Annotated in this window: 38 protein-coding genes (1 of these 38 running past the window's edge); 19 read left to right on the top strand and 19 right to left on the bottom strand. The window is 65.2% G+C overall.

What is annotated here, in order from left to right; all coding sequences use genetic code 11:
- The 7 genes from pstA to AC3WT0_RS15925 all read left to right on the top strand — a co-directional run.
- Positions 1–45: the final stretch of a phosphate ABC transporter permease PstA gene (gene pstA / locus AC3WT0_RS15955; protein WP_492754433.1), read on the top strand. 1209 nt of this gene lie to the left of the window's left edge; 45 of the gene's 1254 nt are visible here — the last part of the coding sequence; its start codon lies beyond the left edge, outside the window; it ends in the stop codon at positions 43–45.
- Between the two features lie 2 nt (positions 46–47).
- A complete protein-coding gene (gene pstB, locus AC3WT0_RS15950; RefSeq protein WP_492754451.1) occupies positions 48–833 on the top strand; it encodes a phosphate ABC transporter ATP-binding protein PstB in 786 nt (261 codons plus the stop codon).
- A gap of 11 nt (positions 834–844) precedes the next feature.
- Positions 845–1552 (top strand): phosphate signaling complex protein PhoU, encoded by a 708-nt coding sequence (gene phoU / locus AC3WT0_RS15945; protein ID WP_492754432.1) that lies wholly within the window; start codon positions 845–847, stop codon positions 1550–1552.
- A 5-nt stretch (positions 1553–1557) separates the two neighbouring features.
- Positions 1558–2256: a phosphate regulon transcriptional regulator PhoB gene (gene phoB, locus AC3WT0_RS15940; RefSeq protein ID WP_492754431.1), complete on the top strand. Its 699-nt coding sequence runs from the start codon at positions 1558–1560 to the stop codon at positions 2254–2256.
- A gap of 144 nt (positions 2257–2400) precedes the next feature.
- Positions 2401–2658 carry a hypothetical protein gene (locus AC3WT0_RS15935; RefSeq protein ID WP_492754430.1) on the top strand — a complete coding sequence of 86 codons (258 nt, stop codon included), beginning with the start codon at positions 2401–2403 and terminating at the stop codon, positions 2656–2658.
- A 102-nt stretch (positions 2659–2760) separates the two neighbouring features.
- Positions 2761–3660, top strand: a complete 900-nt coding sequence (locus AC3WT0_RS15930; RefSeq protein ID WP_492754429.1) for an SDR family NAD(P)-dependent oxidoreductase — start codon at positions 2761–2763, stop codon at positions 3658–3660.
- A 61-nt stretch (positions 3661–3721) separates the two neighbouring features.
- A complete protein-coding gene (locus AC3WT0_RS15925) occupies positions 3722–4777 on the top strand; it encodes a hypothetical protein (protein WP_492754428.1) in 1056 nt (351 codons plus the stop codon).
- A gap of 57 nt (positions 4778–4834) precedes the next feature.
- Here the strand turns inward: AC3WT0_RS15925 and AC3WT0_RS15920 are convergent, their stop codons facing one another.
- Together AC3WT0_RS15920 and epsC are read right to left on the bottom strand one after the other, a co-directional pair.
- Positions 4835–5176 carry a DUF2794 domain-containing protein gene (locus AC3WT0_RS15920; protein WP_492754427.1) on the bottom strand — a complete coding sequence of 114 codons (342 nt, stop codon included), beginning with the start codon at positions 5174–5176 and terminating at the stop codon, positions 4835–4837.
- Complete coding sequence (gene epsC, locus AC3WT0_RS15915; RefSeq protein ID WP_492754426.1) at positions 5173–5868, bottom strand: serine O-acetyltransferase EpsC; 696 nt, start codon at positions 5866–5868, stop codon at positions 5173–5175. Before epsC ends, AC3WT0_RS15920 begins: the two co-directional genes overlap by 4 nt.
- A gap of 162 nt (positions 5869–6030) precedes the next feature.
- Here epsC and AC3WT0_RS15910 point away from each other — a divergent pair, with 162 nt between their 5' ends.
- The gene (locus tag AC3WT0_RS15910) at positions 6031–6795 is read left to right on the top strand and encodes a sulfite exporter TauE/SafE family protein (protein ID WP_492754425.1); all 765 of its coding nucleotides are present in this window, start codon (positions 6031–6033) and stop codon (positions 6793–6795) included.
- Between the two features lie 126 nt (positions 6796–6921).
- Here AC3WT0_RS15910 and AC3WT0_RS15905 read toward each other — a convergent pair whose 3' ends face one another.
- The 3 genes from AC3WT0_RS15905 to AC3WT0_RS15895 form a co-directional block, all read right to left on the bottom strand.
- Positions 6922–8517 (bottom strand): alpha-N-arabinofuranosidase, encoded by a 1596-nt coding sequence (locus tag AC3WT0_RS15905; protein ID WP_492754424.1) that lies wholly within the window; start codon positions 8515–8517, stop codon positions 6922–6924.
- A 294-nt stretch (positions 8518–8811) separates the two neighbouring features.
- On the bottom strand, positions 8812–11325 hold the full coding sequence (locus AC3WT0_RS15900; protein WP_492754423.1) for a glycoside hydrolase family 9 protein: 2514 nt from the start codon (positions 11323–11325) through the stop codon (positions 8812–8814).
- A gap of 88 nt (positions 11326–11413) precedes the next feature.
- Positions 11414–13354 (bottom strand): sialate O-acetylesterase, encoded by a 1941-nt coding sequence (locus AC3WT0_RS15895; RefSeq protein WP_492754422.1) that lies wholly within the window; start codon positions 13352–13354, stop codon positions 11414–11416.
- A gap of 146 nt (positions 13355–13500) precedes the next feature.
- On the opposite strand from AC3WT0_RS15895, the gene AC3WT0_RS15890 reads away from it, so the two are divergent.
- Positions 13501–15864 carry a glycoside hydrolase family 95 protein gene (locus AC3WT0_RS15890; RefSeq protein ID WP_492754421.1) on the top strand — a complete coding sequence of 788 codons (2364 nt, stop codon included), beginning with the start codon at positions 13501–13503 and terminating at the stop codon, positions 15862–15864.
- A gap of 7 nt (positions 15865–15871) precedes the next feature.
- On the opposite strand, the gene AC3WT0_RS15885 is transcribed toward AC3WT0_RS15890, so the two are convergent.
- On the bottom strand, positions 15872–17413 hold the full coding sequence (locus AC3WT0_RS15885) for a tryptophan halogenase family protein (protein ID WP_492754450.1): 1542 nt from the start codon (positions 17411–17413) through the stop codon (positions 15872–15874).
- Positions 17414–17481: 68 nt separating this feature from the next.
- Complete coding sequence (locus AC3WT0_RS15880; protein WP_492754420.1) at positions 17482–20469, bottom strand: TonB-dependent receptor; 2988 nt, start codon at positions 20467–20469, stop codon at positions 17482–17484.
- A 305-nt stretch (positions 20470–20774) separates the two neighbouring features.
- Here AC3WT0_RS15880 and AC3WT0_RS15875 point away from each other — a divergent pair, with 305 nt between their 5' ends.
- The gene (locus AC3WT0_RS15875; RefSeq protein WP_492754419.1) at positions 20775–21461 is read left to right on the top strand and encodes a SapC family protein; all 687 of its coding nucleotides are present in this window, start codon (positions 20775–20777) and stop codon (positions 21459–21461) included.
- A 13-nt stretch (positions 21462–21474) separates the two neighbouring features.
- Positions 21475–22467, top strand: a complete 993-nt coding sequence (locus tag AC3WT0_RS15870; RefSeq protein ID WP_492754418.1) for a cupin-like domain-containing protein — start codon at positions 21475–21477, stop codon at positions 22465–22467.
- A gap of 39 nt (positions 22468–22506) precedes the next feature.
- On the opposite strand, the gene AC3WT0_RS15865 is transcribed toward AC3WT0_RS15870, so the two are convergent.
- The gene (locus tag AC3WT0_RS15865) at positions 22507–24591 is read right to left on the bottom strand and encodes an alpha-L-arabinofuranosidase family protein (RefSeq protein ID WP_492754417.1); all 2085 of its coding nucleotides are present in this window, start codon (positions 24589–24591) and stop codon (positions 22507–22509) included.
- A gap of 332 nt (positions 24592–24923) precedes the next feature.
- Between AC3WT0_RS15865 and AC3WT0_RS15860 the strand changes: the two genes are divergently transcribed.
- Together AC3WT0_RS15860 and AC3WT0_RS15855 are read left to right on the top strand one after the other, a co-directional pair.
- Positions 24924–25997, top strand: coding sequence for an alpha/beta hydrolase (locus tag AC3WT0_RS15860; RefSeq protein ID WP_492754449.1), 1074 nt, complete (start codon positions 24924–24926; stop codon positions 25995–25997).
- Positions 25987–27564 carry a glycoside hydrolase family 43 protein gene (locus AC3WT0_RS15855; protein WP_492754416.1) on the top strand — a complete coding sequence of 526 codons (1578 nt, stop codon included), beginning with the start codon at positions 25987–25989 and terminating at the stop codon, positions 27562–27564. The genes AC3WT0_RS15860 and AC3WT0_RS15855 overlap by 11 nt, the downstream gene beginning before the upstream one ends.
- A 66-nt stretch (positions 27565–27630) precedes the next feature.
- Here AC3WT0_RS15855 and manD read toward each other — a convergent pair whose 3' ends face one another.
- Both manD and AC3WT0_RS15845 read right to left on the bottom strand, forming a co-directional pair.
- Positions 27631–28857, bottom strand: a complete 1227-nt coding sequence (manD, locus tag AC3WT0_RS15850; RefSeq protein WP_492754415.1) for a D-mannonate dehydratase ManD — start codon at positions 28855–28857, stop codon at positions 27631–27633.
- 162 nt (positions 28858–29019) lie between these two features.
- On the bottom strand, positions 29020–29994 hold the full coding sequence (locus tag AC3WT0_RS15845) for a FadR/GntR family transcriptional regulator (protein WP_492754414.1): 975 nt from the start codon (positions 29992–29994) through the stop codon (positions 29020–29022).
- On the opposite strand from AC3WT0_RS15845, the gene AC3WT0_RS15840 reads away from it, so the two are divergent.
- Positions 29948–33040, top strand: a complete 3093-nt coding sequence (locus AC3WT0_RS15840; protein ID WP_492754413.1) for a TonB-dependent receptor — start codon at positions 29948–29950, stop codon at positions 33038–33040. The genes AC3WT0_RS15845 and AC3WT0_RS15840 overlap by 47 nt on opposite strands.
- A 109-nt stretch (positions 33041–33149) precedes the next feature.
- On the top strand, positions 33150–36047 hold the full coding sequence (locus tag AC3WT0_RS15835; protein ID WP_492754412.1) for a glycosyl hydrolase 115 family protein: 2898 nt from the start codon (positions 33150–33152) through the stop codon (positions 36045–36047).
- A gap of 45 nt (positions 36048–36092) precedes the next feature.
- Here the strand turns inward: AC3WT0_RS15835 and AC3WT0_RS15830 are convergent, their stop codons facing one another.
- Genes AC3WT0_RS15830 through AC3WT0_RS15820 form a run of 3 tightly spaced genes read right to left on the bottom strand, consistent with a single transcriptional unit; the run spans position 36093 to position 38383 of the window.
- Positions 36093–37625: a tryptophan halogenase family protein gene (locus tag AC3WT0_RS15830; RefSeq protein ID WP_492754411.1), complete on the bottom strand. Its 1533-nt coding sequence runs from the start codon at positions 37623–37625 to the stop codon at positions 36093–36095.
- 18 nt (positions 37626–37643) lie between these two features.
- Entirely contained in the window at positions 37644–38135 is a 492-nt protein-coding gene (locus tag AC3WT0_RS15825; RefSeq protein ID WP_492754410.1) for a PIN domain-containing protein, read from the bottom strand.
- The gene (locus tag AC3WT0_RS15820) at positions 38135–38383 is read right to left on the bottom strand and encodes a type II toxin-antitoxin system Phd/YefM family antitoxin (RefSeq protein WP_492754409.1); all 249 of its coding nucleotides are present in this window, start codon (positions 38381–38383) and stop codon (positions 38135–38137) included. The genes AC3WT0_RS15825 and AC3WT0_RS15820 overlap by 1 nt, the downstream gene beginning before the upstream one ends.
- A 200-nt stretch (positions 38384–38583) precedes the next feature.
- On the opposite strand from AC3WT0_RS15820, the gene AC3WT0_RS15815 reads away from it, so the two are divergent.
- Both AC3WT0_RS15815 and AC3WT0_RS15810 read left to right on the top strand, forming a co-directional pair.
- Positions 38584–39957 carry a cation:proton antiporter gene (locus AC3WT0_RS15815; RefSeq protein WP_492754408.1) on the top strand — a complete coding sequence of 458 codons (1374 nt, stop codon included), beginning with the start codon at positions 38584–38586 and terminating at the stop codon, positions 39955–39957.
- A 15-nt stretch (positions 39958–39972) separates the two neighbouring features.
- Entirely contained in the window at positions 39973–41187 is a 1215-nt protein-coding gene (locus AC3WT0_RS15810; RefSeq protein WP_492754407.1) for an alginate export family protein, read from the top strand.
- Positions 41188–41255: 68 nt separating this feature from the next.
- Here the strand turns inward: AC3WT0_RS15810 and AC3WT0_RS15805 are convergent, their stop codons facing one another.
- Together AC3WT0_RS15805 and AC3WT0_RS15800 are read right to left on the bottom strand one after the other, a co-directional pair.
- Positions 41256–43151 carry an NPCBM/NEW2 domain-containing protein gene (locus tag AC3WT0_RS15805; protein ID WP_492754406.1) on the bottom strand — a complete coding sequence of 632 codons (1896 nt, stop codon included), beginning with the start codon at positions 43149–43151 and terminating at the stop codon, positions 41256–41258.
- Positions 43152–43203: 52 nt separating this feature from the next.
- Complete coding sequence (locus AC3WT0_RS15800) at positions 43204–44169, bottom strand: alpha/beta hydrolase (RefSeq protein ID WP_492754405.1); 966 nt, start codon at positions 44167–44169, stop codon at positions 43204–43206.
- Positions 44170–44414: 245 nt separating this feature from the next.
- Between AC3WT0_RS15800 and AC3WT0_RS15795 the strand changes: the two genes are divergently transcribed.
- Entirely contained in the window at positions 44415–47036 is a 2622-nt protein-coding gene (locus AC3WT0_RS15795; protein WP_492754404.1) for a glycoside hydrolase family 3 C-terminal domain-containing protein, read from the top strand.
- A gap of 177 nt (positions 47037–47213) precedes the next feature.
- Here AC3WT0_RS15795 and AC3WT0_RS15790 read toward each other — a convergent pair whose 3' ends face one another.
- The 4 genes from AC3WT0_RS15790 to AC3WT0_RS15775 all read right to left on the bottom strand — a co-directional run bounded on the left by AC3WT0_RS15790 (position 47214) and on the right by AC3WT0_RS15775 (position 56866).
- On the bottom strand, positions 47214–48524 hold the full coding sequence (locus AC3WT0_RS15790; protein WP_492754403.1) for a calcium:cation antiporter: 1311 nt from the start codon (positions 48522–48524) through the stop codon (positions 47214–47216).
- On the bottom strand, positions 48466–49209 hold the full coding sequence (locus AC3WT0_RS15785; protein ID WP_492754402.1) for a hypothetical protein: 744 nt from the start codon (positions 49207–49209) through the stop codon (positions 48466–48468). The genes AC3WT0_RS15790 and AC3WT0_RS15785 overlap by 59 nt, the downstream gene beginning before the upstream one ends.
- Before the next feature lie 230 nt (positions 49210–49439).
- A complete protein-coding gene (locus AC3WT0_RS15780) occupies positions 49440–50843 on the bottom strand; it encodes a multicopper oxidase family protein (protein ID WP_492754401.1) in 1404 nt (467 codons plus the stop codon).
- A gap of 38 nt (positions 50844–50881) precedes the next feature.
- The gene (locus AC3WT0_RS15775; protein ID WP_492754400.1) at positions 50882–56866 is read right to left on the bottom strand and encodes a hypothetical protein; all 5985 of its coding nucleotides are present in this window, start codon (positions 56864–56866) and stop codon (positions 50882–50884) included.
- A 443-nt stretch (positions 56867–57309) separates the two neighbouring features.
- On the opposite strand from AC3WT0_RS15775, the gene AC3WT0_RS15770 reads away from it, so the two are divergent.
- The gene (locus tag AC3WT0_RS15770) at positions 57310–57597 is read left to right on the top strand and encodes a helix-turn-helix domain-containing protein (protein WP_492754399.1); all 288 of its coding nucleotides are present in this window, start codon (positions 57310–57312) and stop codon (positions 57595–57597) included.
- Positions 57598–57671: the final 74 nt, after the last annotated feature.

Genomic DNA, 57671 nt, shown 5'->3' with positions numbered 1-57671 from the left:
GGGCTGGCGATCTATCTCCGAAACCGTTTCGAACAGCGCTGGTGACCATGCTTCAGGACCGTTCAGTACAAGCCTCGGCCACCAAGATGACGGCGCGCAACGTCAACGTCTTCTATGGCCAGAAACAGGCGATCAGCGACGTCTCGATCGACGTCGACATGGAGAATGTGACGGCGTTCATCGGCCCGTCGGGCTGCGGCAAATCGACCTTCCTGCGCACGCTCAACCGCATGAACGACACTGTCGCCAGCGCCCGGGTGGAAGGCGAGATCACGCTCGACGGCGAGGATATCTACGATGCCGCAATGGACGTGGTGCAGCTCCGCGCGCGTGTCGGCATGGTCTTCCAGAAGCCCAATCCCTTCCCCAAATCGATCTACGAGAACATCGCCTACGGCCCGCGCATCCACGGCCTCGCGCGCTCGAAGGCCGACATGGACCAGATCGTCGAGAAGTCTCTACGCCGCGCCGGCTTGTGGGACGAGGTCAAGGACCGGCTCAGCGACAGCGGCACCGCCATGTCGGGTGGCCAGCAGCAGCGGCTGTGCATCGCACGCGCGATCGCGGTCGACCCCGAAGTGATCCTGATGGACGAGCCCTGCTCGGCACTCGATCCGATCGCCACCGCCAAGATCGAGGAACTGATCCACGAACTGCGTGGCCGCTACGCGATCGTCATCGTCACGCACAACATGCAGCAGGCCGCGCGCGTCTCGCAGCGCACGGCGTTTTTCCACCTTGGCCAGCTCGTCGAATATGGCGTGACCTCCGAAATCTTCACCAATCCGCGTGAAGTTCGGACCAAGGACTACATCACCGGCCGTTACGGCTGAGAGGAAGCGGAATGGCGAACGGCACCGAACATACAGTCAAGGCTTTCGACGACGAGATCGTCGAGCTTCGCGGACTCATCTCCGAAATGGGCGGTCGCGCGCAGGCAGCGATCGAGGATGCGATGGAAGCGCTGGTCCGCCAGGACAGCGACCGCGCCGCGCGCATCGTCGTCGAGGACAAGATCATCGACGATCTCGAATCGCAGGTCGAGCGGCTCGCCGTCCAGATCATCGCGCTGCGCGCGCCGCTGGCGGACGACCTTCGCGAAGTGGTGGCGGCGCTCAAGATCGCGGGCGTCATCGAACGCATCGGCGACTATGCGAAGAATATCGCCAAGCGCGTGCCGCTGATCGGCGGGCGCTACAAGATCGAGGCGCTTTCCGTGCTGCCCGCGATGGGCACGCTGGCGTCGGAGATGGTGCGCGGCGCGCTCGACGCCTTCGCCGCGCGCGATCCCCGCGCCGCTGTGGACGTCTGCGAGGAAGACCGCCGCGTCGATGATTTCTACAACAGCATCTTTCGCACCCTCGTGACCTTCATGATGGAGAATCCGGCCACGATCGGGCAGGCCGCGCATCTCCTCTTCATCGCCAAGAATCTCGAACGCGTGGGCGACCACGCCACCAACGTTGCCGAAATGGTCTATTATGCCGCCAAGGGCACGCACATGGACGAGCGTGAACGCGGCGGCGGCAGCGAAGAAAGCCTGGGAGTCTGACAGCCATGCCCCGTGCCGATATGCTTCTCGTCGAGGACGACGCCGCGCTCGCCGAGCTTCTCGTCTGGCATTTCCAGCGTGAGGATTTCGACGTTCGTCACACGGCGGACGGCGAGGAAGCGTTGCTCCTCGCGCAGGAAAGCCCGCCCGATCTCGTCCTGCTCGACTGGATGATCGAGGGGCTTTCGGGGATCGAGGTCTGCCGCCGCCTCCGCCGCATGCCCGATACCGCGAACGTGCCGATCATCATGCTCACTGCGCGCGGCGAGGAAGAAGATCGCGTGCGCGGCCTCGAGACCGGCGCCGACGACTATGTGACCAAGCCCTTCTCGCCGCGCGAACTGGTCGCGCGCGTCGGTGCGGTGCTTCGTCGCGTCCGTCCCGCGCTTGCCGGCGAGCAGCTAAGCTATGGCGATCTCGAGATGGACACGGTCGGCCACAAGGTGCGCCGCAACGGCAAGACCGTCTCGCTCGGCCCCACCGAGTTCCGCCTGCTTAAGCATTTCCTCGAGCATCCCGGCTGGGTCTTTTCGCGCGAGCGCCTGCTGGATTCGGTGTGGGGGCATGATGCCGATATCGAGCCGCGGACTGTCGACGTGCATATCCGGCGGCTGCGCAAGGCGATCAACCTCAACGGCCTGCCCGACATGATCCGCACCGTGCGCTCGGCGGGCTATTCGCTCGACGCCGACGGCCGGCACTGATCGTAATTGGGCATTCGGGATGATTTCCTCCTTTTAAGGATCGGGATCGAAACATTTGCGTTAGATAGGGGCGCGTCTCGCCCGTTCCGGCCAGACGCTTGATGCTTCGGCCTGTTTTGGCCCTCGAAACACAAGGAGCCCGAGATGAAAATGTTCATGTTCGCCGCCGCGCTGGCGCTTGGCACCGGCGCAATCGCGCAGTCAGCGCCGGATCCCGCCGCCGCCCCCGATCCCGCTGCGGCGCCCGCCGCCGCCGCGACCCCGACGATGGGCGCGCCCGTCTCCAACCCCGCCCCGGCTCCGCAGGCCGAATATCCCTGGTGCAGCAAGACCGTGACCGATGGCTGCAAGCAGCGCGGTGCGGGTACCGATACGCCGCGCCCGCACAAAAAGTCCAAATAAGCAACGCCGCGCGATTTGACGGGGGAAGGCCCAGCATGGGCCTTCCCATCGGTCACCCCAGCCTCTAGGTGACGTTCACGTCAACGAGAGGAGCAGCGTGCAATGACCATCAGTTTCAAGGATCGTGTCGCCATCGTTACCGGCGCGGGCGGCGGTCTCGGCCGTGCCTATGCGCTCGAACTGGCGAAGCGCGGCGCGAAGGTGGTGGTCAACGATCTCGGCGGCTCGCGCGACGGCACCGGCCATTCGGACGCCGCTCTCAAGGTCGTCGAGGAGATCGAGGCCGCGGGCGGCGAGGCGATGTCCAACGGCGGAAGCGTCACCGAATATGAGCAGATGGTGGAAATGGTCGCCAAGACCAAGGAACGCTGGGGCGGCGTTCATGTCCTCATCAACAATGCCGGCATCCTGCGCGACAAGAGCTTCGCCAAGATGGAACCCGACGATTTCGATCTGGTGGTGAAGGTCCACCTCATCGGCTCGGCAAACTGCACCAAGGCGGTATGGGATACGATGCGCGAGCAGGCCTATGGCCGCATCCTGATGACCGCCTCGTCGACGGGCCTGTTCGGCAATTTCGGCCAGGCGAATTATGGCGCCGCCAAGCTCGGCCTCGCCGGCTTCACCAAGACGCTCTACCTCGAAGGCGCGAAGTACAACATCCGCGTGAACACGCTGGCGCCCGTCGCGGGCACGCGCATGACCGAGGATATCTTCCCGGCCGAGGCATATGCTGCCTTCGCGCCCGAGAATGTCGCCCCCGCCGCGCTGTTCCTCGTTTCGGAAGACGCGCCGACCAATGCGATCGTCGGCGCGGGCGCAGGCGTGTTCCAGGCCTCCTACGTCACGCTGACTCAGGGCGTGCTGCTGCCGCAGGCGGAGCGCACGCCCGAGGGCGTCGCCGCGCACTGGGCGCAGATCACCGACCGCACCGGCGAGATCGTGCCGCAATCGGGCGCGGAGCAGAGCGTGGTCATCCTGGGCAAGCTTCAGGGCAAATAATCACTGTATTGCTGAATTAATACACCTGTGGTAGAGGCTCCGCTCAGGAGGGCCTGAACCCATGTACAGCGATACAGATCTGGATGCCGCAGTCGCCGCGGGGGTGCTTTCGCCCCAGGCGGCGACTGCACTCCGCGCCTATGTGGCGACGACGCGCACCACACCGGCGGTCGATGAGGAGCATTTCCGCCTCATCACCGGCTTCAACGACATTTTCGTTTCGATCGCGAGCGTGCTGCTGCTCGTCGCGGTCGCCTGGATCGGCGGCAGTGTAACGCCGTGGCTGGGCAGCGCGGCGGTGGCGATCGTCGCCTGGGGCCTCGCCAAATATTTCACGCGCCAGCGGCGGATGGCGCTGCCTTCGATCCTGCTGCTGCTCGCCTTCGTCGGCGGCCTTTTCGGTGCCGCCAGCACGCTGCTGCTTGGCCCGGCCGGCTATGTCGGGCCCGGCGCGACGCCGGTGCAGGCACTGTTCCTCGCCGCCTCCGGCGCCATCGCCGCAGGTGGGGCATGGCTCCACTGGCGGCGCTTCCACGTTCCGATCACGATTGCCGCCGGTGCCGCCTCGGCTGTCGCCTGCCTGTTCGGGCTGCTGCTCGCGGCCATCCCCGCGATCGCGACGTTCTGGGCGCCGATCCTCTTTGCCTGCGGCCTCGCGACCTTCGCGCTCGCCATGCGCTGGGATATTTCGGACCGCGATCGCATCACGCGCCGGTCGGATGTCGCCTTCTGGCTTCATCTGCTCGCCGCGCCGATGATCGTTCACCCGATCTTCCAGACGCTCGGCATCCTCGACAATCAGGCGACGGTCGGCACTGCGGGCATCGTGCTTGTCCTGTACGTGCTGATGGGCCTGATCGCGCTCGCCATCGATCGACGCGCGCTGATGGTCTCGTCGCTCGCCTATGTGCTCTATGCGCTGAGCACTTTGTTCCGCGAGCTCGGCGCGATCGGCCTCAACGTCGCACTGACCGCGCTGGTCATCGGATCTGCTCTGCTTCTGCTCTCGGCTTTCTGGCACAGCGCCCGCGCCTTTGCGGTCAGCCTGCTGCCCGAAGCCTGGCGCGCGAAGCTGCCGCCGCTCGGCGAACGACCGATACTCGCGCAAGCCGCCTGATACGTGCCGCGATTGCCCCGGCGAAAGCCGGGGTAATCGTCCGGCCTGTTTTCCCGCTTATTCCCCGACGAGCTTGAGCAGGCGCCGCTCGATCGGCGCGAGCACCGGGCCAAGCTCATGCCCGCGCCTCAGGATCGATCCCCCCTCGCCCACCAGCGCCCACATGCCCTGACGATGACGCAGCGCGGGGCGTTTCTCGATCCGATATTCCGGCCGCTCGGTCGCCCGCCGGAACGCGGAAAAGGTCGCCATGTCCCGCCCGAAATCGAGCGCATAGTCGCGCCAGTGACCGGCGGCGACCATCCGCCCGTAAAGATCCAATATGCGATTGAGTTCGAGCCGGTCGAAGCCGGTCTGCACCGCGCCGCGCGGCAGGGGAAGCGGTGTGACGTTGCTCATCCGAACAGGTCTTGCCGCTCCTCGTTCAGCTTGCGCTTCTCTTCAAGCAGAGTCGCCAGCCGCTTCTGCAGCGCCTCGACCTCACAGCGCAGCAATTCCAGCTTCTGCGTCGAGGGATCGAAGGTCTCGCTGCACGGCGTGCCATAAGGCGTGAAGCCCTTCTGCTTTTCCACCGCGTCGACGGGCATGGGCTTGGCGGGAATACCGATCATGATCGCGCCCGGCGCGACATCCTTGGTCACCACGGCGTTGGCGCCGATCCGCGATCCCGAGCCGACGATCACCGGCCCGAGGATCGCAGCGCCGAGGCTGATGATCACCCCGTCCTCGATCGTCGGGTGGCGCTTGCCCCCGACGCCGTTGGTCGGGTTGGTGCCGCCCAGCGTCGCCCCCTGATAGATGGTGACGTTGTCGCCGATCTCGGCCGTCTCGCCGATCACCACGAAGCCGTGGTCGATGAACAGGTTCGCGCCGATCTTCGCACCCGGATGGATGTCGATCGCGGTCAGGAAGCGCGAGATGTGGTTGACCAGCCGGGCAAGGAAATAGAGCTCGCCGACGAACAGCCAATGCGCCACGCGGTGCAGCGCAAGCGCCAGCACGCCGGGATAAAGCAGCACCTCCCAGCGCGAACGCGGGGCCGGGTCGCGAGCCTTGATCGAATCCAGATAGTTGAACAGTGCGTTAGACACCCGGCGCCTCCCTCGCACCTCCACTCCGTTGCAATCTAGGGTCAGGTTGCAAAGATTGCCATAGGCAGGGCGCATCGTGCGTTGTCTGGGGCAAAGCCCTTCTATCTTGCCGCCCCTGCCCAGCCATCGCAGAAGGGCGGCCGACGAAACCGGGGAGCCTGAATGATCGACCTGTCCAGTATCGACTATCCCCGCCTGATCGAGTTTGCCGCCATCGGTTTCGCGGCGCAGACGGTGGACGGTGCGCTTGGCATGGCTTTCGGCGTGATTTCGTCGACGCTCATGGTCAGCGTACTCGGCATTTCGCCCAGTCGCGCCTCGGCCGGCGTCCATTTCGTCGAGACCTTCACCACAGCCGCGTCGGCGATCAGCCACATCGCCCATCGCAACGTCGATTGGAAATTATTCGGCCGGCTTGTCGTGCCCGGCGTGATTGGCGCGATATTGGGCGCCTATATTCTCGTCGCCAATGCCGAAATCGCGCGCCCCTTCGTCATGGCCTATCTCAGCTGCATCGGCATCTACCTGCTGTGGCGCAGCTTCCACGCGGTGCCCAAGAGCCGCGAGCCGCGCGTCATCGCGCCGCTCGGCCTGATCGGCGGCTTCCTTGACGCCGCAGGCGGCGGCGGCTGGGGACCTGTCGTCACGTCCAACCTGCTCATTCAGGGCGTCGAGCCGCGCAAGACGATCGGGACCGTCAACACCGCCGAATTCTTCCTGACGCTCACCGCCTCGCTCACCTTCATCGCGACGATGGGGTTCGCGGCGCTGTCGATCGTCACCGGCGGCTTGCTGATCGGCGGCCTCCTCGCCGCGCCCTTCGGCGCAATCCTCGCCAAGCGCATCGCGCCGGGCACGCTGCTCCGGCTTGTCGGCATCGTGCTGACCGCGACCAGCCTCTTCGCGCTCTACAGGGCACTGCTCTGACGACTGGATCAGATGGGCGATCGATCCAGGGCGAAAAAGTTCGACGCCATAAGACCGGCCTGACGACGCGGCTTCAGACCAATGGTTCGCCCGGCGTGCGCAAACGCACGCCGGGCGATCAAATCGTCATCCATCCACCTCAATCACGGCAACCGACTTCGCCGGCATCTCAAGCATGAGACCGCCGCCGCTCGCTTTCGCCGCGATGGGCTTGGGCGAAACGGCCTGAGGCGCCTCGAAGCTGTTGACCGAATCGACGCGCGGCGCGGTCAGCACTTGCCCTCGCCCCGTTCGACCGGCCTTGCCCGGCAACTTGATCGAGACGGAGGCGGGACGATCGGGGTCGACATTGGTCACCGCCAGCCACAGCTTGCCGGCCTTGTCACGCGCGGCCACGGCGTCGATGCGCGGCAAGGTGATGTCGCCCCTGGTGTAGGTGCCAGCATCGAAGCTGACCGGGACGAAGGTGGCGTCCTGGAACGGCAGATACATTTTGAAGATGTGGTAGGTGGGCGTCAGCAGCATCTTCGGCCCGTCGGTCAGGATCATTGCCTGCAGGACATTCACCATCTGCGCGATGTTGGTCATCCGCACGCGATCGGCATGCCGCGCGAAGATGTTGATGTTGAGCGCGGCGATGATCGCGTCGCGCAGCGAATTCTGCTGCGCCAGGAAGCCCGGATTGGTGCCGGGAAGCGGCGCCAGCCACACGCCCCATTCGTCGACGACGAGCGCGACCTTCTTCTCCGGATCATATTTGTCCATGACCGCCGAATGCTTGGCGATCAGGGCATCCATGCCCAGCGTCTCCTTGACGAGCTTGGCGTAACCCGTCTCGTCGAACCCCGTGCTGGGATAGGAAACCGGCCAGCCGCCCGTAGTATAGCTGTGGAGCGACATCCCTTCAATGCTCCATGCCCAGTCATGCTCTTTCCATGCCTTCATCACCGCTTCGGTATATGCGGGATCGTCCGTGCCCGGGCCGACCGCGATGCGCTGCATCGCATCGCCGCCCTTTTCCGTCTGCGCCGGATTATAGTTGCGGACGAAGCGGGCATAGCGCTTCATCAGGTCAGTATAATATTCAGGGCGCATCGCCCCGCCACAGCTCCAGCTTTCATTGCCGAGTCCGAGATATTTGACCTTATAGGGTTCGGGATGGCCATTGGCCGCGCGTTCCTTGCCCGCCGTAGCATTGGTCGAGGCCGTCATGTAATCGAGCCACTCGGCGGCTTCGGCGACAGTGCCCGAGCCAACATTGACCGAGACATAAGCCTCCGCGCCGATCTGGCTGGCAAAGTCCATGAACTCGTCCGTACCGAACGTATTGGGCTCGACTGAATCGCCCCAGTTGGCGTTGACGGTAACCCGGCGCTTGTCGGGCGCACCGATGCCATAGCGCCAATGATATTCATCGGCGAAGCAGCCGCCCGGCCAGCGAACGTTGGGCACCTTGATCGCCTTGAGCGCCGCGACGACGTCCGAACGGATACCGCGCACGTTGGGAATAGGGGAATCCTTGCCCACCCACACGCCGCCGTAAATGCCGGTGCCGAGATGCTCGGCGAACTGGCCGAAAATATTTCGGCTGATCGTTGCGCCCGCCTTGTCGGCCTGGACGGTCAACGCGACAGGCGCACCGCTTTCCGGCGCCGCCCAGGCGGCCGGGGCCAGCGCCAGCATCGATGTCGCGGCGGCAAACAGGCCAAGAGCTTTCAACATTCCATTCCTCCTTGAACTGGCAAAACCGCTTCACCCGACGAAAAGGCGAAAGCAGGGGCACGGCGGATTTGTCCGCCGCTAGCGATCGAAACGCTTTGCTTGAACGATGGACTGTCCATCCGCCTCCCCTCGTCTCACGGCAGCCCGCCGCTTCGCCTGATCTCCGACGCCGGGGCGCGCCGCATCGCGACACACTTATCGGCTTCGGTCAGGTCTGTCTGACTCGCCGTCATAATTAGTCTGACAAATAGACAGGTCAAGCGTCCCGGGGACAAGGTCGACCGAAGCCCCCCGTCAGCGCCCCGAACTCAGCCGATCCGCGCTGTTGGCGAGTTGGATCCAGTCCGCGCCTTCCGGGATCACATATTCATTCTCGCCCCAGAAGAAGGGCCAATCCTCATGATTCTCGGGGAAGTCGGGCTTGATGACCAGCAGGCCCGGGACGACGCCGCCCGCGATGAAGGTGAAGTCGGCGCGGTTGTTGCCATAGGCGACTTCCTTTGCGCGCGTTCCGACGCTCGATACGAAGCTGATGTCCGAGGCCGGATGATGCCCGGTCATGAACGCAACGCCCCGGAACACCGCTTCGTCGCCGACAAGTTCGGGAAAGGCACGGTGCAGGGCAGCAGCGGTCAGCGCATAGCTGATCACCGTGCCCGATCCGGCCCAGCCCCCGGTGGTGATCGGCACGCCGAAGGGATTCGCCTTGGCGATCGCCTCGCTTTCGGCGACCCAGCGCTTGACCGCCGGCACCAGCGCTTCGCGATAAGCCACTGGCATCAGCGGAATCGCCGCCACCGCCTCGCGCGCGGTGAAGTTGAACATCTTCTCCATCGCGGGCCACAGCGCCGTCACGCTGTCGGCATATTGGCGATCGCCGGTGCTGCGCAGCAATTCGACCGCAGCCGTGAACTTCTCGACCTCAAGCGGGCCGCCAGTGGTGTTGCCGTAGCGGAAGAGATCCGGCGCATGGCTCTGCTCCTCGCGCCAGATCCGCGTCGCCGTATCGAGCGCGCGCGCGGCCAGTGCGTCATCCTGCCCCTTGAGCACCCGCGCCGCCGCCGCCAGCGCCGCGATCGATCCATAGTTGAGCGCGGACGACTTGCTGGTGAAGGCCCAGCGATCGTCGGGCGTGCCGCTCCGCCCGTCCCTGACTTCGCCAGGCTTAAGAGCTGGATCATAAGGCAGCCCATCGGTCTTGCCCGCGGCATCGCCCAGATGCGTATATTGGCCGACATCGGGCTCGACGATACCGTTGATCGCGTGGCCGACGGCATCGAACTGGGCGAGCAGCTGGATCGTTCCGTGCGCCACCTGCTCGACGATATCGGGCTTGCCGTCGGGCACGTGGATCTCGACGTGACGCCGCGCCTCGTCGACGCTCACCGTATCGCGATCGATGCCGAAGCGCTCGCGGCTTTCGACCAGCGAACGGACGACTTGATATTGCGACTGGGTGCGGATGTCGAAATCGCCGGCGTCGAACCAGCCGCCGACGTTGAGGCCGGGAATATGCTCGCCGCCCTTGAACCTTGTATCGGTAGTCCGCCCCTGCGCGTAGAGATCGATATGCTCATGATTGGGCGGCGCCTGTCGCGCATCGTCGCGATGCGGGTCGCCGTGCCACAGCCGGTAAGCCTCGTTGACCGAGACATGATCCATCGCGACCGGGAAATAGACGTCGTTGGTCGGGTGCCAGGCGTCGGCATAGACATTGTCGGCGATGCGGAAAGGCGCGGTACGGACGTCGCCATATTCGAGCATATAGGTCCCAGACTGACGGACCTGGCTGAAATCGAGCTGAAGATAATGATAGCGCAGATAGTCGCCCCATTCGCGCGGCTGCGCGGCCAGCGCAGGTTCGAGCGCGCCATTTTCCGCGACACGCAGCAGGCGGAGAGCGGGCCGGCGCTTGTCGTTGCGGTCCAGCTCGATCGTCGCGGTCTTCGCGCCGCCCGGCGTATAGCCGAGCTGCGAATGAGCGATGACGGGCGTGCGCAACCAACCGGGCGTAGCGCTGGGTGCAAGCGTCCACTGAAGGACGGTGCCAGTCCGGCCGGCAGGCAGGATCGAACGAAGCACATACCAGCCATTCTGCGCCTGGTTGCGCCCGTCGAACAACTGGATCGGCTGATCGCTGCTAATGGCCACGCGACGCGCGGGATCCTCCGGCGCCAGCACGAAACGACTGCCCGAAGCGATCGGCAGAGGCTCGGCCCCCGGCCCTTCGCTGCGCCCGCTCGCCGCATTGCGCTCGGGCGTCTGAACCATCGCGCTGTCAGGATAGCGGGGGAAGATGCCCGATACGCCGTCCGCCATATAGCTGTGATGGAAATAGGCCGAAGGCAGGAATTCCAGATTGAAGCCTGCCTTGCCCGCGAGCGCCGCCGGCACCGGCTTGTCGAGCAAGATGCTGATCAGCACCGCGCCGCCCCGCTGTTCCGCGCGGATCACATATTGCCAGTCATAGGCAGGATATTTGAGTGTCGTCTCGATCACGCCGGCCTTCGCATCGACCTTGCGGCTAACGAATGCACCGATGGCGTCCCACTGTCCCGGCGTTGCCGCCAGCCTCACATCGCCGTTGGTAGCGCTACGAAGGCCTTGCTGGATGATCTCGATGCCACTGATCTTGGAATCGGCGAACAGGCCGTCATACCAGTTGGAAAAAGCGAGGATATTAACGCCGGGGCCTTCAAAATAGCCTGATTCCCCTAGCGTCAGGGCCGGCGTGACCACCTGCGCGGCGACAGGAAAAGCGGCCAGAAGGCTTGTCGCCAGCGCAGCGCGACGAAGTGCGCGGATCATATCCTCTCCCTTGTCTATGTCTGTTTATGTTTGCGCTACCATAAACGGGAACGATTGATGTTGTCACGCATCATGTCATCCAAAAGACCTAGGGAATTGCGATCTCGAAAGTGCCGACGGGAAGCCCCGCGCCATCGAAGAGGTTGACCGTGGGCGTATCGGCCCAGCCATAGCGGACATGCGTCACCGGCTGCCCGTCGCCAGCAAGGATCACCTTGCCGCCGTCCACGCGCCCCAGAGCGTAACGACAGCTTCCCGCCGCTGCTCCGCAAATCTCGAACCCGATCGCCTGCATCGCCCCACGCGCCGCCAGCCCGCCGGTCACGTCGGCGAAATCGATCGTCACGCCCCCGTCCGCATTGCGCGCCGCTTTCGCCGCGCGCGGTCCGGATGCCGGAATCGGCTCGCCATAGACTATATGACGCATTGCCCGCGCCAGCCTGCGCCCCACTTCATGCTTCTCGCCGGGGTGAATGTCGATCTGGTCACCGATATCGAGCGTCACCGCGATCGCCGCATGGCCGTCCGCTTCGGCGACTTCGCGCTGGACGTTGCGCAGATTGGCCCAGCCGCTCTCGAGCGGGGCGGTCGCCGGCACGCCGAAGGCGGAAAGCTGGACGATGGCGAACGGCAGGCCGGACGAGCCGAACTGACGACGCCAGTCGCGCATCATTGCATTCAACCGGGCGTCATAGCCCGGAATGTCGGTATCGGATTCGCCCTGATACCAGGCGACGCCGGCCAGCGCGATCGGCCCCAGCGGCGCGATCATCGCATTATAGATCGTGCCTAAGCCGTTGATGTCGTCCCACGGCACACGCGGCGCACTGCCCTTGGGCTTGCCGCCGATCGCATAAGTCCAGCCATCGGCGATCGGAACGCTGCTGCCGTCGGCGAAAGTGATGCGCATCACATCGGCCGGGCCGCCCATCCCGCCATTGGCATAGACATTGTCGTCGTTGACGGTGATGACGTTGCGTCCCGCGACCAGCGTGCCCGCAGCGAGCGGATAGACGCGCTGCACCGATGCGATGCTGCTGCCGCCGACCGGCTTGCCGTTGACCCATGTGCGATCAGCGTCGTCGACCGTGCCGATCGACAACACGGCCTGCTGCGCGGCCTGCGCCGCCGTCAGCGTCACCGCCTTCTGATACCAGACCATGCCGATATAGTTGGCGAGCTCGGGCACGCCCCATGCGTTGAAGATGCCCAGGCCGGGCACCGGCTTCCAATCGAGCGCGGCGGTGGGTTGCCACGGCTCCTGGCCCTTTGCGGTTCCCGACTGGCTGCGCCACCAATCCTCCCATACGGCGCTGGTGGCGCGGATCGCCGCGCCCGCATCACGCGTGTAGAGACGCAGCATATCGACATCCGCGCCATGCCCGGTCGCGCGCAGCCCGTCCTCGCCCATCCAGGCGACGATGCGCGAACCGCCCCAGCTCGAATGGATCGCGCCGATGGGCACTTTCGCGGTCTGGCGAAGCTCGCGGACCATATAATAGCAGGCCGCCGAGAAACTCCCCACGGTCTTCGGTCCGGCAATGTCCCATACGGGCGCCTTGTCGAATACGGCTTCGGACTTGAACGCCGTCGCCTTGGCGACGGTCAGCAGGCGCAGTTGATCGTCGGCGGAGGTGAAGATCTGGGTGAAGCTATCCTGCGCCTGCGCGACGGCAAGCTCCATATTGCTCTGGCCCGAGCACAGATAGACGTCACCGACGAGCAGATCGTCGACGACGGCCATGCCGCTCTTCGCCGTGACCACGAGCTGATAAGGGCCGCCCGCCCTGAGCGGGGCAAGCGTCAGGCGAAAGCGCCCCGCGCGATCGACCGCACTCGAGGCCGACTGTCCGCCGACGAAGACCGTCACCGTCTCGCCTGGCTCGGCCGTGCCGGCCAGGATGAGCGGGCGGTCGCGCTGAAGCACGCCATGATCGCTCACCACGCCATCGAGCCGCGGCGCCGCCAAGGCAGGCGAAGTCAATACAAGGCCAAGCGCCCCCGCCCCGATCAGACGCAATTTTCTCATAATCCTCTCCCCTCACTCCAGCCTCGGTGGCCTTCATCGGCGCATCCGATTGACGTCGCGGCTCACGCTCAATACTCCGACAACAAATCTAAGGGCAAGCAGAGGGATAACCCCGAACACGCTTTCCCCCAAAAGGAGAGGCCGGGATGTCGGACACGGCGGAATTCACGCGACGCGCCTTGCTGGGGGCGTCGGCCGCGACGGCGACCAGCCTAGCGCTGCCGGCCTCGCTGACGGCCGCGCCGGACCGATCCAGTCCCTCCGACCATCGCCTGTGGTATCGCCAGCCGGCGACATCATGGACCGAGGCTCTGCCGATCGGCGCCGGGCGCATCGGCGCGATGGTCTTCGGCGGCGTTGCTCAGGAAAGGCTACAGCTTAACGAAGACACGCTCTGGGCAGGCGGACCTTACGACCCGGTGAACCCCGAAGCGGCACTTGCCCTGCCCGAGGTGAGGCGGCTGATCTTCGCCGGGCGCTATGCCGAGGCGCAGGCGCTGGCCAATGCGAAGTTGATGGCGCGGCCGCTGGCGCAGATGCCTTATCAATCGGTGGGCGATCTGCTGATCGATATGCCGGGGATCGTCGGCAAGTCTGTCAGCGGCTATGAGCGTGCGCTCGATATCGACGCCGCGCTGGCGACGACGCACTTCACGGCCGGCGGCGTCGGCTTCCGGCGCGATGTCATCGCCTCTCCGGTCCGGCAAGTCATCGCGATCCGGCTGGGCGCCGATCGGCCAGGAGCGATCGACCTCGACCTCTCCTTCCGGACGGGGCAGGCGGCGACAATCGCAGCGCAAGGCGACATGTTGCTCGTCGTAGGGCGCAATCGGGCGGATCAAGGCGTCGAAGGCGCGCTGCGCTTCGAGGCGCGTGCGCGGCTGATCCATAAGGGCGGACGCAGGAGCGCCGAGGACACGCGACTGAAGCTGCGCGGCGCCGACGAAGCGCTGATCCTGATCGCCATGGCGACCAGCTATCGCCGCTTCGACGATGTAAGCGGCGCCCCCGCCGCCACGACCGAACGCCAGATCGCCGATGCTAGCGCCTTGTCCTTCGCTACGCTCGCCGCCGAGACCGCCGAGGAACATCGCCGCCTCTATCGCGGCGTCGCGATCGATCTCGGCCACACGCCCGCCGCCGATCGCCCAACCGACGAGCGCATCCGCACGAGCGAGACGTCGGACGATCCCGCGCTGGCCGCGCTTTATTTCAACTATGCGCGCTACCTGCTGATCGCCTCCTCGCGGCCGGGGAGCCAGCCCGCCAATCTCCAGGGCATCTGGAACGACAGTGATACCCCGCCTTGGGGCTCCAAATATACGATCAACATCAACACCGAGATGAACTATTGGCCGGCCGAGCCGACCGCGCTGGCCGAATGCACCGCGCCGCTCATCGCCATGGTCCGCGATCTGGCGCAGACGGGCGCGCGCACGGCCCGGCGCATGTATGGCGCACGCGGCTGGGTGGCGCATCACAATACCGATCTGTGGCGCGCCACCGCGCCGATCGACGGCGCGCAATGGGGCATGTGGCCGACCGGCGGCGCCTGGCTCTGCACCCATTTGTGGGACCGGTATGATTATGGCCGCGATCCGGCCTATCTGCGGTCCGTCTATCCGCTGATGCGGGGGGCGGCGCTCTTCTTCCTCGATACGCTGCAGACCGATCCCGCCACCGGCCGGCTCGTCACCAATCCATCGATCTCGCCCGAAAATGCCCATTCCAAGGACATCGCGATCTGTGCGGGGCCTGCGATGGACATGCAGATCCTGCGCGATCTGTTCGATCAGGTCGCGGCGGCCTCCGCGATTCTCGGCGAGGACGCCGATTTCGCCGCGGAAGTGAAGGCGGCGCGCGCGCGCCTCGCACCCGATCGGATCGGCGCGCAAGGGCAATTGCAGGAATGGCTGAGCGATTGGGACGCGCAGGCGCCCGAGCCGAAGCACCGGCATGTCTCGCATCTCTATGGCCTCTATCCCAGCCACCAGATCAATCTCGACGATACGCCCGCGCTTGCCGCCGCCGCGCGGCGATCGCTCGAACTGCGCGGTGACGAATCGACGGGCTGGGCCACGGCGTGGCGCGCCAATCTGTGGGCGCGGCTGCGCGAAGGCGATCATGCGCATCGCATCCTGCGCTTTCTGCTCGGGCCGGAGCGCACTTACCCCAATATGTTCGACGCTCACCCGCCATTCCAGATCGACGGCAATTTCGGGGGCGCGGCGGCGATCGCCGAAATGCTGATGCAAAGCCGGGGCGACGAGATCATGCTGCTCCCCGCGCTTCCCGCCGCATGGCGCGACGGATCGGTCAGCGGACTGCGCGCGCGGGGACGATGCCGCGTCGACCTGAGCTGGCGCGAGGGCAAGCTGGCGCAGGCGACGATCGTCGGCGACCTGCCGGGCACGCGCGTCGTGCGGCTGGGCGACCGGCGCGTGACGGTGACGCTGGCGCCGGGCATTCCTGCTAGGTTGTCAGGGGAAACTCTGACTCTGGCGTTGTAGGAAACGGTCAGACCGGCTGGAGGCCGTGATCGACGATCTTGCGGATGAGGTCGCGGTGGCGCGGCAAACCGGCGCGCATCCGTTCGGTTTGGGCGAGATTCTCGCGCATCGCGCGATCGGCCATGCGCGCGTCGCCACCGAGCGCGCCGGGCTCGACTTCGGTGCGGAAACCCATGCCGTAGAGCACATATTGATAGCTGGCCGGCGGGAATACTTCCTCGACGCGGTCGAATTCGTCATGGAACCAGGGGGACTGATATTTCCATAGCAACATCAGATCCTTGAGCCGATCCGGGATTGTCTCCGGCAACAGGTTGTCGCGCCAGAAAGCGCTGTCCTCGCGCCTGGTGAGCACATAGTGGAGCTTGAGGAAATCGATGATCCGTCCCCAGCGGTACAGCGTCGTCGCGTTGAAGCGCGAGGCGACAACGTCCATCACCTCGCGGCAAGCCGGCATCTGTTCGGCGATCAGCTTGGCCGACAATTCGATGAGGACGATCGCCGAGGCCTCGAGCGGTTCGAGGAAGCCGGCGGCCAGCCCCACCGCGACGCAATTGCGCTTCCAGAAGGTCTCGCGATGCCCCGAACGGATGCTGATCTTGCGCACCGGCAGATCCTTGCCTGCGCCGCCCAGATAAGCGCGCAGCTCGCGCTCGGCCTCGTCGTCGGAGATATAGCGACTCGAATAGACATGCCCGGTGCCCCGCCGCGTCGGCAGGCCGATGTCCCAGATCCAGCCCGCCGATTGCGCGGTGGAGATGGTGTGCGAGGCGATCGGGCTCGTCTCGCTTTCATAAGGCACCTGCACGGCGAGCGCGGTGTCGCAGAACAGCACGTCGCCGCAATCCTTGAACGGCACGCCCATCGTCTCGCCGAGCAGCAGCGAGCGGAAGCCGGTGCAGTCGATGAACAGATCGCCCTCGATCTCCCCCGCCTGTTCGGTGACGATGCTGGCGATGTCGCCATTCTCGGCGAGCTTCACGCTCTGCACATCGGCAAGGATGTGGCGAACGCCGAGATTGTCGCAGCAATGGCGCTGGAGGAAAGGCGCGAATTTCCCCGCATCCAGATGATAGGCGTAGTTGGCCACCGCCTCATATTCCGGGGTCGCGATCGTCTTGGGCGCCAGGCCGTCGTCGCAGATGCGCCCCTGCGAACAGACGGCGTCGCAGAAGCTGCGGTCGCCGCCCCCGGCCAGCCAGTGCGGGACGAGATTGACCTGCGAGAAGCCCTGCGGAAGCATGAGCGGGTGATAATAGGCGTCGTCTTCGGCGCCCGTCGTCCAGCGTGCGAATTTCGCGCCCTGCTTGAAGGCGGCGTCGCACTGACGGAAAAATTCGGTTTCGGAGACGCCGATGCGCGCGAGCGTCGAGCGCAGCGTCGGCCAGGTCCCTTCGCCGACGCCGATGATCGGCGTGTTGGGGGATTCGACCAGGGTCACGGTGAAGCCGCCGGGCATCCGGCTGCGATGCTTTGCGGCGATCACGCCTGCGGTCAGCCAGCCGGCGGTCCCGCCGCCCACGATAACGATGTTCTGAACGCGATGCATCATGGCCGATCGCAGTATAAAGAAACGGGGATGTCAACCAAAGGCCGACATCCCCGCCATCGGAGAGTTTAGTAGCGGAACCGCGCACCGACGGTGAAGCGGCGTCCGTAGGCAAAGACGTCGAGCAACTGGTTCGAGTAGCGGCCCGTCGTGCTGTAAACGGCGTTGTTCAGGTTGAGCGCATCGAAGAAGACGTTGACCTGCTTCGTGAGCTGGTAGCTCGCGCTGAAATCGACCTGGACGCTCGAGTTGACGAAGGTCGGCTCCGAACCGAACGAACCGGTATTCTGGTTCTGCCCGAACTGCAGCAGATACTTGTCGCGCCAGTTGACCGCGACGCGCGCCTGGATGCCGTTCTTGTCGTAGAAGCCGACGAAGTTCGCCGAATTGGCAAGACCCGTCACCGCGAACCCGCTGAGCGAGATATCGTTCGGATCATAGGGCTTGTTGGTTTCGACGAAGGTGGCGTTGGCGTTGAAGCCGAAGCCGGTGTCGCCGAACACGTGCTGCAACGCCAGCTCGATGCCCTTCACGGTCGCGTTAGGCCCGTTCACGCGCTGCGACACGGCGAACTGGGCGAGCTGCCCCGTCGTCGGATCGACCAGACCGTTGATGGACTGACGCGTGGTGCCCTGCACGACGAAGTTCGACACATGCTTCAGGAACAGATTGACCGAGGCATAGGAATTCGGCCGGTAATACCATTCCAGCGCGGTGTCGAAATTGTCCGAAAGATAGGGCTTGAGCAGCGGGCTGCCGCCGGTCGCCGTCAGCGCGCCAACGCGCTGGCCGCTGCCGACATTGAGCACCGGAGTCAGATAGTTGAGCGCCGGCCGCGTCAAGGTGCGCGACGCGTCGAAACGCCAGTGCAGCTTGTCGGTCAGCTCCAGCTTCATGTCCAGGCTGGGCAGCAGGTAGGAATAGCTGCTCTTGGTGACGATCGGCTGGAGATTGGGATCGAACACCACGGTCAGCAGCGTCGGATCGCCCGTGCTGGGCAAGATGCCCGTCGCAACCTGGCCGACGCCGCCCGAGGTGATGCGCGACACTTCTTCACGCACGCCCGCGTTGAAGTGGAACGGCATGTTCGCGATTTCGGTGTCGAAGTTCGCGCGGACATAAAGCGCCCAGGTCTTCTCCGAGATGTTCTGGATGCTGCCCGGATCGAGGGCCAGATCGAACGCGCCGGTGAAGTTGGTGCCGACACCCGAGGCGCCGTAGTTGAAGCCCGGGATGTTCTTCGTCTGCGGATTGCCGAGGCTGGACAGATACGCCTGATACTCCTGCGGCGTGAAGCGGATCAGCACAGGCGGGAGAGCGCCCTTGTAGCCCGGAATGAAGCCCTTGGTGCTGACTGTGCCCTGGAAGAGCGTCGCAGGCAGGGCGACGCCCGTCGTGCCGCCCGAGGCCGGGCCATAGCCGGCATAGGCCTGCCAGAAGTTGTTGGTGAAGGTGTTGCTCTGCTGGAACTTGTAATTGTCTTCCAGATAGCTGCCGCCGACCTTGATCTGGAAATCATCCTGCTTCCAGGTCGCGCCGAGGCGGAACTGCTTCACCGTGTCGGTATTCTTCTGGGCCTGACGCACCGTGACGTGCGAGCCGAGCAGCGACAGATCGGCCCAGCGCGACGCATCGCCGTTCGGGCCGTAATTATGCAGCACCGGGATGTTGCTGCTGCTGTTGCCACCGATGCTGATGCCCAGCGACGGACCGATACCGAAGCCGTAGCCGACGTCGGCATTGTCGCTGGTCAGTTCGCCGTTCGGATTGAGCCAGCTCTTCGCATAGCTGCCGTCGGCCTCGATCGTCAGGTTGGACGTGACGTCCCACTTGAGGTTCAGGCCCGTCTGGTTGGTCTGATAGACCGTGCCGTCACGGCCCGCAGTGAAGTCGGTCTGCGACCCCGCCTGGGTGAAATCGACCGTCGTGCCATTCTTGTCGAGCTGGACGTTGCGCAGGCCGTCCTGGTTGAACCAGATGCCGAAGCCGAAATTGTCCGAACGGACCTTCTGACGCGAATAATTATTGTCGAGCGTCACCATGACCGACTCGGACGGATGCCATTGCAACGCGATGCGCGCGTCGATGCGCTCGTCCTTGGTGTAGATCTGGGTCGCGCCATATTGCTGCTCGAACCAGCCGACGACGGTCTTCTGCTGCGATGCAGGCGCCGTGATGTCCGTGGTCGGGGCGCAGGTGGCCGCAGTGCTGCCGGCCAGCTGGCACGGCGCATATCTGCCGCCCGGCCAGCCGCTCACATAGACACGGTTGGTCTGCGTGTCGTGGCGCGTATAGACGACGTCGGCGAGAACGCCGAACGTGTCGTCGGCGAAGGTATCGCTGAACAGCGCGCCGACGGTCGGCACGACCTTGCCCGCGCCGTCCTGGATCGAACCCGACGCGGTGAGCGCCATCTTGAGCCCCGGATGATCGAACGGCTTGGGGAAGGAGACGTTGATCGTCGCGCCGATCGAGGCGCTCGACACCGAGACGTCCGGCGTCTTGAGCACGCTGAGGCTGCCGAGGAAATCGGAACCGACGGTCGAGAAATCGACCGAGCGGCCGCCCGTCGCCGTCGAGATGCGGCGGCCGTCATACAGCGTTTCGTTGAAATCGCCGCTGAAGCCGCGGATCGTGACGCCGGTCGGCTCGCCGCGCGCGCCCGAACGCTGGATCGAAACGCCCGGCAGGCGCTGCAGCGAGGCGGCGACGTTGGAATCAGGGAACTTGCCGATGTCTTCGGACGAGATGACATCCATCACGCCCGCTGCATCGCGCTTCAGATCAAGGTTGCGCTGCAGCGAACCACGGATGCCGGTGACGATGATGTCGGCCTCGCCCGAACCCTCGCTGGTAACGCTACCACCCGCGGACGAGCCACTATCCTGAGGCGCGACAATCGCCGATCCCGTGACGAGCGCAGGCGCCTGCTGCGCCACGGCGGGCGTCGCCACCGCAAGCGCGAAAAGACTCGTGGCTCCCGCCAGCAACCCCTTCAAGGCCGCGTCAGTGCGCTGACCAGCCTCGTTTGCATTCCGATCATACGAAATATTCATACCCCCTCCTTCCTGTCTATCCTCGCTGAACCGGCGAAATGGCCTGGGCCAAGACGGGTCCACCGAATTTCTGCGATATCTGGAAGGGGCGGCTCCGCGTGCGGAACCTGCGCCAAAGCTACCTCCCCAGACATCTTTTTTATTAGTGTTCGCGAAAACTAGACGGTTTCGGTAGCGCTATCAAGACGATTTTGTCTGCGTTATTCCGCCGGACGCGAGATGTGGCATAATTGCATCGGAACACGCATTCACGAAGCCCGCGATCGGCCCTATCAACGACCGGCGCGATCCATGGAGAGAGATAAATGCCGACACTAGAAGTGCTTGATGCGGCGACTCACCGGCAGCTGCGCTGCCGGAAGCAGATCGAGGACGGTCGCATCTTCGTCCAGATCGTGGCGGATGAATTCGCGGCGGCCGCGGCGGCCTGCCCCATCCTGATGAGCAAGAATCCGGAAACGGGCAAATTCTATGCGGGCGCGATGCTCGGCTTCAGGGACGGCGAAATCCTGCTGGCCGACGCTTCGAGCAGCTATGCGCCCTATCGGCCGCTCGACGTCGAGCGCCAGGGCTTCTTCATCTCGGGCGACGCGATCGCCATCGACCGCGACAATCCCCGGATCAACGAAAGCGAGGGCGACCCGCTGTTCGACGAGGACGGGCAGCCGGGCGAGCGGCTCCGCTTCATCCAGCGCGTCCTGACCCGGCTGGTGCACGGCATCGACAAGACCGACGCCTTCATCGCCGCGCTGCTCGCGCTCAAACTCGTCGAGCCGATCGACATCTCGCTGCGCTTTGACGACGGCGAGACGATCCAGCTCGACGGCCTCTACACCGTCAGCCTCGACGCGCTGGGCGATCTGGACGATGCCGCCGCGCTGCGGCTTTTCCGCGACGGCCACCTGCAGCTCGCCTATATCATGGCCGCATCGCTCCGGCAGATCCCGATCCTCGCCGCGCGCCGCAACCAGCGGCTCGCCGAGGCGGCCTGAGGCGGCCGCCACGATGACGCCCGCCGAAATCGCGCCCTCCGCCTTCACGCGCGAGGCAATCGAGCGCGGCGAGCCGCTGGTGCTGCGCGGTTTCTGCGCGGACTGGCCGCTCAGCCGCGCGGCGGCGCAATCATGGGAGGCGGCCTGCGCCTATCTGCTGCGCTTCGACAGCGGGCGGACGGCGCAGGCCTTCACCGGCGCGGCGGCGCTGGCAGGGCGCTATCATTATGGCGCGGGGCCGGACGGCTTCAACTTCGAGCGCGAGACGATGGGAATCGCGCCAATGCTCGCGCGCGTAAGCGCGGCGGCCGAGGCCCCGGGCGGGGCGACCACCTATATGGGCTCGCTGCCCGTCGAGGATTATTTCCCGGGGCTCGATGCGGAAAATGCGCCGCCGCCGCTGATCGCGAAAGTGCAGCCGCGCATCTGGATCGGCAACGCATCGGTGATCGCCTGCCATTATGACAGCTTCGAAAATCTCGCCTGCGTCGCGGCGGGGCGGCGGCGCTTTACGCTGTTCCCGCCCGACGCGATCGGCGATCTCTATGTCGGGCCGATCGACCATACGATGGCGGGCCAGCCGGTCGGGCTGGCGGTCGGCAGCGAACCCGGCGACCTGCGCTATCCGCGCTTCGAAGCAGCGCGCGGGCGGGCGGTGACCGTCGACCTGGAAGCCGGCGACGCGCTCTATCTGCCCAAGCTCTGGTGGCATCAGGTCGAGGCGACGGGGCCGGCCAACATCCTGGTCAACTATTGGTGGGACGCCTTCCAGTCGGGCGCCGATACCCCCTATGCCGCGATGATGCTGGCGATGATCGCGATCGCCGAGCGCCCCGCCCCCGAGCGCGCGGCGTGGCGCGCCTTCTTCGATCATTATGTCTTCCGGCCGAACGGCCATCCGCTCGCGCACCTGCCCGCAGAGAAGCACGGCATATTGGGGCCGCTGGGCAGCGGCAATTATGGGCGGATCAGGGCGGCGGTAATGCGGATGCTGCGCGGCGAATAGGATCGCCGGGCGCAGCATCCGCAACCTTGGGCCGGCTGCTCAGCGCGCGCCGGCGATCGGGAACTCGAAGATCGAGGTCGAGATGGCGGGCACGGTCAGCCCGCGTCCGAGCGCCGGCACTTTCTTCTCGCCGATGGTGACTCCGGCGGGGGCGCCGACCTTGTTCGCGGCCTCGACGGTCTTGCCGGTGAGCAGCCATTGCCGACCGCCCCCTGCCGTCTTCACCCCGGCGATATCAAGCGCGACATGCTGCGGCTTGTAGGTCGCGTTGACGATGCCGATGCGCAGCATTTTGCCGTCGGGGCTGATGCCCGCGATGATATCGAGCGGATAGGTCGGGCTGCCCGCACGGACCTGCGGATGATCGTAGCCGACGGGGTAGCGCGGCGCGGGCTGCGGCGCGTTGCCGGAAACCGCGACCGGCACCGTGCCCGCGCCGAAATGCTCGCCGTAGAGCTTGAACACCAGCCCGGTCGTGTTGAGCACCGACGCGGTCGCCGTGATGTCCATCGTCGAGGCGCCGGTGGTGAAGGCGCTCATCGTCAGGAAATTGGTGTGGCGCAGCATTTCCTGCATGACCAGCGAATAGGCGAGCGCCGATTTGAGGTTCGCGCCGCCGAAATAGGCATATTCGTCGATCGACAGGAAGATCTTCCTGTCCTTGATCGCCGGGAAGCGCTTTTCGTAGATCGCCCACTCATCGGCCTTCATGCGGATCTGGTTGGAAGGCGAACGCGCATATTCGATCAGTTCGGCGTCGGCAGGCGCATCGGGGCGCTTCTCGGCCGCGTCGTACCAATGCTCGCTCACCCCGTCGAAATTGCCCCAGGCCTTGGCGAACAGCCCGCCCGTCCAGTCCTCGTCGGTGCCGAACTTGTGCTGGATGCTTTCGAGCGAAGGATTTTCCTTGAGGTCGCGCGGCTTGAGCTGATCGGGCATCGCGCCCGATCCGATGAGGATGATCGAGGGATCCCTGGCGCGCATCGCTTCGGCGAAGCGATTATGCTTGATCATGAAATAATCGAGCGTGGTCCGGCCGATCTGCCACCAGCCATAAGGTTCGTTGCCGATGTTCCAATATTTGACGCCATAAGGCGCGGGGTGACCGTTGGCGGCGCGCTTCGCGCCCCATTCGCTCGTCGCCGGTCCGTTGAGATATTCGACTTCCTCGGCCGCCGAATTGGCGTCGCCCAGCCCGGCATCGACGGTGACATAAGGCTCGACACCGACGATGCGCGTCAGGTCCATCCACTCGTCCATGCCGATGTCGTCGGGCTGCATCGCGCTCCACGCATGATCGAACATCGGCGGACGCTTGTCGCGCGGGCCGATCGCGCTGTGCCAATCCCAGTTGGACAGGAAATTACCGCCCGGCAAACGCCAGAAACCCGAGTTGAGCGAGCGCGCGATCGCCGTCGTATCGGCGCGCCAGCCGTTGATATTGTCGCTGGGCATCAGCGAAATGGCGGCGACGCGGAACCGCCCGCTGCCCGTGCCCGTCACCTCGATCCGCGCGTCGGCCGAATCGACGGGCGGACTGAAGCCGAACGGCGCGCGCTGCCAGGCTGCGCCCGGCGCAGGCAATGTCACCGTCTGGCGATCGTTCGGCCCCGCGCCCCAGACCAGCGCGACCTGCACCTTCGCGCCGGGATCGCCGCTGAGATAGAGATAGCCGTCATAGCTTTTGCCTTTGGCGATGCCGATACCCGACTGGGCGAAGCCGCGCGGCGAGCCTCCGTCGACCGCGACGCTGGCGCTCTGCTTGCCGACGTAGGGGTCCTGCGCGTCCATCGCGACCGCATCGTCGCCACCGACCGGGCGCCACTTGCGGTAGGAGACGCCTGGCCGCCCTTCCGGATTGGGCGGCGGCGGCACGTCCTTGGCCTCGACGACGATGGGATAGTAGAATTTGCGATCATCGAGCATCTCGGCCCACAGTGTCCGCGCGACGAGGCCGCCGATCGGTTCGATGAACATGCCGAACTGGTAGCGGGTGACGGCGGCACTGCGCTGCCCGGCATCGATCGTCGCGGCCAGCGGCGCATCCTGCGCCTGCGCGGCAGCCGCACTCACGGCCAACCCCAGCGCGGATAACGCCACGGCACCGGCGAAAATCCCCCTCATCAACCTCTCCCCTGTTCGTTATTACTCCGACCTAATCTAGCATCGCATTTTCACGTCGGCCAATGCGATTCATCGCAAGCGCGCCGATTTTCGGCTGAAATCCATTGCAAACAGGCCCGACATGCCGCGCGGCGGCGATCGGATTCCTTGGCCATTGGCTCATCACAAAGGTTGACAGCATTATATTTAGACTGACAAATCGCCTCGAACAAAAGCGGCGGGAAAACCGTATGGCGGAGAGGATGGCGAACGACGCACGAGCGCGTCCTTCGCCCTCGATCTCCATCCTGCGCGGATATCCGGCGCGATCCGGGTGGGGAGATTCGATGAGCATGAACAAATCGATCAGGGTGATGGGCGCAGCGATGGCGGCGCTTCTGCTGGCCGCCGCCCCGGCGAGCGCGCAGGTCAAGACCGAGGTGCCTCCACCCGTCGCAGGCGCGAAGCCGGTCACGGTCGAGCATATCAAGGTCCACGCGCCGTCGATCGAGGGCAATCTGGAAGGCAATTCGGCCGATCGCGACGTGTTCGTGATGCTGCCCCCCGGCTATGCCAAAAACCCGAAAAAGCGCTATCCCGTGGTCTATGCGCTGCACGGCTATTCGATCGGCGCAGAGCAATGGACCGGCGAGATCCATGTGCCGCAGACGATCGAAGGCGCTTTCGCCACGGGCGCGAAGGAAATGATCGTCGTCCTGCCCGACAGCAAGACGGTGCATAACGGATCGATGTATTCGCGGTCGGAAACGACGGGCGATCTCGAGACGTTCATTTCGCGCGACCTGATCGCCTATATCGATTCGCATTACCGCACGATCGCGAAGCGCGAGAGCCGCGGTCTCGTCGGCCATTCGATGGGCGGTTATGGCGCGACGCGCATCGGCATGAAGCATGCCGACATGTTCGGCGCGCTTTACCTGATGAGCCCGTGCTGCCTGTCGGCGCGCGAGGCGATGCCGATGGACGAGAAGACGCGCGCCGCGCTGGCCGCGGTCAAGACCGCCGCCGACGCCGCCGGCCTGCCCTGGATCGTCCACGCCCAGCTCGCCGCCGCCGCCGCCTGGTCGCCCAACCCGACCAAGCCCCCCTTCTATCTCGACCTGCCCGACGGCGACGCCGCGCAGCAGCGCGAGATACTGGCAAAATGGGCGGCCAACGCGCCGCTCGCCTTCGCCGACCAATATATCGGCAATCTGCGCCGTTATGCCGCGATCTCGATGGACGTCGGCGATCAGGACGGGCTGAAGGTCGATACGCAGACGCTGCACGAGCTGCTCGACCGCTACGGCATCAAGAACGGGTTCGAAATCTATGCCGGCACGCACACCAGCGCGGTCGCGGTGCGTTTCCAGAATTATGTGATGCCCTTCTTCAGCCAGCATCTGGTGTTCGCGGATGGCCGCTGACCGGTTGGGAGGCGCACTGCTCCGCGCCGCTTCCGCCGCTGCGCTGGCCGCTATCGCTGCGGGCGCACCCGCACAGGTCTGGCGATCTGACCAGGGCGACGGCAGCTTCCGCAATCCGGTGCTTTACGCCGACTATCCCGACCCGGACATCATCCGGGTCGGGCAGGATTATTATTTCGCCTCAACGACCTTCGTGAACACGCCGGGGATCACCATCCTTCATTCGAAGGATCTGGTGAACTGGGACATTTACAGCCATGTCGTCCCGCGGATCGACGGCATGCCCCAATATGACCTGAAAGGCGGCGACGCCTATCGCAAGGGGCTCTATGCCGCGAGCCTGCGCCAGCATGGCGGCATATTCTACATCGTCGTGACGCCGGTGGGGCTGAACACGCGCATCTATTACGCCCGCGACCTGAAGGGGCCGTGGGCCTATCACCAGCTCGACCGCGAGGCGTTCGACCCCGGTTTCTTCATCGACGACGACGGCAAGGGCTATATCGCCACCGCCTATAACGGCGACGGCACGATCACGCTGCTGACGCTCAACGCCGATTACAGCGCGGTCACGGACGCGCGGAAGATCCATTACATCAAGGGCGCCGAAGGATCGAAGATCATCAAGCGCGGCGGCTGGTATTATCTCTTCAACGCCATCCCGCCACGCCTTGGCCTGACCGTATCGCGCGCGCGCAGCCTGTTCGGCCCGTGGGAGACGCGCGATCAGATCGACGACAGGAGCGGCGGGCACCAGGGCGCGCTGGTCGACATGCCGAATGGCGACTGGTTCGGCTTCGTGATGGTCGACGCCGGATCGATCGGGCGCATGACCAATATGAGCCCGGTCTTCTGGCAGGACGACTGGCCCGTCTGGGGCACACCCGATGCACCGGGCCGCGTGCCCGAGCGCGCCCGCAAGCCGATTGCCGGCTTTCCGTTCGTCGAGCCGCCGACCTCCGACGATTTCGCGTCGCCCACGCTCGGGCGGCAATGGCAGTGGAACCATAATCCCGACGACAGCCGCTGGTCGCTGACCGAACGACCGGGCTGGCTGCGCCTGCGCCCGACCGAGGCGGGCGATTTCTGGCATGCGCGCAACACGCTGACCCAGAAAGGCCAGGGACCGCGCAGCCACGCCGAAGTGAAGCTCGACATCTCGCACATCGCCGCCGGCGACGATTGCGGCTTCGGCACGCTCGGCCAGTATAGCGCGCGCATCGCGGTGCGCGGCGACGGCGGGGGGCGGCGGCATCTGGCTATGGCAGTGACCGAAAGCACCGAGCAGGGGCCGAAGACCGACCTGCGCGTCGCGCACGTGCCGATCAGGGGCGGTCGGCTGTGGATCGGCATGGACCTCGATTTCACCAGCGACAAGGGACGCCTGTCCTACAGCATCGACGGGCGGCGCTGGACGGCGCTGGGCGGCGACTTCCCCCTCGCCTTCGCGTGGCGGACGGGGACGTTCCAGGGCGAGCAGATCGCGCTGTCCTGCTATAATCGGAAGCCCGGCGCGGGCTGGCTGGATATCGACAGCTTTACCATGACGGGGGCGGAGCCGCGGTAGAACCGGGCTTTTGACGCAGCGAGCGGGCAGAGCCTGCGGTCGCGGCCCCGCCCGTCGCGTTCGGCGTCACCAGTTGAACATCGTGCCGTCCTGCAAGCGGTTCACCGGCAGATAGGCGCGACGGTAAGGGAATTCGGCCGCCAGCTTCAGATCGATGTCGACCCCTAGACCCGGCGTTTCGTTGACCTGCAGATAGCCGTCCTCGAACCGATAGTCGTGCGGGAAGACCGCATCGGTCTCGTCGGTGTGCCGCATATATTCCTGGATGCCGAAATTGGGGATCGAGATGCCGAAGTTGAGCGCCGCCGCCATCGACACCGGCGACAGATCGGTTGCGCCGTGGCAGCCGGTACGGACGTTGAACATATCGGCGAAGGCCGCAATGCGGCGCAGATGCGTGATGCCGCCGGCATGGACGACGGTTGCGCGGATATAGTCGATCAGCTGGTTCTGGATGAGGTCCTTGCAATCCCAGATCGAGGCGAAAATCTCCCCGACCGCGAGCGGCGTGGTGGTGTGCTGGCGGACGAGCCGGAAATTCTCCTGATTCTCGGCCACGACCGCATCCTCGAGCCAGAAGAGCCGGTAGGGCTCGAGATCCTTGCCGAGCCGCCCAGCCTCGATCGGGGTGAGGCGATGATGGACGTCGTGGAGCAGATGGATATCGTCGCCCAGTTCCGCGCGCGCGCGCTCGAACAGCTTGGGGACCGATCGCATATAGGCTTCGGTCGACCAGACATTCTCCGTCGGCAGCGCCGCGTCGGCGGGCTCGTAGAACATCTTGTCCTTGGAAACACCATAGGTCGACGGCAGGCCGGGCACGCCCGATTGAAGCCGGATCGCCTTATAGCCCAGCGCCTGATATTCCTTCGCGGCCGCGATCGTCTCGTCGATCGTGGCGCCGTTGGCGTGGCCATAGACCATGATGCCCGTGCGGCAGCGCCCGCCGAGCAGCTGATAGACCGGCATCCCGGCCGCCTTGCCCTTGATGTCCCACAGCGCCATGTCGACTGCGGCGATCGCCGACATGCCGACGGGGCCGCCGCGCCAATAGGCGCCGCGATAGAGATATTGCCAGATATCCTCGATCTGATGTGCGTCGCGCCCGATCAGGCAGGGAATGACATGATCGCGAAGATAACTGACCACGGCCAGCTCGCGGCCGTTCAGCGTCGCATCGCCGAGGCCGTAGATGCCGTTCGCGGTCTCGATCCTGAGCGTGACGAAATTGCGACCCGGACATGTGACGATCACATCGGCCGCCAAGATCCGTAGATCTCCAAGCTCGCTCATGAGGCTCCTTTCCGGAGCGAAGGCGTTCATGCCAATCCCCTCCTCTTCTGTTTCATTTGGCCTTACCAATTTATCGCGCGAGTGGCAAATGAAGGCAGCGGCAGCCACCGGATGCGCGCGAAATCATGAAAAGAATCGGAATATTCCCGCGCATCCCGCAAGCTAGACCGTGCCGGCGAATTTCTTGCGCTGGGCGCGCGCACGCGCGCGGGCTTCCTCAATTTCCTGGACCTCGGTAGCCGCGAGGAGGGTTTCGAGGACGCGGCTGAGATGCATCCGCATGGCGTTGCGCGACGCTGCGGGATCGCGGCTCCGCAAGGCGTCGAGTATCTGTGCATGTTCGTCCACATTCGGGCCGATGCCCGCTTCATGCGCCTTCTGCGTCAGGAGCTTATATTGCGGCGACCGCTCGCGCGCTTCCCAAAGCGCCTCGACGATATCGCTCATCACGCTGTTGCCCGTGCATTCGGCGATCTTCAGGTGGAAACGCCGGTCGGCATCCTCCGACGCCTCCAGATCTTCTCCCGAATTAATCTCCTGGAGCAGCACTTCCAGCGCCGCAAGCTGTTCGTCGCTGATGCGGGCGGCGGCCAAGGCGCAAGCCTCCGCCTCGAACGCCCGGCGCGCCTCGAGAACCTCGAACGGGCCGACGTCGGTCACACCGCGAACGCCGCCCTTGGGGCTGGGCGCGACCACATAGACGCCGGACCCCATGCGCACCTCGACGAGGCCGTCAATCTCCAGCGCGATGATCGCCTCGCGGATCGTGGGCCTCGAAACCTCGTGGGCCTGGGCCAGGTCGCGCTCGGACGGAAGGCGTTGGCCGATGGCATATTCGCCGGATGCAATCTTCCTCGCCAGGCTTGCGGCGACCCTTTCGTAGAGGCGGCTGTTCGGCGGAGTCATCACCGCGATACGTAACAACTCATCGCGGCCAATACAATTGGACAATTTGGTCAGACTTGACTGGTAAGACCAAATACGGCAGTCATGCCTCCTGCCCGGCACCAGACAGACAAAATTGTCGTCACCGCGGCTTTGGACATGCCCTTTCGCGCCGCGCGCAAGGACATAAAGGGAGGGAGAGGATATGATTTGCCCAACGGCGAAGGCGCATGCGCGCCGTGCCACATTCATCGGCGCCGCTCTGCTGATTACGACGGCCTGGCCGGCGCTGGCGCAGAACGCTCTGCCTTCCGTATCGACGGCGGCAGGCGGCGAGAGCGATCCCAGCGACATCATCGTCACCGGCTACCGCGCGTCACTCCAGAACGCGACCATTGCCAAGCGGGAATCGCCCAATTTCAGCGATTCGATCTTCAGCGAGGAAATCGGCAAGTTCCCCGACACGAACATCGCCGAATCGTTCAACCGCATTCCCGGCATCACGATTACGCGCGACATCACCGGTGAAGGCACCAACGTGGCCATTCGCGGCCTGGGCTCGAACTTCACCAACGTGACGCTGAATGGCGCGCCCATCGCCGTCGCCTCTTCGGGCGCGACTGATGCGCAAGGCACCGACCGTTCGGTCGACCTGAGCTTCTTCCCAACCGATCTGTTCACCAAGCTGACCGTCAACAAAAGCTATTCGGCGAACCTGCTGGAAGGCGGCGCGGCGGGCAATATCGACATCCGGTCGGCCCGTCCGTTCGATCAGGCCAAATCCTATATCGCCTATAATTTCCAGGGATCGAAACTGGGCCGCTCCGACAAGATCGGCGAACGCGGATCGCTGATCGGCAGTTGGCGGAACGACACGTTCGGCATTCTCGCCGGCGTAGCCGGCCAGCATTTCTTCACCGACACGCGCGGTTTCGAGACGATCGGCTACACCAACGCCAATCTGTCGGCAGCACAATGCGGCGCGACCACCGGCTGCAATTCGACCGGCGGCGGCAACTGGACGATCCCGGCGACGGTGCCGGTAGGGGCCGGAGCCGGCCTGACCGCAGGCACGGTGATCGATCAGGCCTTCCTGCTCGCGCACAATCCGGGCGCCACCATCCAGCAGATCGACAACGGGCTGCTGCCGCGCCTCGGCCGCCCTTCGGCCGAATATGGATCGCGCGATCGCATCAACGCGATCGTCAGCCTCGAGTGGCGGCCGACAGACGAGCTGCAATTCTATATCGACGGCCTCTACGGCTATAAGCACAACGACCTGATCCGCGAGGATATGGCGTGGATCGTCCGCAACGGATCGATCATCCCGCTGAACATGAAGTTCGACAAATCCGATTGCAGCGCAGGCTGCACGGTAACGTCGGGGACGTTCGCCAACGTGCAGTTCTTCGACGAGTTTCGGCCCTATATCGAGACGACGAGATTGTGGAACATCAATCCCGGCGCCGAATATCAGATCGCCGACAAGCTGAAGCTGAGCATTCGCGGCAATTACGAGCGCAGCACCTTCCACCGCGAGAGCCCGACCGTGGGCGCGACGACGCCGCTGGGCGTCGGCAACACCGTCGAATTCGTCAACAATGGCGGCATTCCGACGATCAAGAGCGGCCTCGACCTGAACGATCCCAAGAGCTTTGGCTGGTACGCCCAGGACCGCATGAGCATCGCCGACGAACGCCGCATCTACACGACCAAGGGCATTCGCGGGGACGTGACCTGGGGCGATACGGCGTTCAATATCAAGATCGGGGGCGCCTATGACGATATCGCCCGGCGAATCCGCGGCTACGACAATAGCCAAGCGTGGCAGAATGCCGGTTGCGGAAACAATCCGAGCGTCTTCGTACCATCTCCCAACACGCAGCCGGCCTGCGAGGGTCTGAACGCGCCGGGAGCCGCGCCTCCGGGCTATCCGAGCTACCCCGGCTACGGCACCGGCTATACGGCTGGGCAGACCGGGCCTGTCACCTATGGCGGCTCGCTCGTCCCCAACAGCGCGTTGCCCGGCTACCTCCTGCCCGGACCGGCGGGTTTCGTCACTGTCGATTTCAAGAAGTTCGCGGCGGCGACCAACTATGCCGAGTTCCATGCGAACGAGCCGGAATCGGGCGGCGCAAACACCGGCGCCAGCGGCGGCTATATCCGCGAGCAAGCGAAATCGGCCTTCGCGCTGATCAGCGGCGTCCAGAATCTGGGCGGCAACGACCTGCGCTTCGGCGTCGGCGTGCGCTTCGTCAACACGGAGCAGACGATTGCCGGCCGCGTGTCGCTGCCCGATCCGCGCAACACGCCTGCGGGCGGGGGCAGCCTGCCGGACGGCAGCCGCTATCCGAACGTTGTGAGCGAGGTGACGACCAAGAACAACTATACCGAATGGCTGCCGACGGCGAACCTGGCCTATAATATCGGAGACCATGCGGTCGCCCGCCTGGCCTATTCCAAGACGATGACGCGCCCCGATCCTTCGGCGCAGCTGCCCGGTGTGTCCTTCGGTGCGCCGTCGGCCGACCAGGCGAGCATCGGCAACCCCGCGCTGAAGCCCTATCTCTCGGACAATATCGACGTCGGCTTCGAATATTACACCGGGCGCGAAGGCGTGATCAGCTTCAACGCCTTCCGCAAGTCGATCGAAGGCTTCACCAACCAGTTCGTCAGCACGGTGCCGTTCACCGCGCTTGCGCAATATGGCATCACCTACGACACGCTGAACCCGACGCAGCAAACCGCCATCAACCTGCGCGGCGGCCCCAACGTGGCGCTGGTTCAGGTGACGTCGCAGGTGAACGTTCCCAACCGGCTGAAGATCAACGGCCTAGAATTCCAGTGGGTCCAGCCGCTCGACTTCGTCACCAAATATATCGGCGTCACAGGCTTCGGCTTCAACGCCAACGCCACGATCGTCGATCAGACGAGCAACGGCCCGGCGCAGGCTTACGGCGTTGCGCCATATACGTACAACGTCACCGGCTATTACGAGAAGAACGGCGTCATGCTCCGCGTCTCGACCACTTTCCGCAAGGGATCGCAGAGCAGCGGCACCAACCAGAACGGCATCGCTGCGGCGGCGCTGTTCAACGACAGCTATCAGCAGTTCGACTTCTCGTCAGCCTTCGATCTCGACAAGCTGTTCGGCGTCAAGGGTGCGCCCCAGCTGACGGTCAATGTCGCCAACTTCACCAACGCGACGTTGCGTTCGCACTTCCAGTTCTCGAACGCGACGTTCACCGCCTACAAGCCCGGCCGGCAATTCCTGGTCGGCCTGCGGGGCTCCTTCTAAAAGTCGCTTGTGGTTTCTGCAGCGAATCTGAAGGCGGCGCCGGACATGTTTCCGGCGCCGCTTTCTTTCAACGCGGCGTTTTTCTTCCGGTGAAATGCGGAGTGAGATGATGATGTTTTCGCGTCGGGACATGTTGTCCGCCAGCCTTGCCGCCGGATTGATGCCAAGCCCACTCAATGCGGCGGTGCTGTTCGACGGCAAAGGCAATGGGTTCGATCTCGCGCGGGACGGTGCCGTCGCGCCGATCTTCGTCGATGCGGCCGATCATGCCGGCGTGCTGCGCGCCGCGCGCGATCTGGCCGCCGATATCGGCCGGGTGACCGGAACCGACGCCGCGCTGCCGGCAGGCGTGCCGGCGGGCAAGCAAATCATCATCGCCGGCACGCTGGGCAAGAGCCCGCTCATCGATCGCCTGGCAGCGGCCGGCAAGATCGAGGTGGGGCCGATCCGCGGCAAGTGGGAAGCCTATAGCCTTCAGACCGTCGCCAATCCGCTGCCCGGCGTGGAAGAAGCGCTGGTGATCGCGGGCAGCGACAAGCGCGGCGCGATCTACGGCATCTATGACCTGTCCCGACAGATCGGCGTCTCGCCCTGGTATTGGTGGGCCGACGTGCCGGTGGTGCGGCGATCGCGGATCCGCATCGCACGGGGCCGCTATGTCCAGGGCGAGCCGGCGGTCAAATATCGCGGCATCTTCCTCAACAACGAAGCGCCCTGCCTGTCGGGCTGGACGGCGGAGAAGTTCGGCGGGATGAACGCCGATTTCTACACCAAGGTCTTCGAGCTGCTGCTCCGCCTGCGCGCCAATTATCTGTGGCCGGCGATGTGGAACAATGCGTTCAACGAAGACGATCCGCGCAACGGGCCGCTGGCCGACGAATATGGCATCGTGATGGGCACGTCGCATCACGAGCCGATGAACCGCGCGCACAAGGAATGGACGTCGCGCCGCCCCGGCAATGGCGACTGGAATTATGTGACCAACCGCGCCGCCATCGACCAGTTCTTCCGCGAAGGCGCCAAGCGCAGCAAGGACCGCGAGTTGCTGGTCACCATCGGCATGCGCGGTGACGGCGACGTGGCGCTGGAAGGCACGGGCGGCCTGAAATCCGATATCGAACTGCTCGAGACGATCATGGCCAACCAGCGCCGGATGCTGGTCGAGGAGACGGGCCGGCCGATCGAGGAAACCCCGCAGGTCTGGGTGCTCTTCACCGAAGTGCAGAGCTATTATGATGGCGGGCTGAAACTGCCCGACGACGTGACGCTGATGTTCGCGGACGACAATGTCGGCTATCTGCGCCGGCTGCCCAACGCGAAGGAGCGCGCGCGCAAGGGCGGCGTCGGCATCTATTACCACATGGACATGCACGGCGGCCCCTACAGCTACCAGTGGATCAATACCGTGCCGTTTCCCAAGATATGGGAGCAGATGAACCTCGCGCTCGAATATGGCGCGGACCGCATCTGGATCGCCAATGTCGGCGATCTCAAGCCGCTCGAACTGCCGATCGAGTTCTTCATCGCAATGGCGTGGGATCCGAAATCGGTCGCCAAGGAGCGGATCGCCGAATGGACGGTCGCCTGGGCGGCGCGCGAATTCGGGGCGGCGCATGCGAAGGAAATCGCCGATCTCGTCTCGTGCTACGCCAAATATAACAGCTGGCGCAAACCCGAGCAGTTGCAGCCGGACACCTACAGCCTTGAACATTATCGCGAGGCGGAGCGCGTCGCCCGCATGTGGAGCGACCTTTCCGAACGCGCATATGCGCTTCAGGCGAAGCTCGCTCCGGACCAGCGTGCGGCATTCCACCAGCTCGTGCTGCATCCGGTGGCGGCATGCGCCAATCTGACGCACCTCTATCTGGCCGCCGCGCGCAATGCGCGCTTCGCTGAGCAGGGCCGCGCCAGCACCAACGCGGAGGCAGCCGAGGCGCGCCGGCTGTTCGCCGAGGCGCACAAGCTGCGCGATGATTATCACGCTTTGTCAGGCGGCAAATGGAACCACCTGATGGACCAGACCTATATCGGCTATTTCGACTGGTATCCGCCGACCCAGGACATTGCGCCTGCCGTGCGCGAGCTGGATCTGGTCGACGAAGCCGCATTCGGCGTGGCGATCGACGCGGATGCGAAGGCGTGGCCGGGCTATTATCTGCCGCCCGAGCTTCAGGTGCTCGACAGCATGGCGCGACGGGCGAGCTGGTTCGAGATTTTCCCATGCGGCAAACGCCCGATCGACGTGCAGATCGCGCCGAGCGATCCGTGGATCATGCTCAAGGAAGGCAAGGCGTTCAGCAGCGGCGCGCAGGATCGCCGCATCGTCGTGGAGATCGACTGGGAGAAATTGCCGCCCGGGCGCTCGACCGGCTCGATCGTCGTGAAAGACGCCAGGGACAGCGTGAAGATCAGGGTCATAGCGCTGCGTGCGTCGCCGGAGCAGGAACGCGCCGCGAAGGGGGCATGGGGATCGCTGACCGGGCCTTTCTCCATTCCCGCCACCGGATTCGACCGCAATATTGCCGTGCGCGACGTGCGGTGGGAGGCTGTGCCCGATTATGGCCGGGTGGATGACGCGATGTCGGTCTTCCCCGTCACGACCGCTTCCTTCGCCGACGCCAGACAGTCGCCGAGGCTGGAATATCCGATCTTCGTCGGCGAGGCGGGGCGCTGGACCTTCGACCTCGTCACCGCGCCGACATTACAGGTCAATCCCGCGCACAAGCTGTCGCTCGCCCTGTGGGTGGATGACGCCGCACCCCAGATCCAGTCTGTGTTCACGCCCGAGGACCGCACGGCGCAGGAGTTTCTGGGGGCGAAGCACAGCGTCAACGCGCGCGCGGACATGCGGGTGATGCGCTTCACGGCGGATATCGCCGCCCCCGGCCGCCACACGCTCAATATCGCGATGATCGACCCGACGATCGTCCTCGAGACGATCATCGCGCATCGCGGCGACCTGCCCAAAAGCTATTTCGGGCCGCCGCCGACCCTGCGGCAAGCCTGACGGCGGACTTGGAGGCCGATCCGGCAATGCCGGATCGGAGGAGGCTCAGCGCCCGGCCTGGTTGATCATCTCGACCAGTTGGCGGTGCGACGGCAGATCGCGGACCGCCTGATCGCCGAAGCTCCGGACCTTTGCGAAGGCCCGTTCCGCCAGTGCAACCTCTCCCGCGCCTGCGAGAGACGGCGCGGTGTCGAACTCCATCCCGTAGAGGATATACTGGTAGTTGAAATAGGCGAATGTCTCGACATCGAGCGTGAAATCGAAACGGCTGGGCGGCCGCCAGCGCCAGCGATCGAGCATCGCCTTCAGCGCATCGGGAACCGAGGCGGGATCCCTGTTGTCGCGCCAGAAAGGCTCGTCACGCCGGCTGAGGCAATAATGGAGCTTCAGGAAGTTGACGATATTGTCGTAGCGCGCCGCCATCAGCGCGTTGAAGCGATCGGCCGAGGCATCGATCGGCCCCGCGAACGAGAGCATGTCCGCAATCATCGCCGCCGCCGCCTCGATCACGACGATGCCCGTCGATTCAAGCGGCTCGACGAACCCGGCGGCCATGCCGACCGCGACGCAATTGCCGACCCATTGCCGCGCGCGATAGCCCGGCTCGAATGCGATCAGACGGGCATCGTCGGCGCTGCCCCCGACCCCGGGATGGGCGGCGAGCACGGCGCGGGCGCGATCCTCGTCCATATGCGCGCTTGAATAGACGCAGCCCACGCCGCGCGTGGCGCGCAGGCCGATGTCCCAGATCCAGCCCGCCTCGTGCGCCGCCGCCACCGTATAGCTGGGCAGCGGCGCATCGGCGCGCGCGTGCGGTGTGCGGCAGGCCAGCGCACGATCGGTGAACAGCGCGTGGCGCACCGACGCGAAGGGCTCGCCCAATGCCTCGCCGATCAGCGCGGCGCGCAGGCCCGAGCAGTCGATATAGAGATCGGCGGCGCGTCGGCCGCCGCGCTCGAACGCCAGATGATCGATCAGGCCATCGGCGCCGACCGCCGCCGAAAGCAGGCGATCCTCGACATGGGCCACGCCCAGCGCCTTCGCCCGGCGCGCGAGCAGCGCGGCGAGGCGCCCGGCGTCGAAATGATAGGCATAGTTGAGCGGCGCGGCGAAGCTCGCCTCGCCCAGCGCCTTGGGGCCACGCTGGCGCTCGGCCACATGATGCTGGATCGTCACTGCCTCGGCGAAGGGCGGTCGCGTCGCTTCGTCCTGCGCCAGCCAGTGCGCGACGAGGCTCCCCTCCTCCGCGTAGAGCGGCGCCTCGAAGGGATGGATGAAATGATCGCGCCGCCCGCCGCCCGGAGGATGCACCCAATCGTCGAAGCGCACGCCCTGCTTGAAGGTGGCGGCGGTTTCGCGGACAAAATCATATTCGTCGATGTCCAGAAACTGCAGCGTGGTACGGATCGTCGGGAATGCGCCTTCGCCGACGCCCACGATGCCGATGTCCGGCGATTCGACGAGGGTGATCGACAGGGCGGGGTTTTTCGCGAGATCGAAGAAGCGCGCGAGATAGCAGGCGGTGAGCCAGCCCGCAGTGCCCCCGCCCACGATCAGGATGCTGCGGCCGCCTTCCATGGCCCGACACTAGCCGCGCTAGCTACGCACGAACAGACCCCTGATCCATGCCGGCGTGGCGCGAGCGGCCTGGCGCCAGTCGTCGACGCTCGGTTCGGGGGCATAGCCGGTCGGATCGAAGGTCTTGACGCGCCCCGCCCTGAACGCGCGGGTGCGGAAGGTGACGAGCGTCATGCCATGTTCGAGCGCCGCCGCGGCAAGAAGCGCGTCGCGCTGGTCGCCATAATCAAGCGTCGCCGCGCGACGGACGGTGGCTGCGTCGACGGGCAGGATGCGGCCATCGAAAGCGCGCATGACGTTGCCGTCGATCCAATCGCGCCACAGCGCCCCGACATTCCTGTCGCGGTGCAGGGCATGGGCGGCATGCCGTTCCAGCTCGTGAAGGGTCAGCGCGGAAACGAAGAGGCTCTGCCGCGCGACGCCGGAAGCCCAGAGCGACAACCCCGCATCGCCGCCGGCCGCCTTCGCGTCGCGCAGCGCAAGCACGACAGGCGTGTCGAGAAGATGCATCAGCGGCCCGCCGGCGAACGCGCCCAGGGACCGGAAGCATCGTCCAGCGGCTCGGCGGCCGGCACGCCGGGCCAGACGAGCAGATCGACGATCGACTTGGTCTCGCCCGAGAGGCGGCGATAGGCATCGATGCTCATCAGCACATGGGTGGGGCGGCCGCGATCAGTGACGAACAACGGCTCGACTCGCGCAAGACGCTTCGCCTGACCCACATCCTGATTGAACTGCCGGCTGGAAATCGCGCGCATGCGCCACCCACCTTTTCGTTTATTATGTAGGAACGTTACTACATCGTAGCGCCTCTACAACAGAAATCGTGGCGCGGGCGGGAAAATGAATCGCTCTGCCCGACCGACGCAATTTCACGCTTGCTAGCGCTACCATTTCCGCCTTCCCTCAGCCGAGACGCAGCGCTCGAACGCCGCGCAAACATGATCGGGGGAGAATGATGCAGCAGGGCCTTATCGACAGCCTAATCTCGACCATCGGCGGTATCCTGTCGCCGCACGGTCCCGCCGTGCAGGCGGCGGCGAGCTATACGCCGGGTGATTTCAGCATCCATTTCTTCCTGCAGCTCGCAATCATCCTGATCACCTGCCGCGTCGTCGGCTGGCTGGGCCAGAAGCTGCTCGCCCAACCGCAGGTGGTGGGGGAAATGATCGCGGGCGTCGTGCTCGGCCCCTCGCTCCTCGGCCTGCTCTTTCCCGATTTCCAGCTTGCCCTGTTTCCCAAGGAGACGCGCAACGTCCTTTATTCCGGCGCGCAGCTCGGCGTCGGGCTCTACATGTTCATGGTCGGGCTCACGCTGCGCCTCGACCATTTCCGGTCCAAGGCGAAGAGCGCCGGCGCCGTATCTGCGGCGGGCATCATCGCCCCCTTCATCCTCGCCGCCATCATCACGCCCTGGCTGCTCAAGGTCGACGGCCTGTTCGCGGCCGGCATCGGCCAGGCCAATGCCACATTGTTCATGGGCGCTTGCATCGCGCTCACTGCCTTCCCGATGCTGGCGCGCATCATCAACGAACGCGGCCTCGCCAATTCGTCGCTGGGCACGCTGTCGCTGACTGCCGGCGCGTTCGACGACGCGACGTCGTGGTGCGTGCTCGCCATCGTGCTCGCGACCTTCGGCGGCGGCCCCGGCGTCGCGCTGCTCGCGATCGGCGGCGCGGTGATCTACGCCGCGTTCATGCTGATCTGGGGCCGCCGCCTGCTGGCGCCGCTGGGCCGGCTCGTCGAGGCGCAGGGTGAAATGAGCATGACGATGCTCGCCGTCACTATCGCCCTCTTCTGTTCCTCCGCCTTCCTGATGGACGCGATCGGCATCCACGCCATCTTCGGCGGCTTCCTGCTCGGCGCGTGCATGCCGCGCGGGCTGTTCGTCGAGGAGCTGAAGCGCAAGGTGGAGCCGCTGGCGGTCGTCCTGCTGTTGCCGATGTTCTTCACTTATTCGGGACTGAACACGCGCATGGACATGGTCAATTCGCTCGGCCTCGTCCTGATCGCGATCGGCATCCTCGCGGTTTCGGTGCTCGCCAAGTTCGGCGCCTGCTGGGCGGCGGCGCGCCTTTCCGGCGAGGATAACCGCACCGCGCTGGGCATCGGCGCGCTGATGAACTCGCGCGGGCTGATGGAACTCATCATCATCAATATCGGGCTGCAGAAGGGCATTATCGGCCCCACTCTCTTCTCGATGCTGGTGCTGATGGCGATCGTCACGACGATGATGGCCGGCCCGCTGTTCGAGGCCGTCTATGGCCGCCGCGCCCGCGCCGAGGGCGAACTCGGCGCGCTCGACGCAAAACTGGCCGTCAACGCCGCCTGAACCCGGAGACCGGCAATGCCGAATTTCGTCGTGCGGGCGCTTGCGCTCGCCGCGCTGGGGGGGCCTGCGTCCGCCGCCCATGCCCAGGATATCGATCTCAAGCCGCTGGTCGACGCCCGGCTGCGTTACGAACATGTCGATCAGACCGGGATCGCCGACACGGCGGACGCATTGACGCTGCGCGTCCGCCCCGGCGTGCAGGCGAGCGTCGGCCACCTTTCCGCACTGGTCGAGGCGGAAGGGACGATCGGGATCATCAACCGCTACAATGACGGCCAGAACGGCCGCGCCCTGCCCCTCGTCATGGATCCGCAGAATGTCGAGATCAATCGCGCGCAGCTGCGCTATGCCCGCCCCGGCTTCGCGCTGACCGCCGGCCGCCAGCGGATCGAACTGGTCGATCAGCGTTTCGTCGGCTCGATGCCGTGGCGGCAGAATGAGCAGACGTTCGACGCGGTTCGCGCCCAATGGACGATGCCCGGCAAGCTGACGCTCGACGCGACCTATGCCTGGTCGGTCCGCACCGTGATGGGCGTTCAGGGAACGCCGGCGCGGCCAAGCTCGATTGGCGGCGGCAACTGGTTCGTCAACCTTGGCTATGCGACGCCGATCGGCACGGTTTCGGGGTTCGCCTATCTGATCGATCAGGATTCGGCGGCGCTATCGGGCTATCGCCTGTCCAGCCAAACCTATGGCGTGCGCTTTGCGGGAACCCGCCCGATCGGCGCGGATATGAAACTGGGCTATGTCGCGAGCTTCGCGCGGCAGAGCGACTATGCCCGCAACCCGAACCATTATGCCGCCAGCTATTGGCTCGGCGAGGCGACGCTTTCCGGCAAGCTGTTGACCGGGACGATCGGCTATGAAGTGTTGGGTGCCGACAAGGGCGCCGTCCTGACCAGCGTGCAGACCCCGCTTGCCTCCTTTTTCCGTTTTCAGGGCTGGGCAGGCAAGTTCTCCACCACTCCGCCCGATGGCTTGCGCGATGCCTATGCAACGATCGGAATCAACTGGAAGGGGTCGGGCCACGTCAACAGCTATGGACTTGGCGCCACCTATCATCGCTTTGACAGCGATCGCCTGTCACGTCGATATGGCGACGAAGTCGATCTGATCGCCTCCGTCGAAATTCGACACTATGTCGTCGCGGCGCGTTTCGCCCATTATCGGGCGGACAGCTTCGCGTCCGATACGGACAAGGTGTTTCTCACGTTCGACTGGCAGCTTTGATCTGCAGTTCGCCAACTTCGGCGGCAATTGCGCTTTCGCCGACACATGTCCGTCGAACCAGCCGCCGATCAGCGAGTCAGCAAAGCGGCGCTCCCCCATGTCACCGGCAGCCTCTCATTTTCCGTCGATGCGCTGCGTGCGACGAGTTCGATGAGCTTCACGCCGGAAACCGGGACCGAAAGCGGCTGCGCGGCCATTCCCCATTTGAGCGGCCTGCTCTTCGCCAGCAGCTTGCCGTCGCCATAGACGGCGAACGCCACCTCATGCGTCTTGTCGGTGGCGCTGTCGTCCACCCCGACGAGCGCCGTAAAACGCTGTGCCCCGTCATTGCGCACCTCGAGCCGCGAATTCGCCAGGATGCCGATGCCGGCCGGAAATGATTTGCCGGCGATCTGCAGCACCTGCCCATAAGGCGCGCTGTCGGCGCGCGCGCCGCCCCAGCCCGCATAGACAGGCCGGTCGCCAGCTCCATTGGTCCCTGCCCAACCCGCGGCGGTGCGGAAGATCGTCGGATCGGGAACGGGATGGACAACGCCATCGACCGCCGGGTTCACTCGCCCGGGCTGTTCCGAAAGATAATATCCGCCCTGAAGGATACGGGTTCCGGACGCCCGGAAAATCAGGGTCTGGCGGGGCTCGACGCGCAATTTGACCTGCCCCGTGAATTTCGTCGTCCGCTTGTCCCACAGATCGGTCAGCTCGATCGGTGCGGAATCGGTGAACTTCAGATGAGCCGCGTGAAGATCCACATCATAGGCGCCGGATCCACGATTGAAGATCGCGACGGCCTTGTCGCCGGAAGCGAGCGTCTTGACCAGAATTTGCAGATCGCTGGAATCATAGGCCAGAGTCGCCTGATTGCCGGCGGGGTCCTGATCAATCGCAATGATGTCCGCATTGCCGAAAATCGCCATGAGCGCATCGGGCGTCGTGCGCAGATCGGTCCCGATCATGAGGGGCGCGCTCAACATGGCCCAGAGCGCGAAATGCGACCGCGCCTCCGTCAAATGATTGGCGTCGAAATCGCCCGCGCCGATATACAGCATGTCGGGGTCGTTCCATGATCCGGGATGGGCGTAGAGCGACCGGGTGACGGTGCTGTCGTAATTGACCAGCAACCGCCCCCAGGCCGGGGCAATATCGTCGCTGGTGCGCGATATGGCGCCGAAATCCTTGCCCCACGCGCGGACGTTGGCCGCGCCCCAGACGCACAGCGACAACAGATAATCGCCGTCGGGATTGTCGCGCACCAGCGCGGCGTCGATCTGACGGAAAAGATTCTGGATCGCGGGGATGTCGGTTCGGGTTACGGCACTGGAGTCCAGAATGGGCCCCAATGCGCGGAACTTGCCCGAGACGACCCGGCTACTCGCCGGCCCATAGTCACGAAGACCGCAGCCATCGACCTTGATGAAGTCGAAACCCCAGGTTTTGAAATAGAGCGCGATGTCCTGATCGATATGCCCGTAGAGGCCGACCTCGCGCTCGGCGACGCTGCCCTTGGGCAGATCGGTCTCCGTCGGCGAATAGGCTTGCGAACAGGTGTTCCGGCCGAGGTCGGAATAGATGCCCGCTTTCAGCCCCATGGCATGCAGCCGATCGGTGAAGGGCCTGAAGCTGGGCGTATCGCCGCCGCCGGCCGAGGGGAATTTGTCGGCGCGGATGATCATGTGCCCGTCGGGCATCCGACGGCGCAAGGCCCAGCCGTCGTCGATGTTGACGTATCGATAGCCTTTGGCGGCAAGCCCGCTGTCCACGATCTTCTGCGCCGAGGCCATGACCTTGGCTTCGTCGATGTCGGTGGCGAAGGCGTTCCAGCTGCTCCAGCCCATCGGCGGGGCAGCCGCAGAACCGGCATTATAGGCCGACCAGCGCCCCGTCGGCGCCAGGGGGTCGGCGGCGTCGGCGATCGCAGGCGAGACATTGGTCATGGCGATCAAACCCGCCGCCAGCAGTCGCTTCATTCTTCGCTTCCTCTTTTACGGACTGGCGCCACGGGGTTCGCGCCCGCCCCTTTCATCGGGACGATTTCAGCCAGCCGTGCATCCGCATCCAACTGGTGAAGGCGTCGAACCAGCCGGTGCTCGTGGTTTCCTTTTGGTACATGCCGAAACCGTGGCCGCCCTGTTCATAAAGGTGGAATTCGACCGGGCGCCTGGCTTCCTTCCAGCTCTCGATGAGGCCGAAACCGCCATTGGCGAAAAAGGGATCGTCGGCTGCGAGCGCAACGAACATCGGCGGCGCTTCGGCCGGCACCTCCACCCGGGCGAGCGAGCCATAGATGATTCCGATAAAGGCCGGGCGGGCGTCATGGCCAGCAAGCGTGGTCGCCATCGTCAGCATCGCGCCGGCCGAGAAGCCGATCATGCCGATCCGGTTCGGATCGACATGCCATTCCGCCGCGCGCCGCCGGATCATCGCAAAGGCGGCATCGGCGTCCGCGATCTGTGGCTCGATGCCGGGCATGGCGGTTCGCGGACTGGGCTGCGGCGCGCGCGCGACTCCGGCGAACATCTCGCGCATCGAACGCTCGAAGCCGGGCATGTCGGCAGGCGTGGGATTGAGGCGGTATTTCAGCACGAACGCCGCGACCCCCTGCTTCGCCAGCGCCTGAGCGACGTCCCAGCCCTCATTCTCCATCGAGAGCGTCCGGAACCCGCCGCCCGGCGCGACGATGACGGCAGTGCCGGTCGCCCTGGCCGGATCGGGCAGGAACGGCGTGAGCGTGGCGACGGTCACGTTGCGCGCGAACCGGCTGCCATATTGCGAATGCCAGGACTCAGCGGCTGTCGCGCCCGGCAACGGCCCCGTGCCCAGTTCGATCGCGCTTGGCTGCGCGGGGATGGGTATCGGCGTCATCTTGTCGGCCTGGGCACGCGCCGGTGCGGATATGGCGCAAGCCAAAGCCAGACCGATGCCGACGAACCGGGCCGCGCGGCGCCCTGCTGAACGATTGGCGCCGAGTCGGAAATCTCCCGTCATTGCAATTGCTCCTCTCCACTCGGCCGATTTGCGGCTTGTCGATTACTCGTACAAAACAATCGCGCGGCATGAAAGGGTTGCGGATCGGCCTGCGATGCGATTTCGCTTCCCGCGATCGATTGTTAACGTTACCAGTTTTTGACGCAGATCGCACGGGATGCTCGGAGAGAGCGGCCGCCAAGGGGAGAGAGCAGATGGCGTGGACAGTATCAGCCCGTATTACAGCGGCATTGGCCGGCCTGGCAATGACCGGAGCGGTAGCTGCGCCCATCGTCGCCCAAGAACATCCGGCTGAAATGGCCAATGACGCCCGGGCAAGCGCCCAAATGCTCGCCGCCAAGCTCGTCGCGCAGATGACGGTCGACGAAAAAGTCAGACAACTTATGAATGTCGCGCCGGCGATCCCGCGCCTTGGCGTGCCGGCCTATAATTGGTGGACCGAATCGCTCCATGGCGCGATCGGTTCGGTGCCGACCACCAATTATCCCGAGCCGATCGGCCTTGCCGCGACGTTCGACGCGCCGTTGATCGAAACCGTGGCCGCCAGCATCAGCACCGAAGTCCGCGCACTGCACACGCTGGGGCGGGAAACCGGACATCTGGGTCATATCGGCACGGGGCTCGACACCTGGTCGCCCAATATCAACATATTTCGCGATCCCCGTTGGGGGCGCGGGCAGGAAACCTATGGGGAAGACCCCTTCCTGACAGCGTCGATGGGCGTCGCGTTCGTGCGCGGCATTCAAGGCCCCAACCCGGACCTGCCCGACGTCATCGCCACGCCAAAGCATTTTGCGGTCCATAGCGGCCCGGAATCGACGCGTCATAGCGCCAACGTCTTTGTCTCCGCCCATGATCTGGAAGACACGTTCCTGCCGGCCTTCAGGGCCGCGATCGTGGACGGCAAGGCCGGCTCGATCATGTGCGCCTATAATCGGGTCGACGGCCAGCCGGCCTGCGGCAGCAATCTGCTGCTGTCGCAGCATCTGCGCGGCGCATGGGGGTTCACCGGATATGTCGTGTCGGACTGCGATGCCGTCGTCGATATCGCGGCGCATCACAAATACGCCACCGATCCGGCTGCGGGCGTCGCAGTGGCGCTGAAGGCGGGTGTCGATAACGAGTGCAATGTCGCGACTCTCTCCGACACGCCGCATTTGAGCGACCGTTACAAGGAAGCGCTCGATCGCGGGCTGATCAGCATGGCCGACATCGACCGGGCGCTCGTCCGCCTGTTCTCGGCCCGCTATCGCAATGGCGATCTGCCGGGGCTGTCCGGCCGTGCGCCGCAGACCATTCCCCCCAGCGCGATCGACACGGCCGAGCACAGGGCATTGGCGCTGAAAGCGGCCGAAAAGAGCCTCGTCCTGCTCAAAAATGATGGCGTGCTGCCCCTGAAGGCCACGACGCGGATCGCCGTGGTCGGACCGCTCGGCGATGCGACCCGGGTATTGCGAGGCAATTATTCGTCGGCGCTCAGCGCGCCGCCCATCTCCGTCATCGACGGACTGCGCTCTGCGATGCCCGAGGCCAAGATCACCCTGGTGCCGTTCGGCCCCTCGATCACCGACGGCGACCTGGTGCCGGGCAGCGCGTTGTTGACGCCGGACGGCAAGGCAGGCCTCAAGGCCGAATATTACAACGCCAGCGCGCGTCAGCCAGCCGGGAGCGAAACCGTTTTCGATACAAAACCGATCGTCACCCGCACCGAGCGCAACTTATATTCGCACGCCGCGCAGCTCAAACAGGTGAGCGACCGAAACAAGGTCGTGTGGACGGGGTTTCTCGTGGCTCCCGAGACAGGCACCTATCGCATCGCGGTAACCGGGCTGAAAGGCGCGCTCATGATCGACGGGCGGCCGGCGGTCAGCGCAGATGCCTATTCCGCATGGGCGGAACCGCTGAAGCTCGTCGAAGTCCGGCTGGAAAAGGGACGTCGCTATCCGCTGCGCTTCCAGACCGAATCGACCATATCGGCGAGCCCCGCGATCTTCTGGAAACGCATTTCGACCAACCCCGACGCGGATCTCGCAGCCGCTGCGGCACAGGCCGACGTGATCGTGGCTGTCGTCGGCCTCACCTCCGACCTGGAGGGGGAGGAGATGCCGGTAAAGGTCGAAGGCTTCTCCGGGGGCGACAAGACCTCGCTCGACATCCCGGCCGACCAGCGGGACCTGCTGCGCAAGGCGAAGACGCTCGGCAAGCCGCTGATCGTGGTGGCGATGAACGGCAGCCCCATCAACCTCGCCTGGGAGAAGGACAACGCCTCGGCGATCATCGAGGCCTGGTATCCCGGCCAGTCGGGCGGGCTCGCCATCGCCAACATCGTATCGGGCAAGACCAACCCGGCGGGCCGCCTGCCCCTCACCTTCTATCGCTCGCTCGACGACCTGCCGGCGTTCGACAATTATGAGATGAAGGGGCGCACCTATCGCTATTATGCGGGCACGCCCGTCTATCCTTTCGGCTATGGCCTCAGCTTCACCCGCTTCGCATATGCGCCGCTGACGGTGCAGCCGGCTGCGGGCGGCGCACAAAACGGGCTGCGCGTCACGACGGAGATCACCAATAGCGGCCAGCGCGCCGGCGACGAGGTCGCCCAGCTCTACCTGAGCTTCCCCGCCGTGCCGGGAGCGCCGAGGATCGCGCTTCGCGGGTTCCAGCGCCTGACCCTCCAGCCCGGCGAACGGCGGACGATCAGCTTTGATCTCTCGCCGCGCGACCTGAGCGCCGTGACTGCGGACGGCGTCCGCCAGGTGCTGGCCGGCGAGTATCAGGTGAGCATAGGATCGGGCCAGCCGCAAACCGGCCTGCCCGTTCAGGCAGCGCGTTTCTCGGCACAACGGGGCATGCCGTTACCGCAATAGCGCCGGCCATGTCCGGGTTTGCCCGGGCTTGCCCAAGTTTGGTAGCCGCTTGAGGAGAGGCCCGCCGTCCGCACCGCGCTTGCCGATCGGACAATCGAGACCGTCACTCGTGGCCGGCGGGGCCGCCGATCGAGAATCGAGCGCATGCTCGGTTCCGACCGACATTGCATCGCCGTTCTACAAATGGATGGCTAGCATCAGATATGCGGCGAAGAGCAGCAGATGCACTGCGCCCTGGAGGACTGTCGTGCGGCCGCTGCCGAACGTGACGACGCTGACCGTCAGCGTGAGCAGCAACATAATGAGATCGGCGCCGTGCAGCGTCAATTCCACGCTGCGCCCGGCCAGCGCGCCGATGAGCAGGATCGCGGGAACGGTGATGCCGATGGTGGCGAGCGCGGACCCGAGCAGCACGTTGATCGCATGTTGGAGATGATTGCGGCGCGCCGCCCTCACCGCTTCCGCAGCCTCGGGAGTCGCTACGAGCAGCGCCATGACAATGCCGCCCAACAGCGCAGGCATCTTCAGATTCTCGAGAAAATAGTCGATCGGAACGGCGATCTGCGATGCAAGCAGCCCGGTGACGACCAGGTTCGCGGCAAGGAAGGCGGCATGCGTCGCCACCGGAGTCGATTGCGCATGCGCGCCGTCCTTGCGCTGCGTCGCCCCGCCGTCCACGAAATAACCCCGGTGACGCCCGGTCTGCAGCAGCAGAAACGCCGCATAGAGCGCCGAGGTCATGATGGCGATGAAGGCGGTTCGATAGCCGCTTACGCCATTTTCGTTCGTGAAATCGACAAAACCGGGCAGGACCATGGTCAGTACCGCAAGCGGCAGCAGGACCGAGAGATAACTGTTCGCGCCGTGAAGATTATAATGCTGTTCGCCGTGCCGCCACGCGCCGATCAGCAGCGACATGCCGACCATGGCGTTCAGTATGATCATCACCACCGACAACAGGCTGGCGCGCAACAATGTAGGGTTATTGTCGCGGTGAAGGATGACCGCCGCGATACTCGCCACTTCGATGAAGTCTATCGAAAGCGTGAGGAGCAGCGTGCCATAGGGTTGATCCATAGCCCGTGCCACGTGCGCGCCGTGACGTGCGATGCCGAAGCCGTTGCGCAGCATGAGCGCGAACACCAGGACCAGCAGCGCCGCCATGCCGGGAATCCCGCTTGCCAGCGCATTGTCGGACAGGATCGAAACGAGTGAGAAAATGCCCCCGGTCGCCAGCAGGAAGGCTTCTCGCCAAAGCGCCCGCCGCGTCATCGCCGATTCCGACGCGATGTGAGCAGGGGGCGTGTTTCCGGATGCGCGGGCAACGCCGGAACCATCGGGGATAATATGTGTATCGCGCCGCCGATCGTCATGCCCCCTTTTCCACGGTTCGCATTCCCTTCTTCTCGCCCGGCACCCGCGCAGCCCGTCAGAAAGAATAGGTGACGAGAACGCCGGCACCCGCCGAGATGCGGTGCGATCGCGCATCGATGTCGGTCGCGACGAACAGGCCGGGGCCGACCGAAAGCGCGTCATTCGCATCGATCCGTAGCGACGTCTCGAACTGGAGGTTGCCGCCGCGCGCATAAAGGACATCGCCGACGACCGCGACTTTCGGCGATACGGGCAACAGATAGCCCGTCGCGACACCCCATTGGGTCGGCGCCGGATTGGCCGATCCGGCTTCGGTTTCGACATAGGCGTTCAGATAGGCCACCCCTTTGCCGACGACGCGGGTCAACCCCGCCGTCGCGATGAAATCGACGCTCTGGCTGGGCGCGTGAACGGGAATCTGGACCGCGACCGAGGTGGAAAAGGTCGTGCGGCTGCTGTCCGAGCCGAACCAGCGCTGCTGCCAGCCGAAGGTTGCGGAGGTTTCCGCATCGGCGATGTTGTCGCCGGCGTCGACCGTGGGGAAAATCACCGAGAACAAGGCGTTGGACCAGAAGCTGCCCGTAGGCGTGTATTGCAGGTTCGACTGGAACTGCCATTGCCCGGCGGAAACGCTGGCAAGCCCGGCGAGGCTCAATTGGCCGGGATCGTTGGGTTGCCCGTCCCACAGCGAGGAAAAGGTCGGGACCGTCTTATCGATCGATTGCGGCCATGCCGCTTCGGGCATCGCGGCCAACGCCGACAGCCCCGCAGACGCGGCCAGCGTGGCTGCGGATCTCACTGCGCGCTCCCGAGGCCGCGGCGCGGATCGGCGCGAACGACCGGCGCGAAGAGGAAGCGACGATGACAATCGCCGCTTCCCATGCTCAGCCGCGCGCCGCGCGAACGGTCGAAACCGGGCCGGCTGCGAGCGTGCTGCGCCCGAGAGGGTGGCGCAGGAGCCACCGGCCGACCGGACGGGCAACGGCGCCCCCCGCGCGCGCCGCCATGCCCCACGAGCTGCCCGTCGCCTCAGACATAGCGGATCGTCGTGAACATGCCCGCTGCCAGATGATAGATCATGTGGCAGTGAAATGCCCACCAGCCGGGATTGTCCGCATCGAACGCCACGACCACGCGCCCGTTCGGCGGCACGAGGATCGTGTCGCGCATCGCCCCCGCCAGCCGCTGACCGCCGATTTCGACGACCTGGAAGGTATGGCCGTGCAAATGCATCGGGTGCGCCATCGGTGTCTTGTTGACGAGCGCAAGTTCCACGCGCTCGCCGGTGGCGACGGGAAGCGGCGGCACCTGGCTGTTCCACGGCACGCCGTTGATCGACCAGACATAACCGCTCATCTCCCCGGTCAGGTCGATCGTGTGGACGCGATCGGCCTTGCGGGGGGCGAGCGGTTTCACGGCGCGCAGGCGGCTTTCGAGATCGAGCGTGACGGCAGGCGCCGCCGCCTGCGCCGTTTCCGCGATACGCGGCACTGGCGCTGCACCGGCGCGCAGCACGATCCCCGTCCGCCGCGCCGTGCCTTCCAGCAGCGCCAGCAACGGATGCGAAGCCGCTTCGCGGGGAACGGTGAGCCGGATATCCAGCCGCTGCGCGACCGCGAGGGGAAAGCGCCGGGCCTTGACAGGCTCTACCCGGAAGCCGTCGACGGCGATCAATTCCCCGGTCAGCGCCCCGAGATCGAAGTGGAAATTGCTCATCGCCGCGGCATTGATCACGCGCAGCAGCACGCGCGCGCCGGGTTCGACCTTGACCACTTCGGGATCGGCGAGCGTGCGGTCATTGGCCAGGAAAGCGTCGAACGTGACGTCGTTCAGATCCGGTGCCGCCGCCTTGCCGGGCATCGCCATGCCTTGCATGGCGCTCATGGACCTGGGCTTGCGGAGAGCGGCGTAAATCTCCTCCGGGCTGGTGAAGCTGAAATCGTGCAGCATCAGCACGATCTCCTGCTGGCCGGGCTCGTCGCGCCCGTCGCGGACGATCAGCGGCGCGGACATCATCAGCGGTTCCTGGAACCCGGCATGCGAATGCATCCAGAAGCTGCCGCCCGAGCGCACGGGAAAGTCGTAAGCGGCGCTCGCCCCCGGCGCGATGGGCGGCGCCGATATGCCCGGCACGCCGTCCTGCCGCCACGGCGGGGTGAGGCCGTGCCAATGGATCAGGCTGGGCTCCTGAATATGATTCTCGACCCGCACCCGAAAGCGATCGCCGGCATTCATCACAAGCCCCGGCGTGCCGTCGGGCTGCCGGATGCCATAGACGGAAGCCGCCTGCCCATTGACCTCGATCGTCCGCCGCAACAGGCGCAAAGTCGTTTCCGGCGGCTGCGCTGCGAATGCGGCCGCGCCGCAGACATCCTGCGCAGCGGCGGCGGCCAGAGTCGACTGGAGCAGCGTGCGACGCGTTAAAGCGGCCAATGTCACCTCCTATATGATGCAGCGAACGCCGCCGCGACTTAGAATGAGTAGATGAGGCGCGCCGAGACGCGCTGGCTGGAGTAATGATGCGCAAGATCGGCATCATAGCCGGCCGTTATCGTCATGTTCCGCTTGCGGAGGAGCTCCGCACCCGCCCCCAGCAGCAGCCGGTTGTTCGGCAGATAGGTCGTGCTGACGAATGGCGAGAGATCGGGTGCATCGGCGAAGCGCGCCTTTGCCCGCCAGTCGTTGCGCGCCTCGAACAATCCCCCGACCCGCGCGAACGGCCGCAGCGTTGAATCCGCGCCGAGGCTGATCCGGCCGCCGATCTCGAGCGCCGGGGCGGCGGCGAAGGTGGTGTTCCCGGTCTTCGCCAGGCGAAGCGCGTAAGGCGAGCCGCTTTCCTTGATGCTGTCGACATGAACGTATGTCGCGTCGACCGCGACCTGCGGAAGCAGATAGAAGCCGCCGAAAGCATGCTGATAGCCAATGCCGATATGGCCGCCGACATATTGGGAGAAAGGCGATGCGGTCGCCGTCGTCGCATCCTGGCCGATCGTGACTTTCCGCCGCGAATCGTACCAGCCCAAGCCGCCCGAGACGGCCAGCGACATCAGCAGATCGCCCTGGCGCTTCTTGACGAATGCGCCGAGATGCAGCGCGTCGCCGGTGACATGGGCGAGCCGCCGTTCCGCATCGATCGAATCGCGCTCATAGGCGAGCGATCCGCCCAGGAAGAGATCCTCGCCAATCTCCCGCTGACCGCCGATCTGGACCGTACCGGATTTGAACCGGTAGCCGATCGATTCCGCCGTGCTGTCGCGATCGATGTCGGTGCCGACCGCGCGACCCCAGACGCAATCGCGCTCGTCGACCCCGAAGTCGACCGGATCGGCGGCCGGACAGGTCAGCATTTCACCGACGAAGGCGCGGTGGGCCTGCGGACGCGTGACGGCGAAGCTGCCGAGCACGTCGGCGCCCAGGCTGTCGAGCGCATTCACATAGTCGGCAGGCGTGGCGACCTGGACAGCCAGCGTCTGGACGATGCCGCCGCCGGCACTCACCCGGTTGGTGTCCCATATCTGCTGGAGATGGTTGGCGGTATTCAGCTGGTTGCCGTTCAACGCGAAATTCGCCGACGCGTAATCCGCGTTGGCGGTGACAGTCAGGCTCGTTCCGCCCACCACCTGATATGTGAAACTGTAGATCGGCGACGTATTGCCGCCATAGATGCCGACGCTGAAATCATTGTTCGGGACCGTGATGCTTCCGCCGCCCACTGCCGACATGATGGTGACGCTATTATGGCTGAGCGAAAGTGGCTGCAGGAACAATTTGCCGGTGACGATGGCGCTCGAACCATTGGCGAGCAGCAGGCTGTCGCTCGTTCCTTTCACGAAGTCGACGCCGGCGACGATATAGCCGGTGCTGGTGAACAAGCCGGTGTTGATCGTGGTCTGCTGCAGGATGGCGTCGTGCGTGCCGATCCAGAGCGTGCCGGTGTTCAAGATCGATCCGGCGTTGATCGTGGCGTTGGTGAAGATGGTGCCGGTCGGATTATTCTGGAGGACCGCGTTGCTGGCCAATATGTCGCCGGTGACGAAGCCGGTATTGACGATGTTGGCGATGCTGTCGACGATAAGGGCGGGGCCGCTATAGCCGTCCAGCCGACCGGCGATGCTGATCTGCGACTTGGGCAGGCCCGAGGGGTAGGTATCGTAGCCGCCGCTGACGACGAGCGCGCCGGCCGCCTGTCCATCCGACCGTACGGTCGCGCCGGCCGCAATGTTGATATTCACGACATTGGTGTTGTTGCCCCGGCTCAGAGCATAGATGCCGTAGGATTCCGCGCCGGTCACGACGACATTGCCTTCGACATTGACCGTGACCGTTCCTGTGCACGCCGCGTCGCAGGTGGAACTCCCTGCCCCCGCGATGACGAAACCGCTGCCATCGGCGTGGCCGTAGAGGCCGCCGCCCTTCCCCGCGCTCTGGGCGAAGATGCCGTGCGCGCGCTGGCCGCTCGTGGTGATCGCGCTGCCCGCCTGGACATCGACGTTGATGTCGCCGCCTGACCCGGCATGGAATATGAAGCTCGGCCGCTCGACGGCCTGGGTGAGGTCGATCTGGGAAAGCCCGCCGATCAGCGCGCCGCCGCCGCCGATGCTCTGCGCGACGATGCCCGCAGCGCCATTGCCCTTCGTCGCGATCTGGCTGTTGCCGGAAAGCGTGACGTTCACCGTGCCGCCATTGCCGGAGAGGAAGGAGGCCTCGCCATAGGCGCCATCGGCGGTCGTCACGCTGGCTTCGCCGGGCGTGCCGGCGACAAGGCCGCCGCCGCCCGCGATGCTTTGTGCAAGGACGCCGTATGAATCGATGCCGGCGGTCGTGACCGAGCCGGCGGAGAGATTCATGGTCACCGTGCCACCGTTGCCCGCTGCCCCGCCGTCGCCACCGATGTTGACCGGAATGATGGTCGTGGAGGCCCAGTCGCCGGTCTGGCTGCCCGAACTGCCGCCGCTATTGTCGTTGCCGACCGACATCACCCCCGCAAGGCCGCCGCCGCCGCCGATGCTCTGCGCCACGAGCCCGATCGCGTCGCGCCCCGTCGTCGCGATGCTCCCGCTGTTGGTCAGCGTCACTGCGCCGCCGTCGCCCTGCGCACCGCCCTTGCCGCCGATATAAACGGTGAAATTGCTGAGCGCCGCCGGATCGCCCAAGGTTGCGCCGCCCTTGCCGCCGCCCCCGCCAATGCTCTGGCCATAGAGGCCGAAGGACAGGTCGCCCTTCGTCGTGATGATGCCGCTGTTGGTCAGGCTGACGACGCCGCCGTCACCGGCCGCGCCGGCGTGGCCGCCGATCCCCACGCTGCCGTCGACGGTCGAATAGCTGTTCGATGCCGCCGCCGCGCCGCCATTGCCGCCGCCGCCGCCGATGCTCTGCGCGAAGACGCCTTCGGAAAAAGCGCCCAGGGTCGCAATGTTGCCGCTGTTGTTGACGGTGACCGTGCCGCCTGCGCCGCCTGCGCCGCCTGCGCCGGCAAAAGCGCCGCCGACGTTGACGCTGATGAGGCTTGTCAGGCTGCCCGGATCGGCGGGGGAACCATCGCTCGGGTAGAAGGCCTCAATCGCCGAAATCACCGTCTGGAGCCGGTTATAATTGTTCCAGGCGTCGTAGGTGAGATCATTCAGCCGATAGACGGGCCCTTCCTGCGTGACATCCGCATTGCCGGCAAAGCCCTGTTCGACGAAATCCACCATCGAAGCGACGATTGAGATGCCGGTGCCCGTCGCCGCCTCTCCGCCGATGCCCCCGCCGCCGCCCACGCTTTGCGCATAGACGCCCGATGCCGAACCGCCGGATGTTGCGATCGCGGCCGCGTTGGTGACGGTGACGGTCCCACCCGCGCCCCCGGCGTTGCCATTGCCCCCGACGCCGACATTGGCAGTGAACTGGTTGCCGCCGGTCCCGTCCGCCAGTGTGCCGCCGCCATTGCCGCCGCCGCCGCCCACGCTCTGCGCGAAGACGCCGAAGCCGTTGCTGCCGAGCGTGAAGATGCCGCCGTTCAGATTGTTGACGGTCACCGCGCCGCCATTCCCCGCCGCGCCGCCGCTGCCACCAATAGTCACCGTCACGGAAGCGGATTTCTCGTTGGTGAAAAGCGCGCCGCTGTTGGCGTTGCCGTAACCGCCATTGCCGCCGCCGCCGCCGATGCTCTGCGCGAATACCCCGACCGCATCATGCTGCATCGTGCCGACGAGGCCGGTGTTGGTGACGGTCACGGTGCCGCCATTTCCTCCACTGCCGCCCTTGCCGCCGATAGCGGTGTTCACATTCACGTTCGACGATTGATAGGCGAGGCTGAGCGCATCGGAATCGCCGCCATTGCCGCCGCCGCCGCCGATGCTCTGGGCAATGATCGCGGTCGCCATGGCACCCGACGTGAGGACCGAGCCATTGTTGACGACGGTCACGGCGCCGGCGGCGCCGCCCGAACCGCCCGCGCCGCCGATCGAGACATCGAGATTGACCGAGGGGAAGTCGGGATCGTTGAAGAGCTGATACGTACTGGCGAGCGAGGTGCCGCCATGCCCGCCGCCGCCGCCGATGCTCTGCGCGAAAATGCCAACCGCATCATGACCAGCCGTGGTGACATGGCCGAAATTGGTGATCGCCACGTCGCCACCCACGCCGCCCTGGCCGGCTGTGCCGCCGACAGCGGCCGATGTGGTGATCTGTGCGCCGACATCGATGGCATTGGCGGCGCCGCCACTGCCGCCGCCGCCGCCGATGCTCTGCGCATCCAGGGCATAGGCGTGGCTGCCGAGCGTCTGGATCGTGCCGCCATTGGCGATGACCGCCGCGCCCCCATCGCCCCCATGGCTTGCGTTGCCGCCGATCGCCACCGCCGAAACGCCTGCCGCGTCCGTGGTGCTGGCATCGCCCGCAGTCCCGCCGCCGCCGCCGATGCTTTGCACGACGATCGCGGACGACTTGTTGCCCGTAGTGACGATCAGTTCGCCGTCGGGCATCGCCGTAATGACCTCGTCGGGGCCGAACGTCGGATTGCCGTTAAACACTTGAGCGAGTTGCCCGTCGCCGCCCTGCGCGCCATTGCCGCCGAGCGTGACGCCCGCGATGACGCCATCGGACACGGCGTCGCCGCCGAAACCGCCGCCGCCGCCGATGCTCTGCGCGACGATCGCGGCGCTGTGCTTGCCGCTTGTCGTGATGATGCCCGAACCGAGTGTGACGACAAGCACCTGACCAGCGTCGCCGCCGGGGGACGCATCGCCGCCGCTCGATACGAACACGCCGCCGCCAAAAGCGCCGTTGCCGCCATGGCCGCCGACGCCTTGAGCGAGGACGCCGACGGCGGCGTAACCCGTGGTGCTGATCGAGCCGCCGTTGACGACGACGCCGGTTAAGTTGCCCGTATCGGCGCTGCCGCCATTGCCGCCCGATCCCTTGCCGTAGCTGCCCTCGCCGGTGCCGCCATTACCGCCAATACCGTTCAGGGACGCGGCCCAGATTCCCGCCGTGATTTCGGAAAAGGTCAGGTTGCCCAGCGTCTGGCCCGTCCCGGCCTTGTCGACCCCCGTTGCCTGGATCTCCCCCGTCAATGTGACATGCACGGACTGGCCGGACGCGCCGCGCCCGCCATTGCCGCCGGTTGCCGCCCCTATATCGCTCGATGCGTCGGCGCCATCGCCGCCATCGCCGCCGATCGACCAGGCGCGCACGCCGTCTCCGGCGGACTTGATCGAACCCGCCAGATTGACGGTCAACACGCCGCCATTGCTGCCATTTCCGCCATTCAGGCCATAGGCATGCGTCAGATCATCCCGCGCCGAAGCAGCGGCGCCGCCATTGCCCCCCGACGAAATGATCGCGATCGCCGGGAGCCGCGCCGTTGCACTGGTGACTGTCGTCGCGCCCGTCTGGCTGTAGGAGATGGCGCCGCCGTCGCCGGCATAGTTGCCGTAGCCGCCCTGACCGTAGGTATAGCCGACACCCCCGCTGCCGCCATCGCCGCCGATCGAATAGATGCCGATGGGCGTCAGGCCGACCGCATCGCTGACCGTGGATGCATTGAGGGTGATGGTGACCACGCCGCCACTGCCGCCAAAGCCGCCGCCGCCGCCATCCGAATAGCCGGTGGTCCAGTCGCCGGTCGCGGCGCCGGAATCGCCGCCGTCGCCGCCCTTGCCGCCCCTCGACTGGATCAAGATCGCCGCGATGCCCGCGCGGCCCGAAAGCGTGAGGCCGGACTGGGAGGCCGTGATCGCGTCGCCAATCCCCCCGTTCGATCCGCCGGGTCCGTTATTGTATTTCGTCGCTTCCCAGGGCAGCCCATATTGTTCCGACGAGCCGGGGTCCGCCTTCGGCTGATCGGGAGCGGCGCAGTTGATGCCCCAGACGCCATTCAGATTGTCGGGAGGATTGATGCAGGCCGCCGCAGCCGGAGATGCCGAAAAGCCCAGAGCCGCCAGCGCAGTTCCCGCGAGCAGCCCCCAGCGCATGCTTCCCGGCCGTTCGCAAATGCCCCAACATGTCTTCAACTTCGTCACATAGCCCCCTATTACCGCATGCCGACGACGGTCCCCCGGGGCTGAATGGCCTCGGCGGACTGTCCGGCTGCGCCTCCGACGATCGCGTTGCAGTTATGCGCGCCACGATATTGGGCAGGGCCAAGGGCGACAATCGACCGTCAAGGCTCGAACGCGGCGATAGTCCTCCAGATGGACCGAACAGGGCCGCCTCATTGCCCGACACTGTTAAATGGGTGCGCCCGTGGATTGCCCATGCGATCCCGCGCATGTCTGCTTGGGGAGAGATTTACTGCATATGCGAGCCCGATTGCGGAGGGGCTGCGCCCACCATAGGATAGTGCTCACATCTGGGCTGCCATGTGGTTCGGCGTCTGTGACCGTGGTCCTGATCGTCACACAGGGGCAAAGAGACAATGAGCGATACCGGCGCACATTTCACGCGTGCCATGCTCGACGAGCTGAGACACGACCTGCGCGGAGCGGGACATACGATCAAAAGCGCGGCACACGCCCTGGGCGTCGGCGAGACCACGTTGAAGCGCTGGCTGTCGGGCAAAGGCCTGATGATCGACAAGCTCGGGGAGCTTTGCGCCCTGGCCGGCACGAACATGGCGGAAATCATGCGCCGGGTGGATCACCCCGTGCGTCTGGTCACCCGCCTGACGCTGGCGCAGGAAACCGCCCTGGTTTCCGACCGGTGACGTGACCCCCGCTTTTTCCTCCAGTTGGAGCTAGAGTCCGACCCGACAAAGGGACGGACAGATGAAGCGGAAGC

It is taken from the genome of Sphingomonas sp. EU05-FHT14C10 (genome assembly GCF_058790595.1).
The sequence above is the reverse complement of the archived record's forward strand: the minus strand, read 5'-3'. Positions and strand labels throughout refer to the sequence as shown.

Bases quoted from the DNA above. Each gene is read 5' to 3' on its own strand.
- AC3WT0_RS15830 (WP_492754411.1), bottom strand. From the start codon at position 37,625: ATGGAAGGCGGCCGCAGCATCCTGATCGTGGGCGGGGGCACTGCGGGC.
- AC3WT0_RS15825 (WP_492754410.1), bottom strand. From the start codon at position 38,135: ATGCATCTTCTCGACACGCCTGTCGTGCTTGCGCTGCGCGACGCGAAG.
- AC3WT0_RS15890 (WP_492754421.1), top strand. From the start codon at position 13,501: ATGTCGGACACGGCGGAATTCACGCGACGCGCCTTGCTGGGGGCGTCG.
- AC3WT0_RS15840 (WP_492754413.1), top strand. From the start codon at position 29,948: ATGATTTGCCCAACGGCGAAGGCGCATGCGCGCCGTGCCACATTCATC.
- AC3WT0_RS15835 (WP_492754412.1), top strand. From the start codon at position 33,150: ATGATGTTTTCGCGTCGGGACATGTTGTCCGCCAGCCTTGCCGCCGGA.
- pstB (WP_492754451.1), top strand. From the start codon at position 48: ATGCTTCAGGACCGTTCAGTACAAGCCTCGGCCACCAAGATGACGGCG.
- AC3WT0_RS15855 (WP_492754416.1), top strand. From the start codon at position 25,987: ATGGCCGCTGACCGGTTGGGAGGCGCACTGCTCCGCGCCGCTTCCGCC.
- AC3WT0_RS15820 (WP_492754409.1), bottom strand. From the start codon at position 38,383: ATGCGCGCGATTTCCAGCCGGCAGTTCAATCAGGATGTGGGTCAGGCG.
- AC3WT0_RS15795 (WP_492754404.1), top strand. From the start codon at position 44,415: ATGACCGGAGCGGTAGCTGCGCCCATCGTCGCCCAAGAACATCCGGCT.
- AC3WT0_RS15905 (WP_492754424.1), bottom strand. From the start codon at position 8,517: ATGTTGAAAGCTCTTGGCCTGTTTGCCGCCGCGACATCGATGCTGGCG.
- phoB (WP_492754431.1), top strand. From the start codon at position 1,558: ATGCCCCGTGCCGATATGCTTCTCGTCGAGGACGACGCCGCGCTCGCC.
- AC3WT0_RS15875 (WP_492754419.1), top strand. From the start codon at position 20,775: ATGCCGACACTAGAAGTGCTTGATGCGGCGACTCACCGGCAGCTGCGC.
- AC3WT0_RS15910 (WP_492754425.1), top strand. From the start codon at position 6,031: ATGATCGACCTGTCCAGTATCGACTATCCCCGCCTGATCGAGTTTGCC.
- AC3WT0_RS15800 (WP_492754405.1), bottom strand. From the start codon at position 44,169: ATGACGGGAGATTTCCGACTCGGCGCCAATCGTTCAGCAGGGCGCCGC.
- AC3WT0_RS15870 (WP_492754418.1), top strand. From the start codon at position 21,475: ATGACGCCCGCCGAAATCGCGCCCTCCGCCTTCACGCGCGAGGCAATC.
- AC3WT0_RS15925 (WP_492754428.1), top strand. From the start codon at position 3,722: ATGTACAGCGATACAGATCTGGATGCCGCAGTCGCCGCGGGGGTGCTT.
- AC3WT0_RS15860 (WP_492754449.1), top strand. From the start codon at position 24,924: ATGAACAAATCGATCAGGGTGATGGGCGCAGCGATGGCGGCGCTTCTG.
- AC3WT0_RS15805 (WP_492754406.1), bottom strand. From the start codon at position 43,151: ATGAAGCGACTGCTGGCGGCGGGTTTGATCGCCATGACCAATGTCTCG.
- AC3WT0_RS15815 (WP_492754408.1), top strand. From the start codon at position 38,584: ATGCAGCAGGGCCTTATCGACAGCCTAATCTCGACCATCGGCGGTATC.
- AC3WT0_RS15810 (WP_492754407.1), top strand. From the start codon at position 39,973: ATGCCGAATTTCGTCGTGCGGGCGCTTGCGCTCGCCGCGCTGGGGGGG.
- manD (WP_492754415.1), bottom strand. From the start codon at position 28,857: ATGAGCGAGCTTGGAGATCTACGGATCTTGGCGGCCGATGTGATCGTC.
- AC3WT0_RS15930 (WP_492754429.1), top strand. From the start codon at position 2,761: ATGACCATCAGTTTCAAGGATCGTGTCGCCATCGTTACCGGCGCGGGC.
- AC3WT0_RS15935 (WP_492754430.1), top strand. From the start codon at position 2,401: ATGAAAATGTTCATGTTCGCCGCCGCGCTGGCGCTTGGCACCGGCGCA.
- AC3WT0_RS15885 (WP_492754450.1), bottom strand. From the start codon at position 17,413: ATGCATCGCGTTCAGAACATCGTTATCGTGGGCGGCGGGACCGCCGGC.
- AC3WT0_RS15920 (WP_492754427.1), bottom strand. From the start codon at position 5,176: ATGAGCAACGTCACACCGCTTCCCCTGCCGCGCGGCGCGGTGCAGACC.
- AC3WT0_RS15865 (WP_492754417.1), bottom strand. From the start codon at position 24,591: ATGAGGGGGATTTTCGCCGGTGCCGTGGCGTTATCCGCGCTGGGGTTG.
- AC3WT0_RS15900 (WP_492754423.1), bottom strand. From the start codon at position 11,325: ATGATCCGCGCACTTCGTCGCGCTGCGCTGGCGACAAGCCTTCTGGCC.
- AC3WT0_RS15895 (WP_492754422.1), bottom strand. From the start codon at position 13,354: ATGAGAAAATTGCGTCTGATCGGGGCGGGGGCGCTTGGCCTTGTATTG.
- AC3WT0_RS15775 (WP_492754400.1), bottom strand. From the start codon at position 56,866: ATGCGCTGGGGGCTGCTCGCGGGAACTGCGCTGGCGGCTCTGGGCTTT.
- AC3WT0_RS15845 (WP_492754414.1), bottom strand. From the start codon at position 29,994: ATGAATGTGGCACGGCGCGCATGCGCCTTCGCCGTTGGGCAAATCATA.
- AC3WT0_RS15790 (WP_492754403.1), bottom strand. From the start codon at position 48,524: ATGCGCGATCGCACCGCATCTCGGCGGGTGCCGGCGTTCTCGTCACCT.
- AC3WT0_RS15770 (WP_492754399.1), top strand. From the start codon at position 57,310: ATGAGCGATACCGGCGCACATTTCACGCGTGCCATGCTCGACGAGCTG.
- AC3WT0_RS15880 (WP_492754420.1), bottom strand. From the start codon at position 20,469: ATGAATATTTCGTATGATCGGAATGCAAACGAGGCTGGTCAGCGCACT.
- phoU (WP_492754432.1), top strand. From the start codon at position 845: ATGGCGAACGGCACCGAACATACAGTCAAGGCTTTCGACGACGAGATC.